This is a genomic window from Bariatricus sp. HCP28S3_F11, assembly GCF_052065395.1.
Classification (GTDB): Bacteria; Bacillota; Clostridia; order Lachnospirales; family Lachnospiraceae; genus Allocoprococcus.
In genome coordinates this window covers 1-41,570 of sequence record NZ_JBQHUC010000027.1, presented here as the reverse complement: position 1 = coordinate 41,570, position 41,570 = coordinate 1, and the positions used below count along the sequence as shown (strand labels likewise).

Here is a 41,570-nt window from a genome sequence, read left to right as displayed (position 1 = left end):
CTTGAAAAAAATGAAGAAAGTGCTATAATATTAGAGTATTCCTCGATAGCTCAGCGGTAGAGCATTCGGCTGTTAACCGAAGGGTCGTTGGTTCGAACCCAACTCGGGGAGCTAAGATGACTTCCATAGACAGATATGTTTATGGAAGTTTTTTAATTATAACAAATGATATATTGACAGGTCTAACTGTATGTGATATTGTTACAGTAATAAATGTAATAATATGGATTACAGATTAGAAAGGAGATATATGAATTTAACATTTGAAGCAGGAATTCCCGTATTTACTGTATTTATACAAGGGGTATTGAGCTTTTTATCTCCGTGTGTGTTTCCTCTTGTACCCTTGTATATTGGATATCTTGCAGGTGGAACATTAAATGTTGATGAGCAGGGCCGGATGGTTTATCCGAAAAAGAAAGTGTTTCTTCATACGGTATGCTTTGTGTTTGGAATAGGAGCTGCTTTCTATGTGTTAGGACTAGGATTTACGGTACTTGGACAGTTCCTAAAAGATAACAGGATCTGGTTCGCACGTCTTAGCGGGGGAATTATGATTTTGCTAGGTGCATATCAGTTGGGTATATTCGGAAGATCTAAGACATTGGAGCGGGAACATCGATTGAATACACGATGGGACAAATGGACGATGAATCCAATCACTGCTTTGATTTTGGGGTTTACATTCAGCTTTGCATGGACACCTTGTGTTGGCCCCACACTATCAGCGGTGCTATTAATGGCAGGTTCATCCACAACAATGAAACAGGGATTTGTTCTGATCAGTGTTTATGTTCTCGGGTTTGTTGTACCGTTTCTTCTGGTAGGGATATTTACCGGAACATTGCTTACGTTTTTTAGAAATCATGGAAGTATTGTCAAATATACTGTGAAAATAGGAGCAGTACTTCTTATCGTGATGGGAGTTATGACACTGACTGGATGGTTAAACGGCGTGATGGGTCATCTGGCTTCTTCGTTTGAAAGTAAAAATTCGACAACAGAGGAGACTCGGCAGACTTCGGATTCAGAAGAAATGCAGAATGATGAGGAAGATGAAGAAGTTCATAAGCAGATTAAGGCACCTGATTTTATATTGATGGATCAATATGGGAAAGAACATACGCTGTCAGATTATCGTGGAAAGACTATTTTTTTGAATTTCTGGGCAACCTGGTGCGGGCCGTGTAAAAGTGAAATGCCGGATATACAGAAACTTTACGAACAATACAATGAAAATACAGAAGATGTAATCGTGCTTGGTGTGGCAAATCCCAAAACTGAGGGACACCCTAATAATAACGATATTAGTAAAGAAGAAATTGCCGGTTTCATGAATGAAAACGGATGGACTTACCCCATACTTTTTGATGAAAGCGGTGAAATTCTTTCGAATTATGGAATTACGGCATTTCCCACGACATTTATGATAGATGTAAATGGGAATGTATATGGTTATGTAAGTGGTGCGCTTACCGGCGATATGATGGAGAGCATTGTTTTACAGACGATAGAGTCGGCAGATCAGATAGGGAAGCGAAGAGGAGAAGACAATGAATAGTGAATTTATAATTGCGGTGCACGCTCTTGTTTTTCTATATCATAAGCAGGAAGTAGTTGCAAGTGATGTGTTGGCTGAGAATGTTTGTACGAATCCGGTATGTATTAGAAAAGTGATGGGAAAACTAAAAAAAGCCGGTCTTGTAGACACGAAAGAAGGTGCAAGCGGAGGCTATCGTCTCTGCAGGGACGGAGCGGATTGTACGCTTCAAAGTGTAGGAGAAGCACTTGGAACAGAATTTGTGAAAGCAACATGGACTTCGGGGAATGCGGATAAAGAGTGTATGATCTGTAGTGGGATGGCTAAAATCATAGATGAAATGGCTTCGGACATGAATAAATTGTGCAGAGAGTATATGGAAAAGCTAACAGTTGCTGATATTGAAAGAAAGGTATTGGCATCGAAGTCAGAAAATACACAAGACAGTTCTATAATGAAAATTTTATAAAGAAAAGGAGTAATAAGATGGCAGTTGTATTAACAAAAGAAAATTTTGAGCAGGAAGTTTTAAAAGCAGATAAACCGGTGTTGGTGGATTTCTGGGCAGAATGGTGTGGACCCTGCCAGATGATGTTGCCGGTTATAGAAGAGCTGGCGAAAGAGCAGACGGATATTAAAGTATGCAAAGTGAATGTGGATGAGCAGATGGAACTTGCAAGACAGTATCGGGTCATGTCAATACCTACATTTCTTGTATTCAAGAATGGAGAAATTATAGCTCAGACACTGGGAGCACAGCCGAAAGAAAAACTTCTGGAATTGATCCGGAAATAAAAATTAAAAAATAACGACGGTTCTAATTATTAGAACCGTCGTTATTTTTATGCTTCTGAAAACTGATCTTTTCCTACATTGCAGAGTGGGCATTCGAAATCTTCAGGAATATCTTCCCATTTGGTTCCAGGTTCGATTCCACCTTCCGGATATCCCTGTTCTTCGTCGTATTCCCAACCACAAACATCGCATACATATTTCATAGTTAAAGTCTCCTTTTATTTATTCCCTTTAGGGATATTACATAAAGCACCAATATGCCTTTATGTAGAGAACATTATACCGCAAGGAAATAAGGAAAACAAGAAATTCTAGTACGAAAGATGTAAATATTTCATAAATACAAGTGGATTGGATAAAATATCCAATTGGTAAAATTGTACATGGCAGAAAATGTCGTGATTAAGAGGAAAAATAAAGATGCAGATTTAAAATATAACAGTAGCTATAAGGTGTGGTTGTGGAAAATGTCTATTTGTCAAAAAAGTGACAATTGAAAATATTTACAGAAAATTCTGAAATGATTTGTGAATAATAGATAAAAATATGAGCTAAAAAGAGAAAATACCTATTTAATATTGACATACAAAACCATAGGTGCTATATTAAGTACAACAAGATTGTATCCAATATCCGATATCCAAACGAATCGGACAAAAGAAAAGGAGGAAGAAAATGTTGAAGAAAAAGTTAGTATCAATTTTGTTGGCAACAACGCTTGCATGTACGCTTTTTGCGGGTTGCAGCACACCGACTAAGGAGAGCGGCGGAGAAGGAACAACGGCTGAGAAAACTGAGACAAAAGAGAACACCTCATCAGGGGAAAGAGAGGCGGCTACTGTAGTTGATGCAGACAAACTCCCGGTAAAGGGAATCGGAGCTCAGATCACTTCAGATGTTAAGGCAAAAGAAGAGTATAAAATTGGTTATATTGCAAAGAATACGACCAATCCTTACATGGTTGCTCAGTCTGAAGGTGTTAAGAAGGCCGGAGAAGATATGGGATTTGAGGCCGTAACTCAGGCACCGTCTACTGCAGACAGCGTAGAAGAGCAGGTAAAGATCATGGAAGACATGATTCAGCAGGATATGGATGTCATCATCGTTCATTGTGCAGACTCTAACGGAATTATGCCAGGTGTAAGAAAAGCACAGGAAGCAGGAATTCTTGTACTTACAATCGGAACACCGGCATCAGAGGATACATTCTTAAGAACAGGTGTTGATTACAAAGAAACCGGTTATACTATTGCAAAAAAAATGGCAGAAGAACTAGGTGGAAAAGGTAACATCATTATTCTTGAGGGTCCTCCGGGAGCAGCGAATGCAATTGAACGTCTGGAAGGTATCAAAGAAGCTCTTGCTGAGTATCCGGATATCGAAATTGTTGCTTCACAGACTGCTAACTTCAAGAGAACAGAAGGTATGTCTGTAACAGAGAACCTGCTTCAGAAATATACAGATGTTCAGGGTATTATTGGATGTAATGATGAAAGTGCACTTGGTGGTCTTCAGGCACTGAAGGCAGCAGGAATGACAGATGTACTGGTTGCAGGCTTCGACGGAAGTGTTGATGCAACAAATGCTGTAGAGTCAGGCGAAATGTTTGCTACATATAATACCGATCCACATGGTTCTGGATATATTGCATGTGCATATGCAGTAAAATACTTGAATGATGGAACAGAACCAGAAGGCAAATTCATCCCATTCCCGACAGCATCAAATGATCCGGTTATTACGAAAGATACAGTAGCAGATTACAAAGAAAATGTAGCTTGGTGGAAGGTAGTTCAATAAGAACTCTCATTGTATAATAAGAATTTGTGTTTAGAGATTTCACCCATTCATCCCCGTGGATTTCCGCGGGGATGAATAAAAAGGAATACGATTCGGAAAAGAGAAGCGAAGAGGTGAAAAAATGAGCAAAACGATTTTGACAGCAAGCCATATTACAAAAATATTCCCCGGAATGAAAGCGCTTGATAATGTGGATTTTGATCTGAGGGAAGGTGAGGTACATATCCTTGTCGGAGAAAACGGAGCGGGAAAAAGTACATTAGCGAAAGTAATACTTGGCGCGTACAAGGCGGAGGAAGGCGAGATTACCTTCGAAGGCGAAAAAGTTAAATTTAATGGAACAAAAGATGCACTGGAAAAGGGAATTGTTGCGGTGTATCAGGAATTTACACTGGTTCCATATATCAGTGTGGTACAGAATATTTTTCTAAATCGAGAATACAAGACGAAACTGGGGCTGATTGACCATAAGAGGATGGAGGATGAAGCCCGGGAACTGCTTAAGTCTTTAAATTGTGAATATATTGATGTTAAGAGTTATGTGAAGAATTTGAGTGTGGATGAACAGCAGATGGTAGAGATTGCGAAAGCACTGTCTTTTAAACCGCGTGTTATGGTGTTCGATGAACCGACAGCAACACTTTCAGAACGAGAAGTTGATTCACTTTTTGCGCAGATTCACAGATTAAAATCGGAAGGAATCGGTATTATCTATGTGTCTCACAGAATGCAGGAATTTCCGCTGATCGGAGACAGGATTACAATCCTTAGGGATGGAGTGAAGATTAAAACCGTTGGCATAAATGATTGTACGAATGAAGAACTGGTTAACATGATGGTTGGACGAGATGTTTCCCAGGTATATGTCCGTACAGAGAATAAACATGATGGTATTGCGCTTAGAGCTGAAAATCTTTGTGACTATCACGGTAAAGTAAAGAATGTGAATCTGACTCTTAAGAAAGGGGAAATTGTCGGTATAGCCGGACTTGTAGGAGCGGGACGTACTGAGACGGCAGAGCTCCTTTACGGAATTCGCCCGATTAAATCAGGAAAAGTTTATATCAAAGGCGATGAAGTTTTACCAAAATCTCCGATTCAGGCAACAAAACTCGGTATCGGTCTTGTGAGTGAGGACCGAAAGAAACAAGGACTGGCTTTGGATGAATCCATTGCATTGAATACGGTCGCAGTCAGTCTCAAGAAGAAATTGACGGAATCTTGTCTGCAGGCGGTCTGCAAAATACGGTTATGGCAACCAATGCAATGAAGAGGCTTCCGGTTGGATTCCCAAAAGTTATGGCTACGACCGTAGCATGCGGGAAAAAGACGTTTGATCTGGTGGTCGGTGATAAGGATATCGTTGTGATTCCATCGATTTGTGACTTTACCGGGCTGAATATGGTAACAAAACAGATCATGGCCAATGCCTGTGCATGTTGCGTTGGAATGGTAAAGCATGCGGGTAAGATCCTGCAAAAAGGGAAAAAGCCTGTCGTGGGAATAACGCTGATGGGAATCACCAACACAGGAGCCTGCGCAGCGGTTGATGAACTGGAACGACTTGGAGTAGAAGTAATCGGTTTCCACTCAACGGGTGTTGGCGGCTCCATTATGGAACAGATGGCGGCAGACGGCCTGATTGATGGAATACTGGATCTTACGGTTCACGAGATCACTTCCGAATATTTCAAAGATAAGATCGGAAGAGGCGGATTCTCCTATGGCGAGGATGCGAAATACCGTCTCGTGAAGAGTGTTGAGAACAAAGTACCGCTTGTCGTGAGTACGGGAGGACTGGATTTTGTGGATTTTGCAGTCAATGAATTCCCGCCCCGAATGGAGGAACGTGTATATATGCTCCATAATGCGACCATGGCGCATATCAAGATTCTGCCGGATGAAGCTGAAGGGGTTGCAAAGAGGATGACACAGCGAATGCAGAGAATCGATTATCCGGTCAAATTATTGCTTCCTACGGATGGAATGCGCCATAACACAAGAGAAGGCGAGGAACTGTATTATAAAGAAGTAGACGATACGATTCTTCGTGCCATGAGAGAAAACGGCAATGAGAACATAGAGATTATTACGGTTCCGGGCAATCTCGATACGAAAGAATGGGGAATCCAGGCAGCGCATTAAATGATAGATGAGCTCCGTGAAAGAGGTGTTATCGGAGACGAAATACAGTATTAGATGCAGAATATAGCAACATATTGTAGCAAAAAAGTAAACTAGAAAGGATTGGAAAATATGACAGAAGATGTAAAAAAAATAGCAGAGGAACTTGTCATAGCTGCAAAAAGAGCTTATACTAGAGGTATACAGACTGGCAGCGGTGGAAATGTAAGTGCGAGAGTTCCGGGGAAAGACTTGATGATTGTAAAGGCCAGCGGGGGTTCTTTTGCGGATTGTGCGCCAGATAAGTTTGTAATTACCGATTTCGATGGAAATCTGGTTGAAGGAGAGGGCAAACCTACAAGAGAAGCTTTATTACATGGGTTGCTGTATCGGATATGCCCGGAGGTGAATGCCGTTGTTCATACACATTCGCCGTATTCGATTGCATGGGCATCTACGGAAAAACCACTTCCCAGAACTACATGGCATTCTAAATTAAAAATTTGTGCAGATATTCCTACTCTGAATGTACCGGCGGCCATGGTAAAGCCGGAATATTTCTCAATGGTAGAAGAGATATATAAAGAGAATCCTGACTTGCCGGCATTTTTACTGGTAGATCACGGGCTCGTAGCAGTTGGAAAAGACGCAATCAATGCGGAACATAATGCAGAATTAATTGAAGAGACCGCACAAGTGGCTATATTAAAGGCGGCCGTATCAAAGCTTGGCTTGTAAATCTGACTATAGGTGAAAGCTAAATGAGAACTAATATGCGTATAACAATGAATGATTTGAACACAGATACTCTTCAGCACAGTAAGCTGCCGGATCTGGTTCTGGATAAGCTTATGGAATGGATCATGAGTGGCAAGCTTTCGATGGGAGATAAGCTGAATACGGAGGAACTGGCAACCCAGCTGGGAGTAAGCAGGATGCCGATCCGCGAAGCACTCAGTAATCTGGAGAAGAAGGGCCTGGCAGAATCTATTCCGTATGCAGGAACAAGACTGGTGACACTTACGAAGGAAGATGTAAGGCAGATTTATATAGCACGAACAGCGTTGGAACCGATTGCTGCAAAATATGCCTGCGAGAAGATCACGGATCAGGAGATTCGGCATTTAAGTGAGATCCAGGAGGAATATAAGCGTATTGTACGTGGAAAAGAACTTGATGCGGTGGAAGTGTACCAGCAGAATCGTTTGTATCATTTCTCTATATACAAGGCAAGTCAGCTGGATCGTATTTGTGTTATGATTGAATCATTATGGGATAATCTTTCCTTCTTTAAACTGATCTACGGACAGAAATTGCTGGACAGTGAGGAATCAAGGGAGAAGATGATTGCGGAGCATCAGAGCTATCTGGATGCATTGAAGAGAAGAGACAGCGAACTGATCTATCGTTTGCTGCAACAGAATTTGAAAAGCAGAGCGGAGAATATTCCTTATTATTCCGATGTATATTTTCATGAAAACGCATAGTAGTAAAGCAGAATTATAGTATAAGGACGGAAGAGCCTGAGTGTCTGAGCGGCACCTGGGCTCTTTCTTTTGCTCTATATGCAACTCATTTCCATAGAGAGCAAAATCTTTTGTCCTTTGGAAATTGGAAGAAGAATTGGACGGAGGTAAACTTCGACTGGGAAAGGAGCCGTAAATGGATTCGGTATTATACACATTAGCAGAAAATATCCGCGAACAGAATTATGTGATTGCAACTTATTACATTAAACTCCCGAAAGAGACGGATGTTTTCAAAAAAGCGTCGACGCTGGCGATTGGGCAGACGATTGGAACCTGGATCCCAATTCCGGGTATTACAGATGAAATTCGTGAAAAATATATGGGGAAAGTGGTCAATATTTTTGATGTTCCTTCATTGGATCTTGCGACACAGATCGATACGAACGAAAGAGAATATATCATCCAGATTGCCTATCCGGCTGTAAATTTCAGTACAGATCTGCCGCTTATGATTACGTCCCTTCTGGGAAATGATGCGTCAACTTCAGCACAGGTAAAGTTGCTGGATATTGAATTCCCTGAAAAATATGCGTCTGAATTTGAAGGACCGTCATATGGGATTGAAGGAATCCGTAAATTTGCAGGCATTCAGGAAAGACCTATTTTGCTGAATATGATCAAACCCTGTACAGGGCTTACCCCGAAAGAGGGAGCAAAGATTTTCTATGAAACGGCATTGGGAGGAGTAGATTTTATCAAAGATGACGAGCTTCTGGGAAATCCTCCTTATAGCAAACCCGAGGAAAGAGTGCGTGAATATAAGAAAGCGGCGGAGGCGGCTTATGAAGAGACCGGAGAAAGAGTGAAATACTTTGTCAATGTAACCAGTGGTGCAGGAGAGATTCTGGAAAATATCCGCCGTGTTGAAGAGGCAGGAGCAGATGGCATTATGGTCAATTTTGCGGCGGTCGGTTACAGCGTGCTGAAAGAGGTAACTGAGGCAACGAAATTGCCGGTTCTGGGCCATGCGGCAGGTTCTGGAATGTTCTACGAAGGAGTATTGAATGGAATGTCTTCCCCGCTTGCGGCAGGTAAACTGGCCAGACTTGCAGGGGCGGATATCGTAATGGTAAACACGCCATATGGAGGATATCCATTGAATCATCAGAAATATATGCAGACAGTAGCACAGCTTGTACTTCCGTTTTATCATCTTAAGCCTTCTATGCCTTCAATTGGCGGAGGCGTGCATCCGGGTATGGTAGAGAAATATATTGGAGAAGTGGGGAAAGATATTGTGCTCGCGGCAGGCGGCGCAGTGCAGGGCCATCCGGGAGGCGCAGCAGCAGGAGCAAGAGCCATGCGTCAGGCAATTGATATTGTGATGAATGGCGCCGATTTTGAAGAAGCAGCGAAAGAGAAAGAAGAACTTTGTATAGCGCTGAAAATGTGGAAATATGTAAAATAAGACGAAGAAATTATTCAAAAAAGCACAAAAAAATATGTGATATTGGATATTGTATTTTGGATATAAAAATGCTATACTCACTTCGGATAATGGAAATGTGAGAAGGAGGTAGTCAAATGATCAGGGAAATTATGTTAAATACATCTAATGATCTTAGAGATTTTATGCACCTGGCGTGTTCTTCGCCAATGGATATCGGTGTACATACGATGGATAACCAGATTGCTGATGGAAAGTCTGTTTTGGGGTTGATGGCAATTGATTATAAAAAACCGGTTCGTGTGATTTCTGAAGATGTTAAATTTATGAAACAGCTTGACCGTTGGGCTGTGGACGAGGCTGAATAACAAGAATCAAGAGATGGAGCAGAAGGAATCCGGCAGTGAAACTTTCTGCTTCATAACCAGATTTCTTTCTACAAAATAAAATAAAAAAATAAAAAAAACACTTGCAAAAACTTTTAAGCTGTGTTAATATATCTTTTGTCAGCGGGTGAACGGCTGATGAGAAATAAATAAGGCTCCGTGGTCAAGCGGTTAAGACATCGCCCTTTCACGGCGGTAACACGGGTTCGATTCCCGTCGGAGTCATTGAGCGTAAGCTCTCAATTGAATATGGCGCCATAGCCAAGTGGTAAGGCAAAGGTCTGCAACACCTCTATCACCAGTTCAAATCTGGTTGGCGCCTTTAAGGAAAAACCCAGAAATTTATGTTTCTGGGCTTTTTTTCTGCAATATTTATACATAATTTGTAACTGTTCAGGGCCAAGCAGATTTGTCAAAAAAAGGCTATGAATGCTTGCATTCGTGAGCACTTTTTTGTACAAATCTATTTGGCGGATACGCCACACTGAGGAAACACGGAGTGTTTTCGAGGTTGGCTCTGAACAGTTACCCATAATTTTAAATAAGGAGGAAATGTGATGCGAGGGAGTACAAAGGAGTGCAGTATCAGCAATATTTATAAGCTGGATGGAAGGGTTCCGGTGAGCAAGGCGATTCCGTTCGGACTGCAGCACATTTTGGCAATGTTTGTGTCAAATCTTGCACCGATTACCATTATTGCGGGAGCGGCACAACCGGCATTGAGCCAGGAGCAGATAGCGATGCTTTTACAAAATGCCATGTTTGTAGCAGGTATCGCAACGTTAATTCAGCTATATCCGGTGTGGAGGATTGGTTCCAGGCTCCCGATTGTAATGGGAGTCAGTTTTACATTTGTAACCGTTCTCAGTACGGTTGCGGCAGGCTACGGATACCCGTCAGTGATCGGGGCAGTACTTGTCGGCGGTGTTTTTGAAGGAACATTGGGACTTCTGGCAAAATACTGGAGGAAAATCATTTCGCCGATTGTGTCGGCTACTGTGGTAACAGCCATAGGATATTCCCTGTTTACCGTAGGAACGAGATCCTTCGGAGGCGGTTATGCAGACGATTTTGGATCAATACAGAATCTGATACTGGGTACTGTGACATTAGTAACCTGTTTGCTGTGGAATATATTTGCAAAAGGTTATTTAAAGCAGTTATCGGTGCTTGCAGGGCTTACCGTGGGATATATTCTGGCGATTTTCTTGCATAAAGTTGATTTGAGTCTTATCATGTCCGGGGGATTTATTTCACTTCCGACATTGCTTCCGTTCAAACCGGAATTCCATTTGGGAGCAATTATTTCCGTATGCATCATTTTCCTGGTATCGTCAGCGGAAACGATTGGAGATACATCTGCTATGGTGTCAGGAGGCTTGGATCGTGAGATTGAAGGAAGGGAAATTTCCGGTTCTCTGGCATGTGACGGATATGCCTCTTCCGTTTCGGCGCTCTTTGGATGTCCGCCGGTAACGTCTTTTTCACAGAATGTAGGTCTGATTGCTATGACAAAAGTGGTAAACCGTTTTACGATCATGACCGGGGCGGTTTGCATGATCCTGGCAGGACTTTTGCCGCCGGTAGGTAATTTCTTCGCATCTCTTCCGGACTCGGTTCTTGGAGGATGCACACTGATGATGTTTGGAACCATCATGGTTTCGGGAGTTCAGATGATCGCTAAATGCGGATTTGATCAGAGAAATACCACGATAGCGGCACTTTCACTGGCAATCGGCATAGGATTTACTTCCGCAAGTGAAAATGCAATCTGGAGTGTATTTCCGAAAGTTGTACAGACGGTCTTTGCGGAAAATGTTGTGGCGGTTGTATTTGTGGTCTCTATTATCCTGAGCCTGATTTTGCCGAAAGATATGGATATTAAAAAAGTAGAAGAAAAGAATGTAGATGCGGAATAGGAAACGTATCGTGAGAAAAATGGGGCTGTCATGCGACAGCCCCATTTGTAGAATTTGGAATGAATTATAACTGCGGACCAGCCGGAACAAGAGCTTTTCCTGCATCATTACCTTCGTATTTAGCGAAGTTCTTAATAAATCTTTCAGCAAGATCTTTTGCTTTAGCTTCCCATTCAGCAGCATCAGCGTAAGTATCGCGTGGATCAAGGATACCTGTGTCTACGCCCGGAAGTTCTGTCGGTACTTCGAAGTTGAAGTACGGAATCTTCTTGGTAGGAGCATTCAGGATATCTCCGTTCAGGATTGCATCGATGATACCACGGGTATCGCGGATAGAGATACGTTTACCTGTTCCGTTCCATCCGGTGTTAACCAGGTATGCCTTTGCTCCGCTTACTTCCATCTTCTTAACAAGTTCTTCTGCATATTTTGTCGGATGCAGTTCAAGGAATGCCTGTCCGAAGCATGCTGAGAAGGTTGGAGTCGGTTCTGTGATTCCACGTTCTGTACCTGCAAGTTTTGCTGTGAATCCTGACAGGAAGTAGTACTGTGTCTGCTCTGGAGTCAGAATAGAAACCGGAGGAAGAACACCGAATGCATCTGCTGACAGGAAGATTACATTCTTGGCTGCAGGAGCGGAAGAAACCGGACGAACGATATTTTCAATGTGGTTGATCGGATAAGATACACGAGTATTTTCTGTTACGCTCTTATCGTTGAAATCGATCTTTCCTTCTGCGTCTAATGTAACGTTCTCAAGAAGTGCATCACGTCTGATTGCGTTGTAGATATCCGGCTCGGATTCTTTGTCAAGGTTGATAACCTTAGCGTAGCATCCGCCTTCAAAGTTAAATACGCCATTGTCATCCCAGCCGTGTTCGTCATCACCGATGAGGAGACGTTTCGGATCTGTGGAAAGTGTTGTTTTACCTGTTCCGGAAAGACCGAAGAAGATAGCTGTGTTCTCACCGTTCATATCTGTGTTTGCGGAGCAGTGCATAGAAGCGATGCCCTTCAGCGGCAGATAGTAGTTCATCATAGAGAACATACCTTTCTTCATCTCTCCGCCGTACCATGTATTAATGATAACCTGCTCGCGGCTTGTAATGTTAAATACAACAGCGGTCTCAGAATTCAGGCCTAATTCTTTATAATTTTCAACTTTTGCCTTAGAAGCGTTGTATACAACGAAGTCTGGCTCAAAATCTTTCAGTTCTTCTTCTGTAGGCCGGATGAACATGTTCTTAACAAAATGAGCCTGCCATGCAACTTCCATAATGAAACGGATAGCCATGCGAGTGTCCTTGTTAGCGCCGCAGAATGCATCTACAACAAAAAGTCTCTTATCAGAAAGTTCTTTGATTGCGATATCCTTAACTGCGTTCCATGTTTCTTCGGTTGCAGGGTGGTTATCATTCTTATATTCATCACTTGTCCACCATACAGTGTCTTTGGAATTCTCATCTACTACGATAAATTTGTCTTTAGGAGAACGTCCGGTATAAACACCTGTCATTACATTGACTGCACCAAGTTCGCTTTCCTGTCCTTTTTCAAATCCTTCAAGTTCCGGTTTGGTCTCTTCTTCGAATAACATCTCATAAGAAGGATTGTACACGATTTCTGTAGTTCCGGTAATTCCGTACTTGCTTAAATTGATTTCTGCCATTTCGTTTAACCTCTTTTCTAGTAATAATATACCTACCTTAATAAATGTAGGGGTTTACGAGATTCAATAAAAGAAGTGGAAAATCCAACTTCTTTCCTTATAATTATACATAAATATCGAAAAAAATCAATGGCAGATGTATGATTTTATATGTTGTAAGTAATTGGCTTTTCCTTTACTGATTTAAGAGGAAATGGTACAATAACAATATATGTGTCGATATGAAGAAGTCGGGGAGACCTGACTTATCGGCACAGAAAGAGGTGTTTACAGAAGAAATGACAAAGAAACAGTTAACATTAGAAGTAATAGAGCGTTTGAAGAAGGAATATCCGGAGGCAGGATGCACGTTGGATTACGATGAGGCCTGGAAACTTCTGGTCAGTGTGCGTCTTGCGGCGCAGTGTACGGATGCCCGGGTAAATGTGGTCGTAGAAGGGCTGTATAAAAAGTACCCGACTGTGGAAGCACTTGCGGAAGCGGATGTGGATGATATTGAAGCCATTGTCCGGCCATGCGGTCTGGGACGGAGCAAGGCGAGGGATATCAGTGCATGCATGAAAATGCTGAGAGACGAGTATGACGGAAAGATTCCGAAGGACTTTGATAAGATATTGAAGCTGCCGGGAGTGGGCAGAAAGAGTGCCAATCTGATCATGGGGGATGTGTTTGGTGAGCCTGCGATCGTGACGGATACACATTGTATTCGTCTGGTGAACAGAATCGGTCTGGTTGACGGAATAAAGGAGCCGAAGAAAGTAGAAATGGCGCTCTGGAAGCTTGTTCCGCCGGAAGAAGGAAGCGATTTCTGTCACCGGCTTGTGTTTCATGGACGGGATGTCTGTACAGCACGTACGAAACCGTATTGTGACAGATGTTGCCTGAATGATATTTGTAAAAAGGCTGGCGTATAGAATGAAGGCGGAAGTTAAAGAACTGACCGGCCTGCTTCGGATCGTACCGCAGAAGCATCGCATGATCACTGTTGTTGGGGCAGGCGGGAAAACTACATTGATCTATCTTCTTGCCAGAGAACTGACCGATGCGGGATACAAAGTGGCTGTTACGACGACCACGCATATGCAGGCGGAGGGGAGATACGGTTTTCGTCCGCTTGGAATTCCGTGTGAAGACGGAAAGATCAAAGGAATATCGGAAGAATTCCCGGGAGAATTGCTGAAAGAATATGACATTGTCCTGGTGGAGGGAGATGGCAGCAGACAGCTGCCGATGAAATTTCCGGCAGATCATGAGCCGGTTATTCCGGCAAAGACGGATATGGTGATCGGTGTGGCAGGGGCAGGAGCGATCGGCAGAACGTTCAGAGAGGCGTGCCACAGATACCATATTGCGTGCGCATATTTTCGTTGTGAACCGGATGAACAGATTAAAGTAGTACATATGGCCGAGGCGCTGACCAGCAGGGACGGACAAAAGAAGAATGTGGTTTGCGAATATCGATATTTGATCAATCAGATAGACAGGCTGGAAGACGATACAAGAAAAGAACTGAGAGAGGTCATGCAAAAGCGTGAAGAATGTGGCGGTATGGTTTCGCTGCATCAAATAGAGGAGAAATACCTATAGACGGAGGGAATTGGAACATGTTGAAAATCAAAGAGTATGTGAGGGCGGAAAGTCTGGAGCAGGCTTACCAGCTCAACCAGAAAAAGACGAACCGGATCATCGGGGGAATGCTCTGGATGAAGATGAGCGATGCAAGGATTCAGACAGCGATTGACTTATCGGCACTGGGGCTGGATCAGATTGAAGAAAATGAGGTAGAATATCGGATCGGATGTATGGTTACACTGCGTCAGCTTGAACTCCATGAAGGACTCAATGAATGGAGTCATGGAATTGTCAGAGAGAGCGTGAAACCGATCGTAGGTGTACAGTTCCGGAATCTGGCGACTGTAGGGGGAAGCATTTTCGGAAGATTTGGATTTTCCGATGTACTGACTTGTTTTCTGGCTCTGGATACCTATGTTGAATTGTATAAAGGCGGAGTGATTCCGCTCGAAGAATTTGCGGAGATGGAGAAGGATAACAACATTCTGGTGCGGCTGATCGTGAAAAAGAAGCCGGGACTTCACGCCTATCTTTCACACAGAAACGTAAAGACGGATTTTCCGGTACTGGCAGTTGCTGTTTCTGCGGATGATCGCGGGGCAAGAGCGGTCGTGGGAGCAAGACCGTCAAAAGCAATCTGCGTTCCGTTAAAAGAAGAATGGAAAAAGGCGATTGAAGAGGGAAGATGCACAGAATTGGAGGCGGAGCAGATGGCGAAAGAATTGGCAGAACAGATTCCTACAGGAAGTAATATGCGTGCCAGTGCCGAGTACCGGAGCCATTTGGCAGGTGTGCTCCTGAAACGGGCAATCCTGGCACTTCTGGAAGAAAGGGGGGCGGCAAAATGCAGATTAGTGTGATGCTGAATGGGAAAAAAGTGACAGAAGAAATCAAACCGGATCTGCTTTTGATCGATTTTGTGAGAAATCATGGATGTTATAGTGTGAAACGGGGATGTGAGACTTCCAATTGCGGTCTTTGCACCGTATTTCTGGATGAAAAGCCGGTGCTTTCCTGTTCCGTACTTGCAGCAAGAGCGGACGGACATGCAGTGCAGACTCTGGAAGGACTGCAGGAGGAAGCTGCTGAATTCGGAGCATTTATCGCAGATCAGGGGGCAGAGCAGTGTGGATTCTGCAATCCGGGAATGATCATGAATGCGATTGCGCTGTTCCGGGAAAATCCGGATCCGACGGATGATGAGATTCGGGAATATCTGGCAGGGAACCTGTGCCGCTGTTCCGGATATGAGGGGCAGCTCAGAGGAATCCGTGCATTTATAGAATACAAGAAACAGGGAGGTGCCGTATGCAGGTAGTAGGTCAGCCGATCAGAAAAAAAGATGCCATGGCGCTGGTTCAGGGGAAACCGGTATTTACCGATGATCTGGCACCGAAGGACTGTTTGGTTGTAAAGGTGCTCAGAAGTCCCCACGCGAACGCGATGGTAAAGAATATAAAAACAGATATTGCAAAGCGGGTTCCGGGAATCGAAGATATTTATACATGGGAAGATGTGCCGCAGCAGAGATTTACAATGGCTGGACAGACCTATCCGGAACCCAGCCCTTATGACCGCCTGATTCTTGACAGACATGTGCGGTATGTGGGCGACCCGGTGGCGATCGTTGCCGGAGCGAATGAGGAGTGTGTGGAACAGGCACTCAGAATGATTAAAGTGGAATATGAAGTACTGCCGGCGATTCTGGATTTCCGTAAGGCAAAGGACAATGAACTTCTGGTGCATCCGGAGGATACCTGGAAATCCTTGTGCCCGGTCGGTGCGGATAATAAGAGAAATCTCTGCGCATGTGAAAGCAGCGATCACGGAGATGTTGATCAGGTGCTTGCTGATTGCGATGTTGTGGTGGAAGAGAACTATCATACTCTGGCGAATCAGCAGGCAATGATGGAAACATTTCGGACGGTATGCTATATGGATACATACGGAAGATTGAATGTGCTCAGTTCTACCCAGATCGTATTCCATGCGCGCAGAATTCTTTCCAATGCGCTGGGAATACCGAAATCAAAGATTCGTGTGATGAAGCCAAGAATCGGTGGCGGATTCGGAGCAAAACAGACGGTAGTAGCGGAGATTTTCCCTGCATTTGTTACCTGGAAGACCGGGAAGGCATCCAAGATGATTTTTACCCGGGAAGAATCACAGACGGCATCCTCTCCGAGACATGAGATGGAAGTTTCTGTGAAAATCGGGGCAGACAAAGACGGAAGAATTCGGGCGATTGATGTATATACGTTATCCAATACGGGGGCTTACGGAGAACATGGCCCTACGACCGTAGGACTGTCCGGCCATAAATCCATTCCATTATACGGTTCTCTTGAGGCACATCGTTTCGCCTATGATGTTGTATATACGAATACCATGTCAGCGGGAGCATACCGTGGATATGGAGCGACTCAGGGTATTTTTGCTGTAGAGAGTGCAGTCAATGAACTGGCGGGAAGACTGGGGATGGATCCGGTCGAGCTTCGCCTGAAAAATATGGTCCGTGAAGGTCAGACGATGCCGGCATATTACGGCGAGACGGCAAAGAGCTGTGCACTGGACCGGTGCCTTTTGAGAGCCAAAGAGATGATCGGATGGAATGAAAAATTCCCATGCCGTGATATGGGAAACGGCAAAGTGCGAAGTGTCGGTGTCAGTATGGCGATGCAGGGGTCCGGTATTTCGGGTGTTGATGTCGGTTCTGCAACGATTAAACTGAATGAGGACGGAATCTATACACTGATGATCGGTGCGGCAGACATGGGAACAGGTTGCGATACGATCCTGGCCCAGATGGCAGCAGAATGCCTGGATTGTCAGATGGAAAATATCATCGTATCGGGAGCAGATACCGATACTTCTCCGTATGATTCCGGATCCTATGCGTCCAGTACGACATATGTTACAGGAAAAGCGGTGGAGAAGGCATGTGAAAAGCTGCAGATAAAGATCTGTGAACGGGCAGCCGAGATGCTGTCCTGTACCGTGGATAAGATTGAATTTGACGGTCATCGTGCAAAGAATCTGGAAAATGGAGAAACCGTAACTCTGCAGGAGATCGGCATATCATCCATGTGCGGCAATGAATGTGCACTTCAGGTGACAGAGACGCACAGTTCACCGTTCTCACCGCCTCCATTTATGGCCGGTATGGTGGAAATCGAACTGGATAAAGAGACCGGGCATGTGGAAATTCTGGACTACGTGGCTGTTGTGGACTGCGGAACCGTGATCAATCCGAATCTTGCCCGCGTGCAGACAGAGGGCGGAATCGTGCAGGGAATCGGAATGGCATTGTATGAAAACATACAGTATTCCGATAAAGGGCAGATGTTGAACCAGTCCTTTATGCAGTATAAATTGCCAACCAGGCTCGATATGGGAAAACTCCGGGTGGAATTTGAGGAGAGCCATGAGCCGACGGGTCCGTTTGGCGCAAAATCCATCGGGGAAATTGTGATCAATACACCCGCTCCGGCACTTGCACATGCAATTGCGAATGCGACCGGCATCTGGTTCCGTGAACTGCCGATCACAAGCGAGAAGATCGCGATGGGAATTATGAAACAATGAAAGTTGCTTTAATTTATCTGGCGGCCGGCAACAGCCGCCGGTTTGGCAAAGGGAATAAGCTCCTGTGGCCGATCGAAGGAAAGCGAATGTATCTGCATTTGCTGGAGCGGTTGAAGAGGATTGAAAATAGACATTCAGAGTGGGAATTACTGGTCGTTACCCAGTATCCGGAAATCATAGAAGAGGCCGGGAAATCCGGAGTAAAGACTGTGTTTTCGCCTGAGAGTTTCAAAGGTGCATCGTGGACGGTGAAAAAAGCGCTGGAAGCGGCCGGTGCGATGGATGCATATGTATTTTTTGTAGCAGATCAGCCGTATTTATCAGAGAAAACGGCGGAAGAATTCCTTGAATATATGGAAAAATCCGGAGAGGAAGGACTGGGCTGCGTCTGCTGTGAAGAGAGGACAGGGAACCCGGTCTGGTTTGCACAGAAATATGTTTCAGAGCTACTTGAACTGGAAGGTGATAGTGGCGGCAAAAAGGTACTGAAGAAGCACTGGGATGATGCTGTTTTCTTTCAGATTTCCAATGAACGGGAACTGGAAGATGTAGATATATGGGATAGTGAATTAAATCAAAATGCAGCAATAAACAGCTTGCAATTATTGTGAAAACTAAGTACAATGATTTTACAAGTGTACAATTGATACACCGGCAGCAAGCGGAGGTCAGGAAAGATGAGATTATTAAAGGACAGAATACGGAAAGACGGGAAAATTAAAGAGGGAAACGTCTTAAAAGTGGATAGCTTTCTGAATCACCAGATGGATGTACAGCTTTTCCACGAAATCGGCAAAGAATTCAAGCGCCGTTTCGAAGGGGAAGAGATTAATAAAATTCTGACGATTGAAGCTTCAGGTATTGGAATTGCCTGTGTTGTGGCAGAAGTATTTCAGGTACCGGTCGTATTTGCGAAGAAGACACAGACGAAGAACATTGCAGGAGACGTCTATACAACGAAAGTTGAATCATTTACCCACGGACGGGTCTATGACATTATTGTGGCAAAGGAATTTCTCGGAGAAGGAGACAAAGTACTTGTCATTGATGATTTCCTTGCAAACGGCAAAGCGCTGGAAGGACTGACCCAATTGATCGAAGATTCCGGGGCAACTTTAGTCGGAGCCGGTATCGTGATTGAAAAGGGATTCCAGGCAGGCGGAGATCTGATCCGTTCGAAGGGAATTCATCTGGAATCACTGGCCATTGTCGAGAGTATGGATGAAAAAACGGGAGAGATCGTATTTAGAGAATAAGGAGCGGCTGTAAGGTCGATGTTTGATAACTCGCTGAAAAAAGATGTATCGTTTGGAAAAATGATACATCTTTTTTTGCTGTCAGGCATACGGAAAAAAGATCCACGAATTTTTTAACTACATATGCAACCTGGGAGATGCAAATGACGCTATTAGAAATGAAAGGTCAGAATGATAAATCAGTCGAAAAAGACAGGGGGGAGAGCCATGCTGGATGGAGAGATTATCGATTTATATTTAAAACGGGAGCCGGATGCGATCAGACATACCAGTGAGAAATATGGATCCAGACTTCTGGTATTGTCCAATCGTCTTCTGCAGGATATGGAGACCGCGAAGGAATGTGAGAATGACACATATCTTCAGGCGTGGGAACGGATACCGCCAAATGAGCCGCGGGAGTATTTCTTTGCATTTCTGGCGAAGATCATCCGACATCTTTCGCTGGATGTCTGCCGGAAAAAGAACCGTCAAAAACGGAACGCGGTTATCGTGGAGCTTTCCGGCGAACTGGAGCAGTGCATTCCGGACAGGAAGCGTAACATGCAGACTGTGATTGACGGAAATGAATTTGGGAGAGTTGTCAGTGAATTTCTCCGAAGCCTTCCGGCACAGCAACGGAAGATGTTCGTACGGCGTTACTGGTATGCGGATTCTGTGGCGCAAATTGCGGAGGAATTTGCCTGCCCGGAAAACACGGTCAAATCCATATTGTTCCGTGTGAGAGGTAAAATGAAACAGTTTCTGGAAAAGGAGGGGTATGAGGTATGAAAGGCGAAGAACTGCTGGATCTGCTGGGATATTTAGATGAGGATCTTATTATGGAAAGTGCGGGATTCGGTGAAACGGGCAGAAAGAGCCGAAGGAGAATGAAGCCGAAGAAGCTGATGATCGTTCTACTGGCGGCTACGCTGGTTCTGGCACTGGGAGTTATGGCTGTGTCTGCGGCGGTACGGCACGCCCGGGACCGGGCAATCCTGGATTTTATGGGAATCCGCGATGCGGATACCACGCAGCTTGAGGACGGAACCGTTCTGATCGGAGAATCGGACACCTGCAGTGGCAGGGATCTGCTCACCGGGGAGCAAAAAGAGATTACATTTACCGCGTCGTCTTCGATCGGAGATAAGAACGCGGCTTATATACGGATCGATACGGACTACGAAGTCCCGGAAGATTTTGACCCGGAAACAGATTATTTTATGGCGGAGGATTTTGATCTGGAAGTCACAACAAATTATTTCCAGGGAGCTTTGGACCGCAGTTCTGTTCTGCAGTCCCAGGTGGAGGATGGGAAACTGCTTTTTCTGTTGGAAATTTCAGGTACGAAGAATATCGACAGAAGTAAAGTGGCCCTTACTTTTGAGAATCTCTATTATTATCATGATTTGGGAATGGGAGAAAATGACGATGCACCCCCAAAAGAGCTGGTATTTAGTGGTTGTTGGGATCTGGAGTGGAAATTTGATTATCGGACAGTGATAAAAAAGGCAAAAATGCACGAGAAGGTGCAGGTGGGTGAGGCGGCAGGTTATCTCACAACCGTTGAAATCACGCCGCTCGGAATTCGAATCGAGGGAAGCATTGCATCCGATAGTTGGGATGTGCCAACCGGGAATCTGGAAGCAATGAAAATCGAAAAAATTACGATGAAAGACGGAAGAACGATCGCAATTACAGAAACAGATTCATGGGGAGCTTCAAGAGGAACAGCCGGATATAAGTTCAGGGGATATTACGGAGTCGGCGTTCTGGGAGAACCGCTGAATCCGGATGAAGTGGAAAGTATTACGACGGATGGCAAAGAAATCAAAATATAATCATAAATTCTGCACCCGATGCACAGATTTGTGTGTATACCTGATGAAAAACGGAGTTCGCCTGACTAATATTAGGCTATAGAATTAGAAAAAGCGGAGGGGAGGTGACAAGATGGAGGAACAATTACTTTTGGACAGAATGCGGCAAAGAGATGAAACGGCACTGGAGGAGCTGATGAAAGAATATGAGGCATTTCTGATTCGTGTGGTCTCTCAGATTCTGGTTCCGTATATGACGATGGAAGACGTGCAGGAAGTCGTCAGCGATACATTTTACAGTGTATGGCGACGGGCAGACGCACTCGATCTGACGAAAGGAACGCTTCGTGCCTATCTTGCTGCCTCGGCCCGGAACGGGGCGAAGAATAAATTTCGCGGATTCCGGGGAGAACTGCCGCTGCAGGAATATGACATGGTGGAGACGGAAAGTCTGTTTGACAGGATGGAGCAAAAAGAGAAGAGTAGGATCATAGGGGAAATTCTGAGCGAAATGAAGGAGAAAGAACGGGAAATTTTGATCCGATATTATTATTTTTATGAGAATACCACCACGATTGCCGTTAAAATGAATCTTCGTGTCAACACGGTCAAATCTCTTCTCAGGCGAGGCCGGAAAAAGATGGAAAAGCGTCTCAGGGAAAGGGGGATCTGCAGATGAGACAAAGTATCAGTGATTTAATGGGAAATGTTCCTGTGGAATATGTGGATGAACTGCTGGGGAAGGAGGAAAACGTCAGGAAGGTTGCTGAAAAAGGGATGAAAAGCGAAAATTGCAGGAGCAGATGGCTCCTTACAATTCCGAGATGGGCTGTGGCGGCAGTCATTCTTCTGGTCTGCGTGAGTATCGGCGGGATGGGATATGCTGCGCTAGGTTCCTTTCAGGCAATCAGGCAGTATGGAAATCCGAATTCCGGGACAACAACAGAAGAACAATTGACCTCAGAATGGTTTATGGCAGAGAATGAAGATTATCTGGTAAGAGCAGAAGCCGTGTTGGTGGATCAGGAAAAGACGCTTCTGGTCTCGGTTCAGGCGAAAGGAGTAGAAGCCTGGAAGAAAATGACAGAAAATTCTATCTGCCCGCAGTTTATCGGGGAATCCTTGAAGGGAGGATATTTTCAGCCTGTGGACAATCTGTCTGCAGAAGGTGAGCTTGTCACAGAGAATGGAGAGGAAAACGACAATAACCGGTGGAAAAAATATTTCTCATGGACACTGGAATCGGATGTAAATACCGGAAGAATTCTTTTTGATCAGAGCGGAACTGCATATTTTCAAGATGTGGAGCAGACCAATCAGGCAGAACTTACTATGACGATCCCACTCACTACAGAACTGAAAAAAGGAATCATTATTTATCCCGGAAAAATCAGAGTTTCTGCTGAGGAGGACTCGGGAGAGAGAAGGCTGGTACAGATCGAAATCGGCGAAGACGGAATTTGGTTTCAGGAGATCGGGGATGAAGGAGTAATAACGAAAGAGCGCTTCCCAGAGATCATTGCAGTCATGAAAGATGGAAAAACGATTTGTCTTTATCTGGATAACAGGGAGCAGATCAGTATGAAAGTTGACGAGATGATGCGAAGCGACTGGCTGGAATCGGGAAAAACGGGAAGCAGCAGTGAGGATGGAAGGATTGTAGAAACGGGGAGAAAAATTCAATTTGTAAATGCGTTGGAAATTGAGGAGGTAGAGGCAGTACTGGTAGACGGGCAGAGATATGATTTGCATTAGAATTTTGATTAGAGATTCATAAAGAGGCCATTCTTTTCTTATTTGCAGAACTATGTTATAATACTTTGCGAATGTATGGCAAATGAAGGAGAGAGGAAACTACATGAAAAAAATTCTGATGCTGGGGACCGGAGGAACACTGGCCTCGTCTCATGGGGAAAAGGGACTGACGCCGGAACTTCACGGTAATGAAATATTGAATAAAATTGCAGGGCTGACAGATGGCTTTGAAGTGGAAAACGAAGAACTTTTTATGCTGGACAGTTCTAATATGCAGCCGGAGGAATGGAGCAGGATTGCACAATGTGTGTATGAACGCCGCAGAAAGTATGACGGGATTGTGATCATTCACGGCACGGATACACTGGCATATACGGCAAGTGCCCTGTCTTTTGCTCTGCAGAATGTGGAGATCCCGGTGGTCTTAACGGGAAGTCAGGTTTCCATCGAGAATCCGATCGCAGACGCGACAGAGAACTGCAGGGCTGCACTTCATATGGCGGCAAGCGGTACACCGGGAGTATATGTGGCATTCAACCGTAAGATCATTATGGGAACAAGGGCAAGTAAGGTCCGGACACGTAGTTTTGATGCATTTGAAAGCATCGATTACCCGTATGCGGCACGGATCAACAGTAGTGGACTGATGGTCAATCCGTCGATTGTGAGACGTACCGGCGCACCATGTATTCTTCAGAATAAATTCTGTACGGATGTCTTTTTGCTGAAACTGTTTCCGGGAATTTCACCGAATATCTTTGACAAGCTGAAAGAAATGGGGATCCGTGGCGTGTATATTGAGGCATTTGGCATCGGCGGACTGCCGTTCTGGAAGCGGAATATGACGGAAGCAGTCGGAAAAGCTGTGGAAGACGGAATGGTGGTCGCAGTCGGCAGCCAGTGTATGTATGAAGGCAGCGACTTTAAAGTGTATGAAGTGGGAAGACAAGTGCTCGACTGCGGCGCGATCGAGACCGGGAATATGACTTCGGAAGCTGCGGTGACGAAGCTGATGTGGGCGCTCGGCCAGTTCGATGATCCGGAGCAGATCCGCTGGATCATGCAGACGAATCTGCTTGGGGAGATAGGAAGCATGGTGGACTGGAATGCGAATTAGGTGACGAGAGACGGGTACATAGACACGAATAGGTCTATGTACCCGTCCCCCAGTCACCCTTATCCGACAGCCCCTTATCTTGCCATAAATGCCTCGATTTCTTCGACTGTTTTCGGAATTCCATCTGACATCACTTCGCAGCCGTCTTTGGTTACAACGAGTGTATCCTCGATCCGAATACCCAGATTCAGGTCGTCAAAGTATAATCCAGGCTCCAATGTAAATACCATATCTTCTTCCAGCAGTTCATTATCATTTCCGACATCGTGGGTATAAAGCCCGATATAGTGACCGGAACCATGGAAATAGTATTTGGAGATTTCTTCCGGTTTTTCAATCATTCCAAGTTTTATTAGTTCTTCTGCCATAACGTTTTTGCTGATTTCCTGCAATTCACTCTTTTTCTGACCGGGTTTTGTGGCATCAAGAGCTGCGTTCAGACCCTTCAGAACAACGTTGTAGAGATCTTTCTGCTGCTGGGTGAATTTGCCATTTACCGGGAAAGTACGGCTTACATCAGAAGCGTAGTATCCCCATTCGGCACCCAGGTCGAACAATATCATATCCCCGTCTTTCATCTGACGGTCATTTTGTTCATAGTGCATACAGCAGGCATTTTTGCCGGAAGCAGCGATGGTGGTAAATGCATGGCGTGCATGGTTGGATTTCAGTATGAAATCAAAATAGGCTTCTATCTCATATTCATACATACCGGGACGAAGATTTTTTAACATGTTATTTACGCCTTTTGTGGTGATATCACATGCTTTCCAGTGAAGCTGGATTTCTTCCTTTGTCTTAACCTGACGTATCAGAGAAAGTGCATGGAAGGTATTGTGCAGCGTAAGAGTCGGGTCATAGTCCAGGATCCTTTTCGCAAATGCCTGTGCCGGTGTTGTTTCATTGGGGCCACCCCAGTTCGCAATATCTACATATACATGTTGGATTCGGTCGGGGCTCCGGAACAGAGGAATGGAAGACTCGAAACGTTCCAGATATTCCACAGTTTCAATACCGGTTTCCTCCTTCACACTTTCTTTTGTGTAGAAAACACCCATCCATCTTCTGGCAGTTTCATCCGGGTGGTCGATGAATAGTGTCTCATGGATCTGATTATGGATTTTCGTTATCATAAGAATCGCCTTCGGCTGATCAAAACCTGTCAGATAGTAGAAGTTTGCGTTCGGAGTGAAGGGATATTCAAGATCCCCCCGATCCATGATGAGGTCACCAGCGAATAAAAATCCCATAGAATTATCTTTTAGTAAATCGCCGTATTTTTGTCTTCTGGATGCATGAAATTCTTTGTTAATCATTGTTGTGTCCTCCTGATATTAGTTATTAACAAGCTGCAGATCATAAAGCTTCCGATAAAGTCCGTTTTTATGCAGAAGCTCCTGATGAGAGCCTTGTTCGCGGATTTCTCCATGATGCATAACGATGATCTTGTCTGCATGCTGGATGGTGGAGAGACGATGGGCCACCATGATGGTAGTGCGGCCTTCCATGAGGCGCTCTAACGCTTTGGTGATCAGGCTTTCCGTCTCAGTATCTATGTTGGCAGTCGCCTCGTCCATAACCAGGATGGTCGGATCATAAGCGAGTGTGCGTGCAAAGGAAAGAAGCTGCCGCTGCCCGGCCGAGAGCGTGCTTCCGCGCTCGGTAACCGGTTCGTCATAGCCGCCGGGGAGTTTCTGGATAAAGGAATCTGCACCGACGGTTTGAGCGGCTGTCTGAATCTGTTCAAGAGAGATTTCTCCATTATTTAGAGAAATATTGTTTTTGATATCTCCTGTGAAAATAAACACATCCTGCTGCACCTGCCCGATGGCTCTGCGAAGTACATCCGTGTCGATATCGCGGATGTTCACGCCATCAATCAGAATTTCTCCTTTCTGAATATCGAAATAACGTCCAATCAGATTGAGAATGGAGCTTTTCCCGGCACCTGTGGCACCGACAAAGGCAATCTTCTGTCCGGGTTCGATGACGAAGCTGACATCTTTGAGCACATAGTCATCTTTCTCATATGCGAACCACACATGACGGAATTCGATACGGCCCTTGATTTGAACCGGAACAGGAGAGGCAGGGCTTGTAATCTCAGGCTTTACATCCAGTACTGAAAATATTTTCTCAGCGGAAGCAAGAGAGGACTGAAGAGTACCGAACTGCTCAGCCAGATCCTGAATTGGTTCAAAGAAGGAACTGATATAGCTGATAAAAATAAAAAGTGTACCCAGCGAGAGTGTACCCTGAAGCACCCAGTAGCTGCCTCCTCCGATCACGATGACCATGGCAAGGATGGAAGTCAGATAGATGGCGGGTCGGAAAATTGCGAAAATCATGACTTCACGCCAGTTTGCCTCAAATAATTCCTGGGATTTTCCCTTGAACTGTTTGTATTTAGCTTCCTCTCGCGCAAAAATCTGTATCAGACGCATGCCGGAAATATGTTCCGAGAGGAATGTGTTCAGGTCGGTAATCTTCGTGCGGGTGATCTGGTAAGCTTTCCTTGAAAGAATCTGGAAAAGGAAAGTGAGAAATGTCACTACCGGAAGGAGGAGAAAAGACAGACCAGCCATCCGGACATCGATGGAAATCATCACCACTGCATATCCCACGATCTTTACAGTATTCTTAAATAGTTTTACCAGTATTGAGGAGAATAGTTCGTTAATGGCTTCGGTATCATTCGATACTCTTGTTACCAGTTTCCCGACAGGAGTCGAATTAAAAAAGGTCAGTGAAAGACTATGTATATGGGTAAATACTTCTTCACGCATCTGATAGACGATCTTCTGTCCCATTTTCTGAAGCATCCAGGTATCCATGTAGTTCAGTATAAAGCCGATCAACAGCATGAGTAAATACAGGAGAGCAGCACGCAGAATACCGACAAAGTCATAAGTACGCAGTTCCTTCAGCTCCTCCCGGCCAAGTAGGGGAGCGCCGTTCTGGACATAGTTTTCCAGATATTCATTATCTGCGTCTCGAAGACGGGTGCATTCAGACGGAGTGATGCTTTCTGCCATGTAGTAGGAATCATGATACAGGAAAATCTGGTAGCATTCGGTGCTTTCCGGCAGGAGAGAGAGCTCTTCGTCGGTTTTGCGTGTCAAATCCAGACCGTTCCAGGTAATTACTTCGCGGTCATCTTCATTTGCCAGCACATATGGGCGGTAATAGCCATTGATAAAATTGTCGATCGCATCACCGATGATGATCGGTCTGTAGAGCTCCACGACAATAATGAACAGAACAAGAACCGTGGCCGCGGTCATGACAAATTTGTGAGGCTTAAGATAAGATAAAAGTCGCTTCATTCTGTCGTTCACTCCTTTCTGGCAAATGGTCTGTCAAATGTATCATTTTGTATCGAAAAGGAATCGGAAATCTCTCCCTGCAGCGCTTCGAGCTGCTGCTGTTCGAACATCTCACGGTAGATTCCGTTCTGTTTCATGAGTTCTGCGTGATTGCCGATCTCACGTGCTTCACCGTTGTCAAGCACCAGGATCACATCTGCATGCTGGATCGTTGAAATGCGGTGCGCGATGAGGATCGTGGTCTTGCCGGCACGGTTAACCCGCAGATTCTGAAGAATATGTTCTTCCGTATCTGTATCAACGGCGGACAATGCATCATCGAGGATCAGAATCGGGGCATCTTTCAGAAGTGCACGGGCAATAGAACTTCGCTGCTTCTGACCACCGGAAAGTGTGACTCCCCGTTCGCCTACAATCGTATCGTATCCGTCCGGAAACGTGACAATACTTTCATGGATGCAGGCGGACATGGTTGCCTGAATGATGGCATCCATATCTTCACGCTGGGCGCCGAAGGCAATATTGGATTTCAGTGTGTCTGAAAATAGAAAATTGTCCTGTGGGACATAGGCAATATTTTCACGCAGGACATGCAGAGGGATGGTATTGATATCTCTGCCGTCAATCAAGATCATTCCCGGATCTGTATTATACAGCCGCAGAAGCAGATTGACCAATGTGGATTTCCCGTTTCCCGTCCGCCCGATGACAGCAAGTGTGGTGCCGGCAGGGATATGCAGACAGATGTCTTTTAAAGTCGGTTCCGTATGGCCGCGGTGGACAAATGTCAGATGAGAGAAGGTGATCTCGCCTTTAATATGATCGATCTCTTCCACATTTTCTGAGTCAGTAATTTCCGGCTGTTCATCAAAGATTTCCTGAACGCGCCGGATGGAAGCAGCGCCCTGGGAAAACATATTTACCGCGTCTCCGCAGGCAATCATAGGCCAGACCAGCATATTGATGTACTGGTTGAAAGCAACGAACCGGCCGAGAGTGATTTCTCCGATCAGCGCCAGGTAACCGCCGTAAAGCAAGGTCGCCAGACTTGAAAGTCCGATAACTACATCCAGAAGAGGCATAACAAATGAAATGAGTTTTGCCATATTCAGATTATAGTTCATGGCGGTTGTGTTAGCCCGGGCAAAGTCACGGATCTGTGAGCGCTCACGCACGAATGCTTTGATTACACGGACGCCGGAAAAACTTTCCTGAACAAAGTCTGTCAGATCAGAAAGGGCTTCTTGGCGCCGCAGGTAGCGGGCATGGATGAGCTTACCATAATAGAGATCACCGAGACAGATCAGGAACATGGGAATAATCGCAATCAGTGTCAGCTTGATATTGACATAACGCATCATCTGGAAAATGACCATGACCGTCATGACGGATGCATCAAATACACAGATAACGGCAGGGCCGATCGCCATACGGATGGCATTCAGGTCGCTGGTGAAACGCGTCATCAGGTCACCGGTCTTATGTTCGTTGTAGTATTCCACACTCATTTTTTCCAGATGGGCGAACATATCATTTCTCAGTTCTTTCTCAATCGAGCGGGAGGCACCGAAGAGAAAATAACGCCATAGAAAGCGGCCGAGAGCAATGATTGAACCTGTCAGAAAAATGAATATCAGATAGGATTTGACTTTGCTCCAGTCCAATGAATGGGTAGTCAGACCATCGGTGATTTCGCCCGTCAGTCTTGGAATGAACAGACCTGCGAAATCAACAACAAACAAAGTCAGGATGCCGAAAAAGTATTTCAGCTTATGCTTTTTCACGTATTGAAGTATGAATGTAAAGGATCTCATAATACTCCTTTCGTTTTTCGGTAGTCGCGCGGGGATTGTCCGAGAATGCTTTTAAACTTATTGCTAAAGTAACTGGTGCTGTTGAACCCGGTTTCCATGCAGATCTCGGAAATAGGTTTATCCGTATCCAGCAGCATACCGGCTGCCTGGCGAATGCGGTATTCAATCAGATAATCGAAGGGGGACTGTTTCAGACAGCGCTGAAAACAGCGGCAGCATTCACTTACGCTGACAGAGGCCGCTGCGGCAATCTGTTCTGAGGTCAGATCTGAAGTATAGTGTTCGTGAATATAGGTCAGCATGGCATGGATACGCGTCTGATCCAGACCGGCTCCGCGGGGCGGATTCTTCATTTTTTCGTCTGCAAGATTCAGAAGCTGGAACCAGATCTCCGAAAGAGAATTCCGAAGAATAATTTCGTAGCCGAATGTCTGCTTTTTATTAAGAAATACGATCTGGCTGATTTTTTCGTAGATAAAACTGTGAAGCGGACAGTCAGAATCGATTATGATCGAAGAGACCTGCTTACTCCTCAAAAGAGGGTAAATATATTTTTCATCAAATAGCATGGAAATACTGCTGGAAATGATAAACGGGTCAAAAACGACAGAATGGTATATCACGTCGTCACATTCATGCGGGCGCATGGAATGCAGACAGTTCGAGTTGATGAAACACCCTTCCGTCTCATGGAGAACCGTCTCACCCTCTGTTGTGATGACTCGTGCGGAACCTTCTGTTACAAAATAAAGCTCTGCCTCTTTGTGCCAGTGCCAGGGGGCATAACCCAGTCGGTATTCACTGGTGTGCTGGCAATATATACCAATCGGCAGGCTGGAGTCTCCATGATGGCGGGTTTCCTGGCGTGTAGTCTGGTCAACGGGAAAATCACATTTGCTTGAAGTTTTCATAATTTCTCCTTAAATAGCTAAAATAGTGATGATTTTCGCTCAAATGGTGACTGAAATAAAATGATTCTGCGAATATAATACAATTATAAAATAACTGTACAAAAAAAGCAAATATAGAATGAGGCAGGAGGTAAGATTATGGAATTTTTCGGAGGCTTAGCTGTATTGATGGTATCGATTTTGCCGTGAAATTCTATTCATTATAATATGCCATAATCAAATCGACCATCCGGTCATAGCTGGCAACTCCGTCATCTTGACCATTTGCCTTCAGATAACTGTCATTGATCTGATTGGATACTTCAGCAATCTGTCCGTCATATGTATTCCAGAACTGCGTGTTTGATGCAAGGTCAGTTCGTGACTGATTGTTGAGCATGGAATGTATCCGTTTGTAGGCGTCGTAATCTGCATGATAGAGCTGGTTGGTTGCATATAGCCACCCCAACATATAGCCGCTGTATCGGAACTCGGGAGAATCTGCGTTGACACATGCCAGAAACGCAATGAAATTCGCTTCTTCTTCCTGCATAAAACCCCGTAAATGAGAAAGCTCATGACAGGCGGTAAAGGGAAGATTGTACTCCGTCATGTCATCGTTATAATTTGCTTCTATTGTAAAAGGGGAATAGATGCCGGACAGGTTCTGGTAGGACAGTATCTCGGAAACCGTCAATCGCTTTGGAAGAGGATAATATCCATCAAGTTCATCATAAAGCGTGCCGATATGATCCATAGCCTTTTTGGCATTCCGGGGAACCATCTCTTTTCCCATAAGAGAAGTGCCGTCTTCGGAACAGGAGATTTCAGGGGCAAGTTCGTTTAATTGCTTCGTAAGAAGCTCACATACGGAAGCAAGTTCTTCTGCGGTATAGGAAGAAGTAGTAATTCCCGTTGCCACAGAGAAGGACTTATGGCCGTAATTGATCCCGCAGCACAGGGTGTATGTAAAGAAGAGAATCGAGGCGAAAAGAAGTACATTTGCTCCCCATCTGCGCAGGCGTTTCCTGCGGATTGCGTAAATAAGAGACAGTATCAGCACAAAGATAGCCAGATAAAGTCCGAATTCTACCGCGGAAAATGGAAATATTCCCCAGAATCTCCCGAGCGTTTCTACCAGAATGGAATAAACATGAGCTGTGTACCAGTCGGCAAAAGCCGGAATATTCTGAGCAGCGTAAAGAAGGCACAGGCTTCCTGCAGCCAGTATGACGGCAGTGAAAGCTCGTCTCAGGTCAGAAATTGCTGAATCAGTTTTCATCATTCGTCAAATCTCCGTTTCCGGTGATGGGGATGACATCGCCAAGATATTTAGGTAATGGTTTGAAAATAGATACGAAGAAATCCTTATCTCTTGCCAGAATTTCACGGAAGTCCCGATAAGCCTGTCCGCTGTACCTGCGGGTATCGGCGGATATGCCCCATGCGTCAAGTCCCAGAGAACGTGCGATGTAAAGGGCACGATAAAGATGATATTTCTGGGTGACGATGATTACCTTTCTGGCCTGGAAAACATCCCGTGCACGGTAAAGACTATCATATGTGGAGAAACCGGCATGATCCATGAACACATCTTCGGAAGGAACCCCCTGTTCAAGAGTGATATCCTTCATCGTCTGCACTTCATTATAATCTTCTCTTCCGTGATCGCCGCTCATCAAAAGCTTAGGTGCAGCACCGTTCTGGTAAAGCGCGATTCCGGTGTTCAGACGATCCTGCAGCATAGGAGATGGAGAGCCGTCCGCACGGATTCCGGCGCCAAGTACCAGAAGACAATCTGCATCGGAAACGGAAGAAACATCCTCTGGTGAGATAATTCGATTTTGGGTGCTGTAGCGTACATAAAAATCGATTCCGAACACTAGACAGACGCCCAGAATCAAAACAAATATGAATAGTCTGATTGCTGATTTGACAAGTTTCGCCATATTCTGATGCAAAATGTTCCTCTCCTTTGTAGGGTCAATCTAAATGAGTCCATATATTTTCATTATATATGGTGCGTGAAAATGTGTAAATGAGAAGTCAGAAGGTTCAGGAAAACTTAAGAAATTATGCAATTGTTCAACGCCCTTTTTTGACAAATCCGCTTGGCTCTGAACAGTTACAAAATTATCGAGACTGTGCGGTACTGACAAAAAAATCGGGAACCCGGAGATAAGAACAGGGCTTCCCGATTTTACAGGTTCGTTGTTAAGACTCCATGCCGAACGTAAAATCAAGCTTCTCTTCGGCGGCATCCAGAAGTTCCTCAAGATTTTCAATTTCCCTTTCTTTTTCCAGAAAATACGCTCTGGAAATGTTTGAAGACCGGTAATCATTTTCCAGAGAATCTTCAAAACGATCTAATTCTGTTTCGAGCTTTTCCACTTCGTTTTTTAAATCCAGATATTGCGTCCGATGCTCTTCGGCCGTTCCTGTCGGAGAAGAATTGTCGATTTTGGAAATCATGCCGGATGTCTGGGAAGTCAGATCACTGAGCGAGGCATCATGTTTTTCAGTGAGGGATTCATTTGTGGTGTCGGAAGATTCCGAGTTTCCTGCAGATGCCGTATTTTCGGTTGAATTGGAAGCACCGGAAGAGGTTCCGTCTGAAATAGTCTGGCTTTTGCATCCCGCAGCAAGGAACGTCAGAACAAGAGTTATTGTCAGAAAGAGTTGTGTTATTGCGCTTTTTTTCATAATACGTATGTCCTTTCCGTAATTTGTCAATATAGTTTATTGTAACGATGGTAGTATTTCCGATTGCTGAAAAAATATGAATCACAAAAAATCTGCCCGGAATAAAGTTTTCTGTGTGAAAACGGTTTATCTCTGGTATTTTTATGTTATTATATACATGAAAAAAACCAGGACATATGAAAACGAGAGGTGCTTATGAAAATAGTAATTCCCGAATACAAAACATTGGATATAGATACGTTGTTTCTGGACTTTAACGGAACGATTGCAGTGGACGGAATCATTCCGGCGGGAGTAAAGCAGAGACTGACTGCATTGGCAGAACTGTTCCGCATCTATATATTGACGGCGGATACCAATGGAAATGCGAAGGATCAGTGCGAAGGTCTGCCCGTGATTTTACAGACGTTTCCTACAGGCAATGCCAGAGAATATAAAAAAGAACTGATCAAGGCGACCGGCAGCAAACATTGCGCGGCGATGGGAAATGGGCGAAATGATGAACTGATGCTGAAAGAAGCGGCGCTTTCCATTGCAATCATGGATAAAGAAGGAATGTATGGAAGACTGTTTAAAGAGGCAGATATCTGTGTCCGCTCCATGCAGGACGGGCTGGATCTGTTCCTGTATCCGAACCGGATCATTGCAGGGCTGCGCGGATAGAATGCCGGGACATACTATAGTAGTCAATTGATCACCGGATGCGGGTGATAAATGAGAATAGATATTTTATTTTGAAAGGAAGAAAGAGATGAGCATATTATTTGTAGAATATCCAAAATGTACGACATGCCAGAAGGCAAAAAAATGGCTGGAATCTGAGAACGTAACATTTGAAGACCGACATATCGTAGAGAACAATCCGTCTGTGGAGGAATTAAAAAAATGGCACAAAATGAGCGGACTTCCGCTTAAGAGATTCTTCAATACCAGTGGAATGAAATATAAAGAACTGGGACTTAAGGATAGGATTCCGCAGATGACAGAAGAAGAACAGTATGAGCTGCTTGCAACAGACGGCATGCTGGTGAAAAGACCGATTCTCGTAGGAGATACGTTCGCTTTCCCGGGATTTCGGGAAAAAGAATGGAAAGATCTGATCGGATAAATGTGCGGTGAGGGAGGAACAAGATGAGTCAGGCAATAGTGACATTGAAAAAAGGGGAAGGACGATTACTGAAATCCGGAGGTGCATGGGTTTTCGATAATGAGATCGCCTCTATCGTCGGAGAATTTGAAAACGGGGACATTGTGATTGTTCATGATTATGACGGCTATGGAATGGGACGAGGATTTATCAATATGAATTCCAAAATCCGCATCCGTATGATGACAAGAAAACAAGAGCAGGAGATCAATCATGAGTTTCTCGAAATGCGTGTGCGCGATGCGTGGGAATACCGAAAGAAAACGGTGGATACGGGCAGCTGCCGTGTGATCTTCGGAGAAGCGGATTTCCTTCCGGGACTGGTAATCGACAAATTCGAAGACGTGCTGGTCGTGCAGTCCCTGGCCCTTGGAATCGACAAAATGAAAGAAGAGATCATCGATATTCTGAAAACGGTTCTGAAGGAGGATGGAATCGAGATCCGCGGCGTCTACGAGAGAAGTGACGCCAAGGTAAGAAAGCAGGAAGGAATGGAACTGGCAAAAGGCTTCATCGGCCCGGAATTCGATACAAATGTGGAAATCACAGAAAACGGTGTCAAATACATGGTCGATGTCAAAGAAGGGCAGAAAACCGGATTCTTTCTGGACCAGAAATATAACCGGAAAGCGATCCAACGGTTGTGCAAAGGCGCGAAGGTTCTGGACTGCTTCACCCATACAGGTTCTTTTGCACTGAATGCAGGAATTGCAGGGGCAGACAGCGTACTCGGTGTGGATGCATCCGAACTTGGAGTAGAACAGGCACGCCTGAATGCACAGCTGAACCATCTCGAAGACCGCGTCAAATTCAAATGCGCCGATGTATTCGAACTGCTCCCGGAACTCGAAGAAAAAGGCGAAAAATTCGATGTAATCATCCTGGATCCGCCGGCATTCACCAAATCCAGAAATTCGGTGAAAAATGCAGTAAAAGGATACCGCGAGATCAATCTCCGCGCAATGAAGATGGTGAAGGACGGCGGCTATCTCGCCACCTGTTCCTGCTCCCACTTCATGACACCGGAATTATTTACGCAAACGATCGCGCAGGCGGCAAAAAATGTACATAAGAGACTGCGCCAGATCGAATACCGGACACAGGCACCGGATCACCCGATCCTGTGGGCGGCAGATGAATCTTATTATCTGAAATTTTATATTTTCCAGGTAGTAGATGAGAAGTGATTTTGAGAGTATTAAAAATGCTGAATTAGTTAGGGGCTGCTGTAAATAGCAACCCCTTTTATTTTTTATTCAATATTTTGACCATCAATTACAGTAAAGTAATTTATTTTTTTTGAATTTATATCTGTTTGGAATTTCATTTCAATTTTATGAGTAACGGTTATATCCCCATTTTTTAGTTTGAGAAATGCGGTTGCTAAATATCCATTTTTTTCTTTAGTAACAATTACCTTTGTAATATAATAAGAATCATATTTTTGTAATATGCGAATAGGGATATATTCAAAAGCATTTCTGAATGATTTATAAATTTTAAAATTAGTGAAATAATTTTCCAATCGATCTTCCAGAATAGAATCATATGTTCCTGTTAAAATGGCATTTTGATAACTCGTTTGAATTTTTTTATCATCAGTAAACCATTCCGTAACAAATTTTTTGATATTATATTCTTCATAAAAAAAATTGTAAAATATGGAAGTCGAACACACTATGAAAAGTAATATTAAAATAATTAGAAATCCGATACTTCGATGAATCCTTCTCATAACAATACTCCTTTCTTTTATAAATTTACTTCAAACAAAAATGCACATAAATTCTGGATTCAAATTAACATATATCTGATTACTTGTCAATGATATCTTAAAATACTAATTATTATAATTTTGAATTATATATATTCTGACATTTAATGGGAAATAGGGACGTTCCTTTTGACCCCAGCATCTTGCCACGACCATCGCCCATTGGCTTGCCAGCCGCGATGAAGGTGTGCTATACTGACTTCACGGATAGTCGGGAACACATAAAAGGCGGCCTACCCCTCCATACTTAGAAGGGGCATCACCGTCCAGACGAAAGAAAGGAGGGTGATGCCATTGTTTGTTACATATTCGGATCTGATCCAGATAGGTATATTCATTGTCACTCTCGTAGGATTGTGTTATACAGTCTTTGGCAAAAGAACCGTCCCTGCGATCACAATTATTGTGGGACCGGTGAAGACACAGTTCGGCTATCATTTGATTAAGGTGGAGAAGAAAAATGAGGCGTCCAAGGTTCCATTTGCGGAGGCGGAACCGGGAATCAGACAGAACCTTATGCAGCAGAAACAGAATGTGGCTTATACGGCAAAGGTGGAAGCGCTGAAAGCGAAATATATGTGATTTTATTGGAGCTTTTTTAATTTCAGGAGAATGAGTGAATGATAATAAGAAAATCAACAATGGAGGATCTCCCGAAGATCATGGAGATGTATGAAGAGGCCCGACAGTTCATGAGGGATAACGGGAATCCGGATCAATGGGGGACTTCAAATCCAAAAGAGGAATGGATCGTTCTTGATATAGAAGACGGAGACAGCTATGTCTGTACAAAAGACGGAGAGATTGTCGGCACGTTTTATTTTAGAATCGGAGAGGATCCGACATACAGACAAATCTATGATGGATCGTGGATGGATGATTCGCCTTATGGTGTTGTGCATCGGATTACCACGGACCGGAAAGCACGGGGGACGGCGACGTTTTGCCTGAACTGGGCGGTACGGCAGGCGGGCGGTCATCTTCGGATCGATACGCACGAAGATAACCGCCCGATGAGAAAGCTTCTGGAAAAGCTTGGATTTTCCAGAAGAGGAACGGTTGTCGTGGAGGACGGAACCGAAAGAATTGCGTTTGAAAAAGTGCTGATCGGTGAATAAAGAATAGATTCATAGCAATAGAAGGGGACATTTGGATGGCTGATACTTCAGAAAACACAACAGTAACAAAACAACATATATGCACAGCGCTGCTCGCCCATGTAGATGCCGGGAAAACAACGCTTTCCGAGAGTATCCTGTATTTGTGCGGAAATATCAGAAAACTGGGACGAGTGGATCACGGGAACGCATTCTTGGACACGAATTCTCTGGAACGTAGCCGCGGTATCACGATTTTCTCAAAGCAGGCAGTGGTGGAACTGCCGAAGAAGCAGATGAAAATGACGATTCTGGATACACCGGGGCATGTGGATTTTTCCGCGGAAATGGAACGGACGCTGCAGGTGTTGGATTACGCCATCCTTGTCATCAGCGGGGCGGACGGCGTGCAGGGGCACACCCGCACGTTATGGAATCTGCTGAAACGCTACCGGATTCCAGTTTTTCTATTTATCAATAAAATGGATCAGAACGGGACAGACAGAGCAGCCCGTCTGGAAGAATTGAAACAGAAATTGGGTGACGGATGCATTGCATTTGACGGGGCGGAAGAGAAGGACACATTCTGGGAAAATATCGCCATGTGTGATGAAGATGCACTTGGCGAATATCTGGAACAGGGAGAAATATCAAAAGAAATGCTGATCAGGCTGATCGCAGAGCGCAAAGTATTTCCATGCTATTTTGGCTCGGCACTGAAAGTAGAGGGAGTGCAGGAACTACTGGAGGGACTGGAAGAATATGCACTGCCCGCGCGGGCTTTACTCGCGTTCGGGAAGACGATCGATGATTTGTCAAAGGAACCGTTTGGAGCAAGGGTTTATAAAATATCCAGAGACAGTCAGGGCAACCGACTGACCCATTTGCGGATCACTTCCGGGATCCTGAAGGTGAAAGATACGCTGGAAAATGCGCCGGAGTCGTCGGAACACTGGGAGGAGAAGGTGAACCAGATTCGGATTTATTCCGGTGAGAAATACGAGATGGTACAGGAAGCGGGGGCCGGAATGATCTGTGCCGTAACCGGACTTGGCAATACCCGCCCGGGCGAAGGACTTGGTATCGCGCAGGAAGCAAAAGGACCGATCCTGGAACCGGTATTGAATTATCGCGTGATCCTGCCGGAAGGATGTGATGTCCACACGATGCTGCGGAACTTAAGACTTCTTGAAGAAGAAGATCCGATGCTGCGGATCGTGTGGAATGAAGAACTTGGCGAGATTCATGTGCAGTTGATGGGAGCGGTGCAGACGGAGATACTGCAAAGCCTGATCAAAGACAGATTTGGCGTGGAAGTGACATTTGGAATCGGAAATATTGTTTATAAAGAAACGATACGAAATGTAGTAGAAGGAGTCGGACATTTTGAACCGCTCCGCCACTATGCGGAGGTACATTTGCTGATGGAGCCGGGGCAGCCGGGAAGCGGAATCACGCTGGATACCATGTGCAGTACGGATGTGCTGGACCTGAACTGGCAGAGGCTGATACTTACGCATCTTGCTGAGAAAGTGCACAGAGGTGTACTGACAGGCGCGGCGCTAACGGATGTAAAGATTACCTTGATTGCAGGGAGAGCACATCTGAAACACACAGAAGGCGGGGATTTCCGGCAGTCTACATACCGGGCTGTGCGTCAGGGACTAATGCAGGCAGAAAATGTATTGCTTGAGCCTTATTATGATTTCCGCCTTGAAATCCCATCGGAATGTGTCGGACGGGCCCTTACGGATATTCAGAAAATGGCAGGCGAATTCCAGCCCCCGCAGGCAGACGGAGATTTGACGGTTATAACAGGCTATGCTCCGGTGGCGACCATGCGCGATTATCAGATGGAAGTCACCGGCTATACGAAAGGCAGGGGGAAAATCTTCTGTACATTCAAAGGTTATGAGCCGTGCCATAATTCGGAAGAAATCATAGAAACATCCGGTTATGATCCGGAACGGGATCTGGATAATCCACCCGGGTCTGTATTTTGTGCACATGGTGCAGGATTTAACGTATCCTGGGAACAAGTACCGGAATATATGCATCTTGAGCCGCAGCTTGAGCGGATACTAAAAGAGAGAGAAGAAAGCCGGATGCCCGGAGAGATTCCGGCAAAGGACGGAACAGGGGAAAGAACCGAACAAAGCGCCCAGAGAACCGGAAATCCACAGAATACCGGGCGATCCGCTTCCAAAGCCGGAGCAGAGCGCTATGAACGCCATGCCCGTGAATCGAAAGAACTGGAAGAAATATTTATCCGTACTTACGGAAAAATTGAGAGAAAACAGGTGAGTAGCCAGAAAACGGTTACGGCACCGGAAAAAAAGAACCATAGAGCAAAAAAGGAAGAATTTGTACAGGAATATCTGCTTGTGGACGGATACAATGTCATTTTTGCGTGGGATGATCTGAAAGATCTGGCAAAGACGAATATTGAAGCGGCAAGAGGAAAACTTATGGATATTCTCTGTAATTATCAGGGATTTAAGAAATGCATCGTGATTCTTGTATTTGACGCATACAAAGTAGAAGGCTACAATCTGGAGATCCAGAAATACCATAATATTCATGTGGTTTATACCAAAGAGGCTGAGACAGCAGACCAATACATCGAAAAGGTCGTGCATGAAATCGGTCATAAATATCACGTAACAGTCGTGACGTCGGACGGTGTAGAGCAGGTGGTAACACTTGGACAGGGAGGGACCCTGATTTCCTCCAGAGAATTCAAAGAAGAAGTAGAGATTGTGAGTCGTCAGATCCGGGAAGAAGCACAAAGCCGCAGAGAAAGCGGAAAGAACTATCTCTTTGACCATATGGATGAGGAAATGGCAAAAACGATGGAGGCAGTTCGCCTGGGGAAGAAGAAATCACCGTTTGAATCGTAACGAGACGATGAAATGACGATTTACGGAAAAGGTAAAAATGGTGATTCGCGAAAAAACATAGAAAGTAGTGAAATGCGATTTGTGGAAAACGTATAGGAGGCGCAGATGGAAAATCAGGAGAAACAGGCCAATCAAGAACAACAGCATAAACGTCGTGTACGGTATTCGGGGACGCATCCGAAAACGTATAAAGAAAAATACAAAGAGCACCAGCCGGAGAAATACGCTGATACCATTCAGAAGGTCATCAGCAAAGGAAGTACCCCGGCGGGAATGCATATTTCAATTTGCGTAAAAGAAATATTGGATTTCCTTCAGATTCAACCGGGACAGACCGGACTGGATGCGACTCTTGGATATGGCGGTCACACAAAAGCGATGTTGGAGTGCCTGAAAGGTGAAGGACATATTTACGCATTGGATGTGGATCCAATTGAATCGACAAAAACGAAAGAACGTCTGGAAAAACAGGGATTTGGAGAAGAGATTTTGACCGTGCGGCTGCAGAATTTTGCAGATATTGATCAAGTATCAAAAGAAACAGGAAAGAAATTTGATTTTATTCTTGCCGATCTTGGCGTTTCGTCCATGCAGATCGACAATCCGGATCGAGGGTTTTCCTATAAAGTAGAAGGCCCTCTGGATCTCAGAATGAACCCTCAAAAAGGAATCAGCGCCGCTCGGCGTCTTGTGGGAATCTCGCAGGAGGAACTTCAGGGCATGTTGATTGAAAATGCAGACGAGCCTTACGCAGAAGAAATCGCGAAAACAGTCGTGAATCTGCAAAAAAGAGGTAAAAAAATTGAAACGACCACACAGCTGAAAGAAGCGATTGAACAGGCACTCCGGTTTCTTCCGGAAGCAGAGCGGAAAGAGGCATTGAAGAAATCCTGCCAGCGAACGTTCCAGGCGCTTAGAATCGATGTGAACAGTGAATATGAAGTACTGTACACATTTCTGGAAAAACTGCCGGAAGTGCTGGCACCAAACGGACGTGTGGCAATACTGACCTTCCATTCCGGAGAAGATCGGCTGGTGAAGAAGTCATTTAAACAATTCAAGAAAGAGGGACTTTACAGTGAGATCTCCGAAGAAGTGATCCGCCCGTCCGCAGAAGAGTGCGCAAGAAATGGACGTGCGAAGTCCACGAAGATGAGGTGGGCAATACGAGAGTAGATTAAATTACAAGTTCAATGAAAAACAGACTAAAATATGATAAACTTCTATCAGGAACAACCGTGTTATAGGGTGGCTGACCTCTATTCTACATAGAATGGGGGTGGTGCTGGTGGACAAGAAACCTTTTGATTTCAAGGATTTGATGGCTTTTGGCATGTTCATTCTGGCATTACTGACATTCGTATTTACGTTTATCAGATAATGTTTTAAAGCATAGAAAAACCACCCCAGAACTTTGACGAGAGATGGAGTGGTGATTCTTTAACCATATGTCGAGGTCAACCCCTTGTGGGCGGTTGTTCTCCTTGTGTTTATAATATATCATATCAAACTACAAAACGCAAGGGATGAATTTACTGGAGCAATACATCAGAATGTGGAAAGCAATGTAGAAGCAGATTAAATTACAAGTTCAATGAAAAACAGACTAAAATATGATAAACTTCTATCAGGAACAACCGTGTTATAGGGTGGCTGACCTCTATTCTACATAGAATGGGGGTGGTG

39 protein-coding genes, 3 tRNA genes and 1 pseudogene are annotated in these 41,570 nt (G+C 44.6%); 33 read left to right on the top strand and 10 right to left on the bottom strand.

Annotated features, from left to right (window positions below):
- Positions 1-39: 39 nt before the first annotated feature.
- The 4 genes from ACTNBR_RS12120 to trxA all read left to right on the top strand — a co-directional run bounded on the left by ACTNBR_RS12120 (position 40) and on the right by trxA (position 2,335).
- Positions 40-111: transfer RNA gene (locus ACTNBR_RS12120), tRNA-Asn, on the top strand.
- A 139-nt stretch (positions 112-250) separates the two neighbouring features.
- Positions 251-1,561 carry a redoxin domain-containing protein gene (locus tag ACTNBR_RS12115; protein ID WP_441018005.1) on the top strand — a complete coding sequence of 437 codons (1,311 nt, stop codon included), beginning with the start codon at positions 251-253 and terminating at the stop codon, positions 1,559-1,561.
- Complete coding sequence (locus tag ACTNBR_RS12110) at positions 1,554-2,009, top strand: RrF2 family transcriptional regulator (protein WP_427820192.1); 456 nt, start codon at positions 1,554-1,556, stop codon at positions 2,007-2,009. Before ACTNBR_RS12115 ends, ACTNBR_RS12110 begins: the two co-directional genes overlap by 8 nt.
- A 17-nt stretch (positions 2,010-2,026) precedes the next feature.
- Positions 2,027-2,335, top strand: coding sequence for a thioredoxin (trxA, locus tag ACTNBR_RS12105; protein WP_441018007.1), 309 nt, complete (start codon positions 2,027-2,029; stop codon positions 2,333-2,335).
- 47 nt (positions 2,336-2,382) lie between these two features.
- On the opposite strand, the gene ACTNBR_RS12100 is transcribed toward trxA, so the two are convergent.
- The gene (locus ACTNBR_RS12100) at positions 2,383-2,538 is read right to left on the bottom strand and encodes a rubredoxin (protein WP_427808296.1); all 156 of its coding nucleotides are present in this window, start codon (positions 2,536-2,538) and stop codon (positions 2,383-2,385) included.
- 472 nt (positions 2,539-3,010) lie between these two features.
- On the opposite strand from ACTNBR_RS12100, the gene ACTNBR_RS12095 reads away from it, so the two are divergent.
- From ACTNBR_RS12095 to ACTNBR_RS12050, 10 genes and pseudogenes are all read left to right on the top strand, one after another.
- Entirely contained in the window at positions 3,011-4,135 is a 1,125-nt protein-coding gene (locus ACTNBR_RS12095; RefSeq protein WP_441018009.1) for a sugar ABC transporter substrate-binding protein, read from the top strand.
- 121 nt (positions 4,136-4,256) lie between these two features.
- Positions 4,257-5,405 carry a sugar ABC transporter ATP-binding protein gene (locus ACTNBR_RS12090; protein ID WP_441042710.1) on the top strand — a complete coding sequence of 383 codons (1,149 nt, stop codon included), beginning with the start codon at positions 4,257-4,259 and terminating at the stop codon, positions 5,403-5,405.
- Positions 5,342-6,280 (top strand): annotated as a pseudogene (locus ACTNBR_RS12085) (Tm-1-like ATP-binding domain-containing protein); the annotation flags it as partial. The gene ACTNBR_RS12090 and the pseudogene ACTNBR_RS12085, both read left to right, overlap by 64 nt.
- Positions 6,281-6,391: 111 nt before the next feature.
- On the top strand, positions 6,392-6,997 hold the full coding sequence (locus ACTNBR_RS12080; protein WP_427808361.1) for a class II aldolase/adducin family protein: 606 nt from the start codon (positions 6,392-6,394) through the stop codon (positions 6,995-6,997).
- A gap of 23 nt (positions 6,998-7,020) precedes the next feature.
- Positions 7,021-7,746, top strand: a complete 726-nt coding sequence (locus tag ACTNBR_RS12075) for a GntR family transcriptional regulator (RefSeq protein ID WP_427808308.1) — start codon at positions 7,021-7,023, stop codon at positions 7,744-7,746.
- 175 nt (positions 7,747-7,921) lie between these two features.
- A complete protein-coding gene (locus ACTNBR_RS12070; protein WP_441018011.1) occupies positions 7,922-9,196 on the top strand; it encodes a RuBisCO large subunit C-terminal-like domain-containing protein in 1,275 nt (424 codons plus the stop codon).
- Positions 9,197-9,312: 116 nt separating this feature from the next.
- A complete protein-coding gene (locus tag ACTNBR_RS12065) occupies positions 9,313-9,543 on the top strand; it encodes an HPr family phosphocarrier protein (protein WP_427808314.1) in 231 nt (76 codons plus the stop codon).
- Between the two features lie 171 nt (positions 9,544-9,714).
- Positions 9,715-9,786, top strand: a tRNA-Glu gene (locus ACTNBR_RS12060).
- 26 nt (positions 9,787-9,812) lie between these two features.
- Positions 9,813-9,883 (top strand) — tRNA-Cys (locus tag ACTNBR_RS12055).
- A 235-nt stretch (positions 9,884-10,118) separates the two neighbouring features.
- Positions 10,119-11,480 (top strand): uracil-xanthine permease family protein, encoded by a 1,362-nt coding sequence (locus tag ACTNBR_RS12050; RefSeq protein ID WP_441018013.1) that lies wholly within the window; start codon positions 10,119-10,121, stop codon positions 11,478-11,480.
- A gap of 64 nt (positions 11,481-11,544) precedes the next feature.
- Here the strand turns inward: ACTNBR_RS12050 and pckA are convergent, their stop codons facing one another.
- Entirely contained in the window at positions 11,545-13,149 is a 1,605-nt protein-coding gene (pckA, locus tag ACTNBR_RS12045) for a phosphoenolpyruvate carboxykinase (ATP) (protein ID WP_427808318.1), read from the bottom strand.
- Positions 13,150-13,427: 278 nt separating this feature from the next.
- On the opposite strand from pckA, the gene ACTNBR_RS12040 reads away from it, so the two are divergent.
- From ACTNBR_RS12040 to ACTNBR_RS11985, 12 genes are all read left to right on the top strand, one after another.
- A complete protein-coding gene (locus ACTNBR_RS12040) occupies positions 13,428-14,063 on the top strand; it encodes an endonuclease III domain-containing protein (protein WP_427808363.1) in 636 nt (211 codons plus the stop codon).
- Between the two features lies 1 nt (position 14,064).
- The gene (yqeC, locus tag ACTNBR_RS12035) at positions 14,065-14,736 is read left to right on the top strand and encodes a selenium cofactor biosynthesis protein YqeC (protein ID WP_441018015.1); all 672 of its coding nucleotides are present in this window, start codon (positions 14,065-14,067) and stop codon (positions 14,734-14,736) included.
- A 17-nt stretch (positions 14,737-14,753) separates the two neighbouring features.
- A complete protein-coding gene (locus tag ACTNBR_RS12030; RefSeq protein ID WP_441018017.1) occupies positions 14,754-15,581 on the top strand; it encodes an FAD binding domain-containing protein in 828 nt (275 codons plus the stop codon).
- Positions 15,566-16,039, top strand: a complete 474-nt coding sequence (locus tag ACTNBR_RS12025) for a (2Fe-2S)-binding protein (RefSeq protein WP_441018019.1) — start codon at positions 15,566-15,568, stop codon at positions 16,037-16,039. The genes ACTNBR_RS12030 and ACTNBR_RS12025 overlap by 16 nt, the downstream gene beginning before the upstream one ends.
- On the top strand, positions 16,030-18,306 hold the full coding sequence (locus ACTNBR_RS12020; protein WP_441018021.1) for a xanthine dehydrogenase family protein molybdopterin-binding subunit: 2,277 nt from the start codon (positions 16,030-16,032) through the stop codon (positions 18,304-18,306). The genes ACTNBR_RS12025 and ACTNBR_RS12020 overlap by 10 nt, the downstream gene beginning before the upstream one ends.
- Positions 18,303-18,917, top strand: a complete 615-nt coding sequence (locus ACTNBR_RS12015; RefSeq protein ID WP_427808328.1) for a nucleotidyltransferase family protein — start codon at positions 18,303-18,305, stop codon at positions 18,915-18,917. Before ACTNBR_RS12020 ends, ACTNBR_RS12015 begins: the two co-directional genes overlap by 4 nt.
- 66 nt (positions 18,918-18,983) lie before the next feature.
- Complete coding sequence (locus tag ACTNBR_RS12010; protein WP_427808332.1) at positions 18,984-19,562, top strand: xanthine phosphoribosyltransferase; 579 nt, start codon at positions 18,984-18,986, stop codon at positions 19,560-19,562.
- Between the two features lie 207 nt (positions 19,563-19,769).
- Positions 19,770-20,333: an RNA polymerase sigma factor gene (locus ACTNBR_RS12005; protein WP_441042709.1), complete on the top strand. Its 564-nt coding sequence runs from the start codon at positions 19,770-19,772 to the stop codon at positions 20,331-20,333.
- Positions 20,330-21,382 (top strand): hypothetical protein, encoded by a 1,053-nt coding sequence (locus ACTNBR_RS12000; protein WP_427820180.1) that lies wholly within the window; start codon positions 20,330-20,332, stop codon positions 21,380-21,382. The genes ACTNBR_RS12005 and ACTNBR_RS12000 overlap by 4 nt, the downstream gene beginning before the upstream one ends.
- A 112-nt stretch (positions 21,383-21,494) precedes the next feature.
- A complete protein-coding gene (locus ACTNBR_RS11995; protein ID WP_441018025.1) occupies positions 21,495-22,040 on the top strand; it encodes an RNA polymerase sigma factor in 546 nt (181 codons plus the stop codon).
- Positions 22,037-23,116, top strand: a complete 1,080-nt coding sequence (locus ACTNBR_RS11990; protein ID WP_441018027.1) for a hypothetical protein — start codon at positions 22,037-22,039, stop codon at positions 23,114-23,116. The genes ACTNBR_RS11995 and ACTNBR_RS11990 overlap by 4 nt, the downstream gene beginning before the upstream one ends.
- A 103-nt stretch (positions 23,117-23,219) precedes the next feature.
- Positions 23,220-24,233: an asparaginase gene (locus ACTNBR_RS11985; RefSeq protein WP_441018029.1), complete on the top strand. Its 1,014-nt coding sequence runs from the start codon at positions 23,220-23,222 to the stop codon at positions 24,231-24,233.
- Between the two features lie 74 nt (positions 24,234-24,307).
- Here the strand turns inward: ACTNBR_RS11985 and ACTNBR_RS11980 are convergent, their stop codons facing one another.
- The 7 genes from ACTNBR_RS11980 to ACTNBR_RS11950 all read right to left on the bottom strand — a co-directional run bounded on the left by ACTNBR_RS11980 (position 24,308) and on the right by ACTNBR_RS11950 (position 32,966).
- Positions 24,308-25,549: an aminopeptidase P family protein gene (locus tag ACTNBR_RS11980; RefSeq protein ID WP_441018031.1), complete on the bottom strand. Its 1,242-nt coding sequence runs from the start codon at positions 25,547-25,549 to the stop codon at positions 24,308-24,310.
- An 18-nt stretch (positions 25,550-25,567) separates the two neighbouring features.
- A complete protein-coding gene (locus ACTNBR_RS11975) occupies positions 25,568-27,559 on the bottom strand; it encodes an ABC transporter ATP-binding protein (protein ID WP_441018034.1) in 1,992 nt (663 codons plus the stop codon).
- Between the two features lie 8 nt (positions 27,560-27,567).
- Positions 27,568-29,373 (bottom strand): ABC transporter ATP-binding protein, encoded by a 1,806-nt coding sequence (locus tag ACTNBR_RS11970; protein WP_427808344.1) that lies wholly within the window; start codon positions 29,371-29,373, stop codon positions 27,568-27,570.
- Positions 29,370-30,284 (bottom strand): AraC family transcriptional regulator, encoded by a 915-nt coding sequence (locus ACTNBR_RS11965; protein ID WP_441018036.1) that lies wholly within the window; start codon positions 30,282-30,284, stop codon positions 29,370-29,372. The genes ACTNBR_RS11970 and ACTNBR_RS11965 overlap by 4 nt, the downstream gene beginning before the upstream one ends.
- A gap of 193 nt (positions 30,285-30,477) precedes the next feature.
- Entirely contained in the window at positions 30,478-31,548 is a 1,071-nt protein-coding gene (locus tag ACTNBR_RS11960) for a DUF3810 domain-containing protein (RefSeq protein ID WP_441018038.1), read from the bottom strand.
- On the bottom strand, positions 31,535-32,224 hold the full coding sequence (locus ACTNBR_RS11955; protein ID WP_441018040.1) for a SanA/YdcF family protein: 690 nt from the start codon (positions 32,222-32,224) through the stop codon (positions 31,535-31,537). The genes ACTNBR_RS11960 and ACTNBR_RS11955 overlap by 14 nt, the downstream gene beginning before the upstream one ends.
- Positions 32,225-32,477: 253 nt before the next feature.
- Complete coding sequence (locus tag ACTNBR_RS11950; RefSeq protein WP_427808352.1) at positions 32,478-32,966, bottom strand: hypothetical protein; 489 nt, start codon at positions 32,964-32,966, stop codon at positions 32,478-32,480.
- 195 nt (positions 32,967-33,161) lie between these two features.
- On the opposite strand from ACTNBR_RS11950, the gene ACTNBR_RS11945 reads away from it, so the two are divergent.
- The 3 genes from ACTNBR_RS11945 (at position 33,162) to ACTNBR_RS11935 (ending at position 35,300) form a co-directional block, all read left to right on the top strand.
- On the top strand, positions 33,162-33,629 hold the full coding sequence (locus tag ACTNBR_RS11945; RefSeq protein WP_427808354.1) for an HAD family hydrolase: 468 nt from the start codon (positions 33,162-33,164) through the stop codon (positions 33,627-33,629).
- 88 nt (positions 33,630-33,717) lie between these two features.
- On the top strand, positions 33,718-34,074 hold the full coding sequence (locus ACTNBR_RS11940; protein ID WP_427808356.1) for an arsenate reductase family protein: 357 nt from the start codon (positions 33,718-33,720) through the stop codon (positions 34,072-34,074).
- Between the two features lie 23 nt (positions 34,075-34,097).
- Positions 34,098-35,300, top strand: a complete 1,203-nt coding sequence (locus ACTNBR_RS11935; RefSeq protein ID WP_441018042.1) for a class I SAM-dependent rRNA methyltransferase — start codon at positions 34,098-34,100, stop codon at positions 35,298-35,300.
- A 65-nt stretch (positions 35,301-35,365) separates the two neighbouring features.
- Here the strand turns inward: ACTNBR_RS11935 and ACTNBR_RS11930 are convergent, their stop codons facing one another.
- Positions 35,366-35,848: a hypothetical protein gene (locus ACTNBR_RS11930; RefSeq protein ID WP_427820164.1), complete on the bottom strand. Its 483-nt coding sequence runs from the start codon at positions 35,846-35,848 to the stop codon at positions 35,366-35,368.
- A 333-nt stretch (positions 35,849-36,181) separates the two neighbouring features.
- Between ACTNBR_RS11930 and ACTNBR_RS11925 the strand changes: the two genes are divergently transcribed.
- The 4 genes from ACTNBR_RS11925 (at position 36,182) to rsmH (ending at position 41,060) form a co-directional block, all read left to right on the top strand.
- Positions 36,182-36,469: a peptidylprolyl isomerase gene (locus tag ACTNBR_RS11925; RefSeq protein WP_427820163.1), complete on the top strand. Its 288-nt coding sequence runs from the start codon at positions 36,182-36,184 to the stop codon at positions 36,467-36,469.
- Positions 36,470-36,507: 38 nt separating this feature from the next.
- Entirely contained in the window at positions 36,508-37,005 is a 498-nt protein-coding gene (locus tag ACTNBR_RS11920) for an N-acetyltransferase family protein (protein ID WP_427807931.1), read from the top strand.
- A gap of 35 nt (positions 37,006-37,040) precedes the next feature.
- Positions 37,041-39,884: an NYN domain-containing protein gene (locus ACTNBR_RS11915; protein WP_441018044.1), complete on the top strand. Its 2,844-nt coding sequence runs from the start codon at positions 37,041-37,043 to the stop codon at positions 39,882-39,884.
- A gap of 105 nt (positions 39,885-39,989) precedes the next feature.
- The gene (gene rsmH / locus ACTNBR_RS11910) at positions 39,990-41,060 is read left to right on the top strand and encodes a 16S rRNA (cytosine(1402)-N(4))-methyltransferase RsmH (RefSeq protein WP_441018046.1); all 1,071 of its coding nucleotides are present in this window, start codon (positions 39,990-39,992) and stop codon (positions 41,058-41,060) included.
- Positions 41,061-41,570 lie beyond the last annotated feature (510 nt).

Bases quoted from the DNA above. Each gene is read 5' to 3' on its own strand.
- ACTNBR_RS11960 (WP_441018038.1), bottom strand. From the start codon at position 31,548: ATGATGAAAACTGATTCAGCAATTTCTGACCTGAGACGAGCTTTCACT.
- ACTNBR_RS12020 (WP_441018021.1), top strand. From the start codon at position 16,030: ATGCAGGTAGTAGGTCAGCCGATCAGAAAAAAAGATGCCATGGCGCTG.
- rsmH (WP_441018046.1), top strand. From the start codon at position 39,990: ATGGAAAATCAGGAGAAACAGGCCAATCAAGAACAACAGCATAAACGT.
- ACTNBR_RS12065 (WP_427808314.1), top strand. From the start codon at position 9,313: ATGATCAGGGAAATTATGTTAAATACATCTAATGATCTTAGAGATTTT.
- ACTNBR_RS11920 (WP_427807931.1), top strand. From the start codon at position 36,508: ATGATAATAAGAAAATCAACAATGGAGGATCTCCCGAAGATCATGGAG.
- ACTNBR_RS12110 (WP_427820192.1), top strand. From the start codon at position 1,554: ATGAATAGTGAATTTATAATTGCGGTGCACGCTCTTGTTTTTCTATAT.
- ACTNBR_RS11995 (WP_441018025.1), top strand. From the start codon at position 21,495: ATGGAGGAACAATTACTTTTGGACAGAATGCGGCAAAGAGATGAAACG.
- yqeC (WP_441018015.1), top strand. From the start codon at position 14,065: ATGAAGGCGGAAGTTAAAGAACTGACCGGCCTGCTTCGGATCGTACCG.
- ACTNBR_RS12010 (WP_427808332.1), top strand. From the start codon at position 18,984: ATGAGATTATTAAAGGACAGAATACGGAAAGACGGGAAAATTAAAGAG.
- ACTNBR_RS12115 (WP_441018005.1), top strand. From the start codon at position 251: ATGAATTTAACATTTGAAGCAGGAATTCCCGTATTTACTGTATTTATA.
- ACTNBR_RS12070 (WP_441018011.1), top strand. From the start codon at position 7,922: ATGGATTCGGTATTATACACATTAGCAGAAAATATCCGCGAACAGAAT.
- ACTNBR_RS12100 (WP_427808296.1), bottom strand. From the start codon at position 2,538: ATGAAATATGTATGCGATGTTTGTGGTTGGGAATACGACGAAGAACAG.
- ACTNBR_RS11990 (WP_441018027.1), top strand. From the start codon at position 22,037: ATGAGACAAAGTATCAGTGATTTAATGGGAAATGTTCCTGTGGAATAT.
- ACTNBR_RS11950 (WP_427808352.1), bottom strand. From the start codon at position 32,966: ATGAAAAAAAGCGCAATAACACAACTCTTTCTGACAATAACTCTTGTT.
- ACTNBR_RS12095 (WP_441018009.1), top strand. From the start codon at position 3,011: ATGTTGAAGAAAAAGTTAGTATCAATTTTGTTGGCAACAACGCTTGCA.
- ACTNBR_RS12050 (WP_441018013.1), top strand. From the start codon at position 10,119: ATGCGAGGGAGTACAAAGGAGTGCAGTATCAGCAATATTTATAAGCTG.
- ACTNBR_RS12015 (WP_427808328.1), top strand. From the start codon at position 18,303: ATGAAAGTTGCTTTAATTTATCTGGCGGCCGGCAACAGCCGCCGGTTT.
- ACTNBR_RS12075 (WP_427808308.1), top strand. From the start codon at position 7,021: ATGAGAACTAATATGCGTATAACAATGAATGATTTGAACACAGATACT.
- ACTNBR_RS11975 (WP_441018034.1), bottom strand. From the start codon at position 27,559: ATGAAGCGACTTTTATCTTATCTTAAGCCTCACAAATTTGTCATGACC.
- ACTNBR_RS11970 (WP_427808344.1), bottom strand. From the start codon at position 29,373: ATGAGATCCTTTACATTCATACTTCAATACGTGAAAAAGCATAAGCTG.
- ACTNBR_RS11985 (WP_441018029.1), top strand. From the start codon at position 23,220: ATGAAAAAAATTCTGATGCTGGGGACCGGAGGAACACTGGCCTCGTCT.
- ACTNBR_RS11945 (WP_427808354.1), top strand. From the start codon at position 33,162: ATGAAAATAGTAATTCCCGAATACAAAACATTGGATATAGATACGTTG.
- ACTNBR_RS12000 (WP_427820180.1), top strand. From the start codon at position 20,330: ATGAAAGGCGAAGAACTGCTGGATCTGCTGGGATATTTAGATGAGGAT.
- ACTNBR_RS11965 (WP_441018036.1), bottom strand. From the start codon at position 30,284: ATGAAAACTTCAAGCAAATGTGATTTTCCCGTTGACCAGACTACACGC.
- pckA (WP_427808318.1), bottom strand. From the start codon at position 13,149: ATGGCAGAAATCAATTTAAGCAAGTACGGAATTACCGGAACTACAGAA.
- ACTNBR_RS12025 (WP_441018019.1), top strand. From the start codon at position 15,566: ATGCAGATTAGTGTGATGCTGAATGGGAAAAAAGTGACAGAAGAAATC.
- ACTNBR_RS11930 (WP_427820164.1), bottom strand. From the start codon at position 35,848: ATGAGAAGGATTCATCGAAGTATCGGATTTCTAATTATTTTAATATTA.
- ACTNBR_RS12040 (WP_427808363.1), top strand. From the start codon at position 13,428: ATGACAAAGAAACAGTTAACATTAGAAGTAATAGAGCGTTTGAAGAAG.
- ACTNBR_RS12005 (WP_441042709.1), top strand. From the start codon at position 19,770: ATGCTGGATGGAGAGATTATCGATTTATATTTAAAACGGGAGCCGGAT.
- ACTNBR_RS12090 (WP_441042710.1), top strand. From the start codon at position 4,257: ATGAGCAAAACGATTTTGACAGCAAGCCATATTACAAAAATATTCCCC.
- ACTNBR_RS11940 (WP_427808356.1), top strand. From the start codon at position 33,718: ATGAGCATATTATTTGTAGAATATCCAAAATGTACGACATGCCAGAAG.
- ACTNBR_RS12080 (WP_427808361.1), top strand. From the start codon at position 6,392: ATGACAGAAGATGTAAAAAAAATAGCAGAGGAACTTGTCATAGCTGCA.
- ACTNBR_RS11935 (WP_441018042.1), top strand. From the start codon at position 34,098: ATGAGTCAGGCAATAGTGACATTGAAAAAAGGGGAAGGACGATTACTG.
- ACTNBR_RS12030 (WP_441018017.1), top strand. From the start codon at position 14,754: ATGTTGAAAATCAAAGAGTATGTGAGGGCGGAAAGTCTGGAGCAGGCT.
- ACTNBR_RS11980 (WP_441018031.1), bottom strand. From the start codon at position 25,549: ATGATTAACAAAGAATTTCATGCATCCAGAAGACAAAAATACGGCGAT.
- trxA (WP_441018007.1), top strand. From the start codon at position 2,027: ATGGCAGTTGTATTAACAAAAGAAAATTTTGAGCAGGAAGTTTTAAAA.
- ACTNBR_RS11915 (WP_441018044.1), top strand. From the start codon at position 37,041: ATGGCTGATACTTCAGAAAACACAACAGTAACAAAACAACATATATGC.